The 49607-nt window shown below is 64.9% G+C and carries 53 protein-coding genes (1 of these 53 cut by a window edge); 21 read left to right on the top strand and 32 right to left on the bottom strand.

What is annotated here, in order from left to right:
- From GL300_RS05345 to GL300_RS05330, 4 genes are all read right to left on the bottom strand, one after another.
- Nucleotides 1-444, bottom strand: a 444-nt coding sequence (locus GL300_RS05345) for an electron transfer flavoprotein subunit beta/FixA family protein (protein WP_170297601.1), incomplete at its 3' end; no start/stop codon positions are given.
- Between the two features lie 122 nt (nucleotides 445-566).
- Nucleotides 567-1139, bottom strand: a complete 573-nt coding sequence (locus GL300_RS05340; RefSeq protein WP_155038496.1) for a cob(I)yrinic acid a,c-diamide adenosyltransferase — start codon at nucleotides 1137-1139, stop codon at nucleotides 567-569.
- Nucleotides 1139-1339: a twin transmembrane helix small protein gene (locus GL300_RS05335; protein WP_155038495.1), complete on the bottom strand. Its 201-nt coding sequence runs from the start codon at nucleotides 1337-1339 to the stop codon at nucleotides 1139-1141. Before GL300_RS05335 ends, GL300_RS05340 begins: the two co-directional genes overlap by 1 nt.
- 23 nt (nucleotides 1340-1362) lie before the next feature.
- Complete coding sequence (locus GL300_RS05330; RefSeq protein WP_155038494.1) at nucleotides 1363-2181, bottom strand: SDR family NAD(P)-dependent oxidoreductase; 819 nt, start codon at nucleotides 2179-2181, stop codon at nucleotides 1363-1365.
- 105 nt (nucleotides 2182-2286) lie between these two features.
- Between GL300_RS05330 and parC the strand changes: the two genes are divergently transcribed.
- Entirely contained in the window at nucleotides 2287-4515 is a 2229-nt protein-coding gene (parC, locus tag GL300_RS05325) for a DNA topoisomerase IV subunit A (protein ID WP_155038578.1), read from the top strand.
- Nucleotides 4516-4555: 40 nt separating this feature from the next.
- On the opposite strand, the gene GL300_RS05320 is transcribed toward parC, so the two are convergent.
- The 6 genes from GL300_RS05320 to leuD form a co-directional block, all read right to left on the bottom strand.
- Nucleotides 4556-4714: a hypothetical protein gene (locus GL300_RS05320; RefSeq protein ID WP_155038493.1), complete on the bottom strand. Its 159-nt coding sequence runs from the start codon at nucleotides 4712-4714 to the stop codon at nucleotides 4556-4558.
- Nucleotides 4715-4822: 108 nt separating this feature from the next.
- On the bottom strand, nucleotides 4823-5422 hold the full coding sequence (locus GL300_RS05315) for a cytochrome b/b6 domain-containing protein (protein ID WP_155038492.1): 600 nt from the start codon (nucleotides 5420-5422) through the stop codon (nucleotides 4823-4825).
- Complete coding sequence (locus GL300_RS05310; RefSeq protein WP_155038491.1) at nucleotides 5422-5880, bottom strand: c-type cytochrome; 459 nt, start codon at nucleotides 5878-5880, stop codon at nucleotides 5422-5424. The genes GL300_RS05315 and GL300_RS05310 overlap by 1 nt, the downstream gene beginning before the upstream one ends.
- Nucleotides 5881-5991: 111 nt before the next feature.
- Nucleotides 5992-7026, bottom strand: a complete 1035-nt coding sequence (locus GL300_RS05305) for a tyrosine-type recombinase/integrase (RefSeq protein ID WP_155038490.1) — start codon at nucleotides 7024-7026, stop codon at nucleotides 5992-5994.
- Nucleotides 7027-7351: 325 nt separating this feature from the next.
- Entirely contained in the window at nucleotides 7352-8395 is a 1044-nt protein-coding gene (locus GL300_RS05300) for an endonuclease/exonuclease/phosphatase family protein (protein ID WP_155038489.1), read from the bottom strand.
- A complete protein-coding gene (gene leuD, locus GL300_RS05295) occupies nucleotides 8386-8991 on the bottom strand; it encodes a 3-isopropylmalate dehydratase small subunit (protein ID WP_155038488.1) in 606 nt (201 codons plus the stop codon). Before leuD ends, GL300_RS05300 begins: the two co-directional genes overlap by 10 nt.
- Before the next feature lie 87 nt (nucleotides 8992-9078).
- Here leuD and GL300_RS05290 point away from each other — a divergent pair, with 87 nt between their 5' ends.
- Nucleotides 9079-9693, top strand: a complete 615-nt coding sequence (locus GL300_RS05290; RefSeq protein ID WP_155038487.1) for a hypothetical protein — start codon at nucleotides 9079-9081, stop codon at nucleotides 9691-9693.
- On the opposite strand, the gene leuC is transcribed toward GL300_RS05290, so the two are convergent.
- Entirely contained in the window at nucleotides 9674-11110 is a 1437-nt protein-coding gene (leuC, locus tag GL300_RS05285) for a 3-isopropylmalate dehydratase large subunit (protein WP_155038486.1), read from the bottom strand. The two genes, GL300_RS05290 and leuC, sit on opposite strands and share 20 nt — an antisense overlap.
- A 296-nt stretch (nucleotides 11111-11406) precedes the next feature.
- Here leuC and GL300_RS05275 point away from each other — a divergent pair, with 296 nt between their 5' ends.
- The 3 genes from GL300_RS05275 (at nucleotide 11407) to rlmH (ending at nucleotide 12654) form a co-directional block, all read left to right on the top strand.
- On the top strand, nucleotides 11407-11640 hold the full coding sequence (locus GL300_RS05275; RefSeq protein ID WP_155038485.1) for a hypothetical protein: 234 nt from the start codon (nucleotides 11407-11409) through the stop codon (nucleotides 11638-11640).
- A 75-nt stretch (nucleotides 11641-11715) separates the two neighbouring features.
- On the top strand, nucleotides 11716-12171 hold the full coding sequence (gene rsfS, locus GL300_RS05270; RefSeq protein ID WP_225612074.1) for a ribosome silencing factor: 456 nt from the start codon (nucleotides 11716-11718) through the stop codon (nucleotides 12169-12171).
- A gap of 15 nt (nucleotides 12172-12186) precedes the next feature.
- Nucleotides 12187-12654, top strand: coding sequence for a 23S rRNA (pseudouridine(1915)-N(3))-methyltransferase RlmH (gene rlmH / locus GL300_RS05265; protein WP_155038483.1), 468 nt, complete (start codon nucleotides 12187-12189; stop codon nucleotides 12652-12654).
- A 51-nt stretch (nucleotides 12655-12705) separates the two neighbouring features.
- Here the strand turns inward: rlmH and GL300_RS05260 are convergent, their stop codons facing one another.
- Both GL300_RS05260 and GL300_RS05255 read right to left on the bottom strand, forming a co-directional pair.
- Nucleotides 12706-13629, bottom strand: coding sequence for a cation diffusion facilitator family transporter (locus tag GL300_RS05260; protein ID WP_155038482.1), 924 nt, complete (start codon nucleotides 13627-13629; stop codon nucleotides 12706-12708).
- Between the two features lie 61 nt (nucleotides 13630-13690).
- Entirely contained in the window at nucleotides 13691-14518 is an 828-nt protein-coding gene (locus tag GL300_RS05255) for an LOG family protein (RefSeq protein WP_155038481.1), read from the bottom strand.
- A 105-nt stretch (nucleotides 14519-14623) separates the two neighbouring features.
- Between GL300_RS05255 and dapD the strand changes: the two genes are divergently transcribed.
- Nucleotides 14624-15448: a 2,3,4,5-tetrahydropyridine-2,6-dicarboxylate N-succinyltransferase gene (gene dapD / locus GL300_RS05250; RefSeq protein WP_155038480.1), complete on the top strand. Its 825-nt coding sequence runs from the start codon at nucleotides 14624-14626 to the stop codon at nucleotides 15446-15448.
- A 70-nt stretch (nucleotides 15449-15518) separates the two neighbouring features.
- Nucleotides 15519-15770 (top strand): GlsB/YeaQ/YmgE family stress response membrane protein, encoded by a 252-nt coding sequence (locus GL300_RS05245; protein WP_155038479.1) that lies wholly within the window; start codon nucleotides 15519-15521, stop codon nucleotides 15768-15770.
- 29 nt (nucleotides 15771-15799) lie between these two features.
- Here the strand turns inward: GL300_RS05245 and GL300_RS05240 are convergent, their stop codons facing one another.
- The gene (locus GL300_RS05240; protein WP_155038478.1) at nucleotides 15800-16270 is read right to left on the bottom strand and encodes a YbaK/EbsC family protein; all 471 of its coding nucleotides are present in this window, start codon (nucleotides 16268-16270) and stop codon (nucleotides 15800-15802) included.
- 55 nt (nucleotides 16271-16325) lie between these two features.
- Here GL300_RS05240 and GL300_RS05235 point away from each other — a divergent pair, with 55 nt between their 5' ends.
- From GL300_RS05235 to GL300_RS05200, 8 genes are all read left to right on the top strand, one after another.
- Nucleotides 16326-16658, top strand: coding sequence for a hypothetical protein (locus GL300_RS05235; RefSeq protein WP_155038477.1), 333 nt, complete (start codon nucleotides 16326-16328; stop codon nucleotides 16656-16658).
- Between the two features lie 89 nt (nucleotides 16659-16747).
- Nucleotides 16748-17995, top strand: a complete 1248-nt coding sequence (locus tag GL300_RS05230) for a lytic murein transglycosylase (RefSeq protein ID WP_155038476.1) — start codon at nucleotides 16748-16750, stop codon at nucleotides 17993-17995.
- A 214-nt stretch (nucleotides 17996-18209) separates the two neighbouring features.
- On the top strand, nucleotides 18210-19493 hold the full coding sequence (urtA, locus tag GL300_RS05225; RefSeq protein ID WP_155038475.1) for an urea ABC transporter substrate-binding protein: 1284 nt from the start codon (nucleotides 18210-18212) through the stop codon (nucleotides 19491-19493).
- Between the two features lie 58 nt (nucleotides 19494-19551).
- On the top strand, nucleotides 19552-21495 hold the full coding sequence (urtB, locus tag GL300_RS05220; protein WP_155038474.1) for an urea ABC transporter permease subunit UrtB: 1944 nt from the start codon (nucleotides 19552-19554) through the stop codon (nucleotides 21493-21495).
- A 1-nt stretch (nucleotide 21496) separates the two neighbouring features.
- Nucleotides 21497-22729 carry an urea ABC transporter permease subunit UrtC gene (urtC, locus tag GL300_RS05215; protein ID WP_155038473.1) on the top strand — a complete coding sequence of 411 codons (1233 nt, stop codon included), beginning with the start codon at nucleotides 21497-21499 and terminating at the stop codon, nucleotides 22727-22729.
- On the top strand, nucleotides 22726-23469 hold the full coding sequence (gene urtD, locus GL300_RS05210) for an urea ABC transporter ATP-binding protein UrtD (protein ID WP_155038472.1): 744 nt from the start codon (nucleotides 22726-22728) through the stop codon (nucleotides 23467-23469). Before urtC ends, urtD begins: the two co-directional genes overlap by 4 nt.
- Entirely contained in the window at nucleotides 23470-24180 is a 711-nt protein-coding gene (gene urtE / locus GL300_RS05205) for an urea ABC transporter ATP-binding subunit UrtE (RefSeq protein WP_155038471.1), read from the top strand.
- Between the two features lie 33 nt (nucleotides 24181-24213).
- On the top strand, nucleotides 24214-24678 hold the full coding sequence (locus GL300_RS05200) for an SRPBCC family protein (protein WP_155038470.1): 465 nt from the start codon (nucleotides 24214-24216) through the stop codon (nucleotides 24676-24678).
- 86 nt (nucleotides 24679-24764) lie between these two features.
- Here GL300_RS05200 and GL300_RS05195 read toward each other — a convergent pair whose 3' ends face one another.
- On the bottom strand, nucleotides 24765-25085 hold the full coding sequence (locus tag GL300_RS05195; RefSeq protein WP_155038469.1) for a DMT family transporter: 321 nt from the start codon (nucleotides 25083-25085) through the stop codon (nucleotides 24765-24767).
- Nucleotides 25086-25273: 188 nt separating this feature from the next.
- On the opposite strand from GL300_RS05195, the gene GL300_RS05190 reads away from it, so the two are divergent.
- Nucleotides 25274-25684, top strand: a complete 411-nt coding sequence (locus tag GL300_RS05190; protein ID WP_155038468.1) for a cupin domain-containing protein — start codon at nucleotides 25274-25276, stop codon at nucleotides 25682-25684.
- Between the two features lie 337 nt (nucleotides 25685-26021).
- Here the strand turns inward: GL300_RS05190 and GL300_RS05185 are convergent, their stop codons facing one another.
- The 6 genes from GL300_RS05185 to GL300_RS05160 all read right to left on the bottom strand — a co-directional run bounded on the left by GL300_RS05185 (nucleotide 26022) and on the right by GL300_RS05160 (nucleotide 32724).
- On the bottom strand, nucleotides 26022-26513 hold the full coding sequence (locus GL300_RS05185; protein WP_155038467.1) for an RNA pyrophosphohydrolase: 492 nt from the start codon (nucleotides 26511-26513) through the stop codon (nucleotides 26022-26024).
- Nucleotides 26510-27928 carry a S41 family peptidase gene (locus GL300_RS05180; RefSeq protein WP_155038466.1) on the bottom strand — a complete coding sequence of 473 codons (1419 nt, stop codon included), beginning with the start codon at nucleotides 27926-27928 and terminating at the stop codon, nucleotides 26510-26512. The genes GL300_RS05185 and GL300_RS05180 overlap by 4 nt, the downstream gene beginning before the upstream one ends.
- A complete protein-coding gene (locus GL300_RS05175) occupies nucleotides 27925-29166 on the bottom strand; it encodes a murein hydrolase activator EnvC family protein (protein ID WP_155038465.1) in 1242 nt (413 codons plus the stop codon). The genes GL300_RS05180 and GL300_RS05175 overlap by 4 nt, the downstream gene beginning before the upstream one ends.
- Nucleotides 29163-30686 (bottom strand): 2,3-bisphosphoglycerate-independent phosphoglycerate mutase, encoded by a 1524-nt coding sequence (gpmI, locus tag GL300_RS05170; protein ID WP_155038464.1) that lies wholly within the window; start codon nucleotides 30684-30686, stop codon nucleotides 29163-29165. Before gpmI ends, GL300_RS05175 begins: the two co-directional genes overlap by 4 nt.
- 216 nt (nucleotides 30687-30902) lie before the next feature.
- Nucleotides 30903-32075: a dual-specificity RNA methyltransferase RlmN gene (rlmN, locus tag GL300_RS05165; protein ID WP_155038463.1), complete on the bottom strand. Its 1173-nt coding sequence runs from the start codon at nucleotides 32073-32075 to the stop codon at nucleotides 30903-30905.
- A 118-nt stretch (nucleotides 32076-32193) separates the two neighbouring features.
- Nucleotides 32194-32724 (bottom strand): invasion associated locus B family protein, encoded by a 531-nt coding sequence (locus GL300_RS05160; protein WP_155038462.1) that lies wholly within the window; start codon nucleotides 32722-32724, stop codon nucleotides 32194-32196.
- A 150-nt stretch (nucleotides 32725-32874) separates the two neighbouring features.
- Here GL300_RS05160 and GL300_RS05155 point away from each other — a divergent pair, with 150 nt between their 5' ends.
- Both GL300_RS05155 and GL300_RS05150 read left to right on the top strand, forming a co-directional pair.
- Nucleotides 32875-33861, top strand: a complete 987-nt coding sequence (locus GL300_RS05155; protein WP_155038461.1) for an asparaginase — start codon at nucleotides 32875-32877, stop codon at nucleotides 33859-33861.
- 230 nt (nucleotides 33862-34091) lie between these two features.
- A complete protein-coding gene (locus GL300_RS05150) occupies nucleotides 34092-34910 on the top strand; it encodes a calcium-binding protein (RefSeq protein ID WP_155038460.1) in 819 nt (272 codons plus the stop codon).
- Nucleotides 34911-34912: 2 nt separating this feature from the next.
- Here GL300_RS05150 and GL300_RS05145 read toward each other — a convergent pair whose 3' ends face one another.
- The 4 genes from GL300_RS05145 to fsa form a co-directional block, all read right to left on the bottom strand.
- Complete coding sequence (locus GL300_RS05145) at nucleotides 34913-35671, bottom strand: TSUP family transporter (protein ID WP_155038459.1); 759 nt, start codon at nucleotides 35669-35671, stop codon at nucleotides 34913-34915.
- Nucleotides 35672-35786: 115 nt separating this feature from the next.
- Nucleotides 35787-36725, bottom strand: coding sequence for a tyrosine recombinase XerC (locus tag GL300_RS05140; RefSeq protein ID WP_155038458.1), 939 nt, complete (start codon nucleotides 36723-36725; stop codon nucleotides 35787-35789).
- On the bottom strand, nucleotides 36722-37432 hold the full coding sequence (locus GL300_RS05135; protein WP_155038457.1) for a DUF484 family protein: 711 nt from the start codon (nucleotides 37430-37432) through the stop codon (nucleotides 36722-36724). Before GL300_RS05135 ends, GL300_RS05140 begins: the two co-directional genes overlap by 4 nt.
- Nucleotides 37432-38085: a fructose-6-phosphate aldolase gene (gene fsa, locus GL300_RS05130; RefSeq protein ID WP_155038456.1), complete on the bottom strand. Its 654-nt coding sequence runs from the start codon at nucleotides 38083-38085 to the stop codon at nucleotides 37432-37434. Before fsa ends, GL300_RS05135 begins: the two co-directional genes overlap by 1 nt.
- Before the next feature lie 169 nt (nucleotides 38086-38254).
- Here fsa and GL300_RS05125 point away from each other — a divergent pair, with 169 nt between their 5' ends.
- Nucleotides 38255-40456, top strand: a complete 2202-nt coding sequence (locus GL300_RS05125) for a primosomal protein N' (protein WP_155038455.1) — start codon at nucleotides 38255-38257, stop codon at nucleotides 40454-40456.
- A gap of 101 nt (nucleotides 40457-40557) precedes the next feature.
- Nucleotides 40558-41658 (top strand): transglutaminase-like domain-containing protein, encoded by a 1101-nt coding sequence (locus tag GL300_RS05120; protein WP_155038454.1) that lies wholly within the window; start codon nucleotides 40558-40560, stop codon nucleotides 41656-41658.
- 36 nt (nucleotides 41659-41694) lie between these two features.
- On the opposite strand, the gene GL300_RS05115 is transcribed toward GL300_RS05120, so the two are convergent.
- The 5 genes from GL300_RS05115 to GL300_RS05095 are packed head-to-tail and all read right to left on the bottom strand — an operon-like array spanning nucleotide 41695 to nucleotide 46502.
- On the bottom strand, nucleotides 41695-42327 hold the full coding sequence (locus tag GL300_RS05115) for an ABC-type transport auxiliary lipoprotein family protein (RefSeq protein WP_155038453.1): 633 nt from the start codon (nucleotides 42325-42327) through the stop codon (nucleotides 41695-41697).
- A gap of 8 nt (nucleotides 42328-42335) precedes the next feature.
- Nucleotides 42336-43637 (bottom strand): MlaD family protein, encoded by a 1302-nt coding sequence (locus tag GL300_RS05110; protein ID WP_155038452.1) that lies wholly within the window; start codon nucleotides 43635-43637, stop codon nucleotides 42336-42338.
- Nucleotides 43638-43641: 4 nt separating this feature from the next.
- Nucleotides 43642-44409, bottom strand: a complete 768-nt coding sequence (locus GL300_RS05105) for an ABC transporter ATP-binding protein (RefSeq protein ID WP_343042896.1) — start codon at nucleotides 44407-44409, stop codon at nucleotides 43642-43644.
- A complete protein-coding gene (locus GL300_RS05100; protein WP_155038451.1) occupies nucleotides 44406-45500 on the bottom strand; it encodes an ABC transporter permease in 1095 nt (364 codons plus the stop codon). The genes GL300_RS05105 and GL300_RS05100 overlap by 4 nt, the downstream gene beginning before the upstream one ends.
- A gap of 54 nt (nucleotides 45501-45554) precedes the next feature.
- Nucleotides 45555-46502 (bottom strand): LysR family transcriptional regulator, encoded by a 948-nt coding sequence (locus tag GL300_RS05095; protein ID WP_155038450.1) that lies wholly within the window; start codon nucleotides 46500-46502, stop codon nucleotides 45555-45557.
- Nucleotides 46503-46593: 91 nt separating this feature from the next.
- On the opposite strand from GL300_RS05095, the gene metF reads away from it, so the two are divergent.
- Nucleotides 46594-47457 (top strand): methylenetetrahydrofolate reductase [NAD(P)H], encoded by an 864-nt coding sequence (gene metF / locus GL300_RS05090; protein ID WP_155038449.1) that lies wholly within the window; start codon nucleotides 46594-46596, stop codon nucleotides 47455-47457.
- On the opposite strand, the gene GL300_RS05085 is transcribed toward metF, so the two are convergent.
- Together GL300_RS05085 and GL300_RS05080 are read right to left on the bottom strand one after the other, a co-directional pair.
- A complete protein-coding gene (locus tag GL300_RS05085; protein WP_170297600.1) occupies nucleotides 47458-48462 on the bottom strand; it encodes a phospholipase effector Tle1 domain-containing protein in 1005 nt (334 codons plus the stop codon).
- An 82-nt stretch (nucleotides 48463-48544) separates the two neighbouring features.
- Nucleotides 48545-49607, bottom strand: partial view of a type III PLP-dependent enzyme gene (locus GL300_RS05080; protein WP_155038447.1) — the 3' portion only. Its footprint extends 95 nt past the window's final position; 1063 of the gene's 1158 nt are visible here — the last part of the coding sequence; the start codon falls outside the window, past its right edge — the gene reads right to left on this strand; it ends in the stop codon at nucleotides 48545-48547.

The following is a 49607-nucleotide window of genomic DNA, read 5'->3' as shown; positions in this document are numbered from 1 at the left end:
GCTGGCAAAGGTCGCCTGACCCCAACCCAGCAGCGCCGAGACCATCTGGCCGGTGGCGTTCATGTCATTGTCGATCGCCTGCTTGCCGGCGATGACCAGATCCGCGCCTTCGGCCTTGGCGACCTCGGCGATGATCTTGGCGACGGCCAGCGGCTCGATGTCCTGATGAACGTCATCGGCAGCGACGACCAGAATGGCGCGGTCGGCGCCCATGGCCAGCGCGGTGCGCAGGGTTTCCTGGGCCTGCTTCACCCCGATCGACACGGCGATAACTTCGGTCGCAGTGCCTTTTTCCTTGAGCCGGATCGCCTCCTCGACCGCGATCTCGTCGAACGGGTTCATCGACATTTTGACGTTGGCCAGATCGACACCCGAACCGTCGGCCTTCACACGGGCCTTCACGTTGTAGTCGATCACGCGTTTGACTGGCACGAGAACCTTCATCGTCCTCTCTCCCTTTTAGTTGCGTCACCTGTTCGGTGGATTTGTTAGCGGGCTGGTCGGGGCAATGACAGGGAAAAAACGACGCCGTAACGTCGCATCGCAACGATCCTGCCCCGATGTCGCTAGCGGCTGGCGCCGGGCACCCAGAGGATGTCGTTGGTGCCGTTTTCATTGGCGATGCGACCCGCCACGAACAGCCAGTCCGACAGGCGGTTGAGGTATTTCAACGCAGCGGGGTTGGCGTCCTCGGTCGCGGCAAGGGCCACGGCGGCGCGCTCGGCGCGGCGGGCGACGGTGCGGCACAGGTGCAGATGCGCGGCAAGCGGGCTGCCGCCCGGCAGGATGAAGCTGCGCAAAGGCGTCAGCGCGGCGTTCATCACGTCGATTTCGGTTTCCAGCCGCGCCACCTGCGAATCGATGATGCGCAGCACCGGATAGGGGGCCTGAGCATCCTCATCCATACGCGGGCGCGACAGATCCGCGCCCAGATCGAACAGCTCATTCTGGATGACCGCGATCTGTCCGGCCAGATTGCCCGTCGCATGCAGGCGGGCCAGACCCAGCGTCGCGTTCAGTTCATCCACGGTGCCATAGGCTTCGACGCGTGGGGCGTTCTTGGGCACGCGTTCGCCATTGGACAGGGCGGTGTCGCCCTTGTCGCCGGTGCGGGTATAGATTCGGTTCAGGACGACCATCAGTGCCCCCTTGCCCAGAGATAGATCAGGAACACGGCAATCGCGACGGCCTGCGCGATGATGCGCCAGCGCATCAGCCGGTTGCCGTGCTTGCGGTTGAATTCGCCGCCCTTGGCAAAGCCGCCGATGCCGGTCGCAAGGATGGCGACAACGGCCAGGCAGCAGATCGCCAGCAGGATGAGCAGGGTTTTGTCTTGCATCTTGGGGGCCTTTCCGGGCGAGCCTAGTTGCGGCGTGCGAACCAGTCCAGTGCGCGCGTCGAAAACAACCTGCGCCCGATCCCCGAGATATAGCTGGGCGTGGTCACATAGTAGCGCGGGCGGGGATTGGCGCTTTCCAGCGCCTGTGCAATCCGCGCGCTGACCGCCGAAGGCGGCAGCTGGAAGCGGTCCTTGCGACCGGCGGCATCGTAAAGGCGCTTGATCAGGGTGTTGCGATACTGATCCGCCCGCGCGCTGGACTGCCAGTCGATCCATCGTTCGAAATGCGGGATCGAGTTCTGGCGGATCTTGGTGCCGATCGGGCCGGGCTCGATCAGCACGAATTTGACCGGGGTGTCGGACATTTCCACCCGCAGCACGTCGGTCAGCCCCTCCAGCGCGAATTTCGTCGCCACATAGGCGCCGCGCCACGGAATCCCCACCAGCCCAAGGACCGAGCTGATATTGACCACCCGCCCGCCATGCTGACGGAAATGCGGCAGCATCCGGCGGGTCAGGTCATGGGTGCCGAACAGGTTCGCCTCGAATATGGAACGCAGCGCGCCGCGGGGCAGGTCCTCGGCCGCACCCGGAATGGCGAAGGCCGCGTTGTTCACCAGCGCGTCGATCCGTCCCAGCGCCAGCGCGGCTTCTGCGGCGCGGGCCACGCTGTCGTCGTCGCCCAGTTCAAGGTGGATCGCGTCGAAACCCTCGGCGCGGCGGGCCTCAAGGTCCTCTTCCCGGCGGCAGGTGGCAATGACGCGCCAGCCGCGCCCGCGCATGTGATGCGCCGCATCCAGCCCGATGCCCGAGGAACAGCCGGTGATCAGAACGGTTTTCATACCAAGGCCTCTTGTTGCGCGATGGTTCTGCGCCAAGCGGGACGTTCGCGCAATACGCGCATTTCCGGCTGGACCGAAGGCGCGGGCGGGAATATTCAGGCTGGCATGTCAGACGATCCGAACGTTCCCGATCCCCGCGAGGATCAGACCAGCACCGAGCCACTTTCGCGCGCCATTGGCGAGCGTTACCTGACCTATGCCCTGTCGACGATCATGCACCGGGCCTTGCCCGATGCCCGCGACGGGCTGAAGCCGGTGCATCGCCGCATCCTTTACGCGATGCGTGAGTTGCGGCTGTCGCCCACCGGGGCCTTCCGGAAATCCGCCAAGATCACCGGCGACGTGATGGGCAACTATCACCCGCATGGCGACGCGGCGATCTATGACGCGATGGCGCGTCTGGCTCAGCCCTTTGCCATGCGCTACCCGCTGGTCGACGGGCAGGGGAACTTCGGTAATATCGACGGCGATAACCCGGCCGCCGCGCGCTACACCGAGGCGCGGTTGACCGCCGCCTCCGAGGCGCTGATGGAAGGGCTGGCCGAGAATGCGGTCGATTTCCGCCCGAACTATGACGGCACGCTGGAGGAACCGATCGTTCTGCCCGCTGCCTTCCCGAATCTGCTGTGCAACGGGGCCAGCGGCATTGCGGTCGGCATGGCCACCAATATCCCGCCGCATAACCTGCACGAGGTCATCGACGCCTGCCTGCATCTGATCAAGGCGCCCGACGCGCGGGATGAAACCCTGATCAACATCATGCCGGGGCCGGATTTCCCGACCGGCGGCGTGCTGGTCGAAAGCCGCGAGACCATCGCCGAGGCTTACCGCACCGGTCGCGGCAGCCTGCGCCTGCGCGCACGTTGGGCGGTCGAGGATCTGGGCCGCGGCAGCTGGCAGATCGTCGTCACCGAGATCCCCTATCAGGTCCAGAAATCCAAGCTGATCGAGCGCCTTGCCGAGGTGATCCAGCTGAAGAAGGTCCCGATCCTTGCCGATGTCCGCGACGAATCGGCCGAGGATGTGCGGATCGTGCTGGAACCCCGCGCCCGGACGGTCGATCCCGAGCAATTGATGTTGGCCCTGTTCCGGGTGTCCGAGTTGGAGATCCGCTTCGGCCTGAACATGAACGTGCTGATCGACGGCCGCCAGCCCAAGGTCTGCTCGCTCAAGGAAGTGCTGCGCGCCTTCCTCGATCACCGGCGCGAGGTGCTGGTGCGCCGGGCGAACCACCGGTTGGACAAGATCGCGGCACGGCTTGAGGTGCTGGAAGGCTACATGATCGCCTTCCTCAACCTTGACCGGGTGATCGAAATCATCCGCTATGAGGACGATCCGAAAGCGGTCTTGATGGCCGAATTCAAGCTTTCCGATGTTCAGGTCGAGGCGATCTTGAACATGCGCCTGCGCGCCTTGCGCCGACTTGAAGAAATCGAGCTGCGCGCCGAGCATGAAAACCTGACCAAGGAACGCGAAGGTCTGGTTGCCATGCTGTCGGATGAGGGCAGCCAATGGGCCAAGATCGCCGAGCAGCTGCGTGAGACGCGCGGCAAGTTCGGCAAATCCGCCCCCGGCGGCCAGCGCCGCACCGAGATCGGCGAGGCGGGCGAAGTCACCGCGATCGACATGGATTCGATGATCGAGCGCGAACCGATCACCGTCATCCTGTCGAAAATGGGCTGGATCCGGGCGATGAAGGGGCATCAGCCTCTGGATGCCGAGGTCAAGTTCAAGGATGGCGACGGGCCGTTCATGGCGCTGCATGCCGAGACCACCGACAAGCTGATGGTCTATGGCGCGAATGGCCGCTTCTATACCCTGCCCGCGAACAACCTGCCGGGCGGGCGCGGCATGGGCGAGCCGCTGCGCCTGATGATCGACTTGCCCAATGATGCGGCGGTGATCGACATGTTCCCGTGGCGGGACGGTGCGCGCTATCTGATCGCGTCAAAAGCTGGCGACGGGTTCATCGTGACCGCCGCCGATATTCTGGCCCAGACCCGCGCCGGCAAGCAGGTGCTGAACGGCGATGCGTTGCTGTGTCGTCCGGTCAGCGGCGACCATGTCGTGACCGTGGGCGAGAATCGCAAGATGCTGGTCTTTGCGCTGGACGAACTGCCCGAGATGGGCCGCGGCAAAGGCGTGCGTCTGCAGAAGTTCAAGGATGGCGGATTGTCGGATGCAATCTGCATCACGCTGGCCGAGGGGCTGCGCTGGCAGGAATCCGGCGGTCGCACCCGGACCGAGCCGGACCTGACCGAATGGTTGGGCAAACGCGCTAGCGCAGGCTTCATGGCACCGCGCGGCTTCCCCCGCGACAACAAGTTCAACTGACAAGCAACTGGGGCCGGGGATCACCCGGCCCCGTTGCGTTTTAGCTGTTCGTCCGCGGCCTCAGGATGATCGTCGTGCCATCTGGCGCGGTGGTCGTTGATGCAGTCGTGTCTGTCTTGGTCTTGCTATAGGGGCAGGCCGACAGGGGCAGGGCGGCCACGGACAGGATCATGGCAGCGGCGGCGATGATTTTCGTCATGTCGTCGACTCCGTGGGTCAAGGGCGCGAATGGAGAATTGGGCCGTCATCCGCGCACGGTTGGCCGGTTCAGGATCTCACGCCGGGGTGATTCGTTCAATTACACTGCCTAGCGATCACGAACCTGTTTGCGCCCGTTCAGCATTGGCCGCACCAGATCCTCGCGCTTCCAGAAACGGTAGAACAGGATCACCGCGACATGCAGCAGGACAAGGATCAGGATGATGTTGGCGCCGAATTCATGCCAGCCGACCGCCTTGGACCGGGTGCTGCTGCTGACATAGGAGGCCAGTGGGCCGACATTGATATAATCGTCGGGGTCCGAGATCAGCCCGCTGCTGACCTGCGCTGCCAGCACCGCCAGCATGGCGATGACCGAAAGCGCACCCAAGGGGTTGTGCCCCGGCCAATAGCTGGGCTCGCGCAGCATCAGCCCGCGCAGATAGCCCGCGACCGCCCCCGGCCCGCGCAGGAAATGCGAGAACCGCGCCGGGGCCGGGCCGACAAATCCCCAGACCAGCCGAAACAGCAGCAGCCCGATCACGACATAGCCGCACCAGAAATGCAGGGTCATCTTGGCCGGGCCGAACTGGCCCAGACACCATGACGCCGTGACGAAAAAGGCCAAGGCCCAGTGGAACCCGCGCAGGAACGGGTCCCACAGCCTGACCTCGCGGACGGGGTCAGGGCTGGGGGCGCCCTTCGGCATCAGCTTTTCTCGCGATAGACGTCATGACAGGCCTTGCAGGCGCCGCCCAGTTTGCCGACCACCGGGCCGACCTTGTCCTGCCCGCCCTTCACGGCCTCAGAGGCGCCGGCCGCAGCTTCGACCAACCCGCCGAACTTGGTCTTGAAGTCGTCCATATTGGTCCAGATCTCGGGCTTGGCCGCGCTGTCCTTGATCTGCCCCGAGGCGGTTCCCTCAACAAAGAGGCTGGGCAGGTCGTAATGGGTCAGCGCCTCGATATTGGCGGCGGCGCGGCTGGCGGTTGCCTCGTCATAGGGGGTCTCGCCCTTGGCCATGCCGGCCAGCGTGCCCATGTTCATCGCAAGCATCTGGTAGAAACCGTGCCGGGCCTCAAGCAATTCGTCCAGCGCCTCATCGGCGTGGGTGGTCATCGGCAGGGTTACGGTAAAGGCAAGGGCAGCGGCGGAAAGAAGGCGCATGTCGTCGTTCCTCTCATGTGGCTCTTGGGCTGCAAGTGTCTGACGCCACGCAAGAGTTGCACAGGCCGGGCATTCTGCCAACGCCCGCGTCATGCCGATTTCGTGAGCAGTCTAGCCCAGCAGATCGGTGGCCGGATTATCGGCGATCTCGATATCGGCGTAATAGCTTTGCGCCTGATCGACGCTGCGATGAAGCGACAGTTGCATGGCGGCGGCCAAAGGTGCGCCGTCCAGCGCCGCCTGCGTCAGAAACCCGGCGCGCAGCCCATGCGGACTGGCGAAATCCGGCGGATAGCCCGCCAGAACCAGCCGGCGGCGCAGCATGTCGCGCAACCCGTCGGCGGAGAGGCGACGGGTCAGCACCCGATCGGCAAGGCTGACCGGGCGAAATAGCGGCCCCGATTCGATGCGCGAGACCACGATCCAGCGCATCACCGCCTTGGCGGCACGGCCTTTCAGCGGCAGACGCGGGGCGCGGTCCTGTCCGGTGGTCTTGGTGGTCAGTAACCGGATGCGCAGCAGTCCCTTCTCGGCGAATTCCTCGGTGTCGATATCGTCGCGGTTCAGCGCCACGATTTCCGATCTGCGCCGCCCGCCCGAGGCCCAGCCCAGCATCAGCGCTGCGCGGTCGCGCATGCCGCGATGGCTGTGGTCGCAGGTGGCCAGGATCGCTTCCAAAACGTCGCGGGTGATCGGATGTTCGGATTTGCGCTGGCGTGGCCGCGCCGCCGCCCGCCTTGCCCGCCCCCTTGCCTGCGAGATCAGCGGCGCGTCAAAGGGCGAGGGCAGGTTCTTCATTCGGTGAAAGGCCCGCCAGCTGGCAATGCGGCGATCCAGCGTCGAGGGTGCGGGGCAGGCCAGACTGCGACGCAGTCCGGCGGCGATCAGCGCATCTGCAACCTCGCGCGCGGGGGTCTGCACGGTGCCAAGGTCGATCGAATGATCCAGAATGAAGCGCAGCGCCACGGCCTCGGATTCCGGCCAGTCCAGCGCCGCGCCAAAGGCAGCCTGTTTCCAAGCCGCCAGATAGGCCAGATCGCGTTCCCATGCGCGGATGGTATTGGCGGGCGTACCACGGCGATAAAGCTCGGACAGAGCTTCGGCTTCGGCGGCGGACAGGGCTGGGGGCGCGACGGGCAGGATCATGCCGCCATCCTTTCCGGCTGCGCGGGTGGCGGTCAAGACGGCTTCTCGACCGAAGCAGGGGCTGCAGCACCATGCATCCGTAGGTTGCGCTCCGCTTTTTTCAGCGTCTGGTCGAAATTTTGGCGAAAACTTGGGCAGAACTGCAGTCACGGCGGGCGGCAATTGGTTTCCAGTTGAGCGATTCTGCAATGCAGCGCAACCTGAGATGGACGGGGGTCCGCATCCCCGCCAACCCCGAGCCGCACGGGGTCTTCATGGCAGTGCCGCCGTTCCAGTCGCGTCTCTCCTCCCTCCAACGCGTCACCGGAACGGCGGCCTTTTCCCCTCACCAGTCCAGATCGACCCAGACCAGCCGATGGGCCGAGGCCGTGGTCACGACTGCCGCCATCTCGCCGCTGGCGGGCCAGACCACGCCCGAATCCAGCACGCGCAGATCCTTGGCGGGCAGAACGTAATCGACGCGCAGGTTTCCCGGCGCACGGTCATCGGGCCAATCGGCAGTGTCCAGCGCCGGGTCGCCCTTATGCTTGGCGTTCAACCCCAGACCGGCCGCCGCCTTGCCCCCCTCGCTGCGGGGCTGGGGGTCGGCGACATGGGTCATGATCCGGGCCAGCGACTCGGGGCGGCCCTCGCTGTCGGCGGCGTCGAAATTCAGGTTCCCGGCCAGTACAAAGGGCGCTTGCGGCAGGTGGTTCAGCCAGAAGGCCAGTTCATCATGGTTGCGGCGGCCATTGCGATCCTCGGGGCCGTCAAAGACCGGAGGCGTCGCCGACATCGCCAACAGATGCAGATCGCGGCCAGCGACCGATACCGTCGCGTCCCAATGTGCCACCGAGGACAGGCGCTGCTTGGCCGCGACCTCGGGGGTGGCCTCTGGCATCAGGTTGCCGGGCAGGTCGTGCCACAGTTGATCGCTGTAATCCGCGACCGCGCTGATCGGGTGGCGGGACAGGATTGCCATGCCGCCCTGTCCGGTGAAGCGGCCAAAGCCCTGCCGGTCCTGCGCCTCGCCCAGTTTGCCGTCGCCGTCCAGATCCAGCCCGCTGGGCATGCCCGCATTCGGACGGGCGGTGAAGCTGTGGGGGTAATCGATCCCGGCCTTGGCCAGTCTGTCGCGCAGGGCGGCCAGCGCCCGGCCGTCGCCATCCCAGTCAAGGCTGGTCAACAGCAGGATATCCGGATGCGCTTCGGCAATGACGCGGATGGCGGCGTCGATCTGGTCATCCTTGCGGCCCAGATCGCGCAAAAGAAGCCCCGGCCCGTCGCGCGACAGGTCGGGGTCATAGGTCGCGATCCGCAGCGGATCGGCAGATGCGGGCAGGCCAAGGGCGGCAATCAGCGCCGCCCCGGCCAGATACCTCAGACCCAAGGGCGGCTCTGGGCCATTTGCGCCTCATAGGCGTCGATCGAGCCGGATTTCTCCATGGTCAGCCCGATATCGTCCAGCCCGTTCAGCAGGCAGTGGCGACGGAAGGGGTCCAGCTCAAAGCCGAAGCTCTGCCCGTCCGAGGTGGTGACGGTCAGGTTTTCCAGATCGACGGTCATCCGGGCATTGGCACCCTTGCGGGCATCCTCCATCAGCACGTCGACGACTTCGGCAGGCATCACGATCGGCAGGATGCCGTTCTTGAAGCAGTTATTGTAGAAAATGTCGGCGAAGCTGGTCGAGATCACGCAGCGGATGCCGTAATCCAGCAGCGCCCAGGGCGCGTGCTCGCGCGACGAACCGCAGCCGAAATTGTCGCCCGCGACGATGATCTGGGATTCGCGCCAGGCCGGCTGGTTCAGCACGAAATCCGCGACTTCGCTGCCATCGGCATTGAAGCGCATCTCGTCGAACAGGTTCTTGCCCAAGCCCGAGCGGTGGATGGTTTTCAGGAACTGCTTGGGGATGATCATGTCGGTGTCGATGTTGACCAGCGGCATCGGTGCCGCGATTCCGGTCAACGTGGTGAATTTGTCCATTTACTTCCTCGCAGAATTGACTGGCCGCGTAGGTGGCCGTTAACTTTTTCGGCGACGGATTGTGTATTCCGCCACTGGGATGGTGTGATGATCGAGTATTCTGGTTTCGCCGGCCTGCGCCGTTGCATTGCGGCCGACTGGTCGCCCCGGATCGGAGATCCGAATATCGGGGCGTGGATTACGGTGGCGGCCTATCTGGCCTGCTGCGTTCTTGCGCTGATGGTGCTGCGACGGCGGCCAAGGGGTGCTGCCACTGGACTTTGGGCCGTGATCGCGCCGCTGACCGGGTTTCTGGCCGTGAACAAGCAGCTGGACCTGCAAAGCGCGCTGACCGCCGCAGGTCGGTGCATGGCGCATATGCAGGGCTGGTACGATTACCGCTTCTTCGTGCAGATCGCCTTCATCGCGATACTGGTGATGGTCGTGGTGATGGCGCTGATGACGGGCCTGCGCCTGCTGCGCGGTCAGCTGCTGTCGAATGGCCTTGCCCTGCTGGGGCTGGCCATCCTGTGCGGCTTCGTGCTGGTGCGGGCGGTGGGTTTCCATCATGTCGACCGTCTCATCAGCATGGATTTCGCGAACATCCGCTTCAACTTCCTGTTCGAGAATGCCGGGCTGGTGATGATTGCCTTGAATGCCATCTTCCTGCTGAGGCGGGGCGCAGCGCCCCGCCGTACAGGGTTCAGGCCATCTCGGCCATGAACTCACGCACATCGGCCAGATGGCCCTTGATGCCCGCGACGGCGGCCATCACCGGCGACATCAGGTGCGTGCGGCCACCACGGCCCATACGGCCCTCGAAGTTGCGGTTCGAGGTCGCGGCGCAGCGCTCGCCCGGTGCCAGCTGGTCGGGGTTCATGCCCAGACACATCGAGCAACCGGCCAGACGCCATTCGAAGCCGGCATCGGTAAAGATCTTGTCCAGACCTTCTTCCTCGGCCTGCAGACGGACCAGACCCGAGCCGGGAACGACCATGCCGCGCACGCCCGGTGCCAGTTTCTGGCCTTTCAGGATGCCAGCGGCGGCCCGCAGGTCCTCGATCCGGCCATTGGTGCAGGAGCCGATGAAGACCGCGTCGATCTTGATCTCATTCAGCGGGGTGCCGGGCTTCAGGCCCATATAGTCAAGGCTGCGGCGCGCGGCCTCGATCTTGCCACCTTCGAAATCCTCGGCGGCAGGAACCTTGTCGGTGATCGCCAGCACGTCCTCGGGCGAGGTGCCCCAGGTCACGACCGGGGCGATATCCTCACCGCGGATGGTGATGACCTTGTCGAAATGCGCACCTTCATCGGTGAACAGGGTCTTCCACCAGCTGACGGCGGCTTCCCATGCCGCGCCCTTCGGCGCATGCGGGCGGCCCTGGCAATAGGCGAAGGTCTTTTCGTCCGGAGCGATCAGGCCAGCGCGCGCGCCACCTTCGATCGCCATGTTGCAGACGGTCATGCGGCCTTCCATCGACAGCTCGCGGATGGCTTCGCCGCAATATTCGATGACATAGCCGGTGCCGCCGGCAGTACCGGTCTTGCCGATGACGGCCAGCGTGATGTCCTTGGCGGTGACGCCGGGCAGCAGCTTGCCGGTGATTTCGACCTTCATGTTCTTGGAACGCTTCTGGATCAGCGTTTGCGTCGCCAGAACGTGTTCCACTTCCGAGGTGCCGATGCCATGCGCCAGCGCGCCGAAGGCACCATGGGTGGCGGTGTGGCTGTCGCCGCAGACCACGGTCATGCCGGGCAGGGTCCAGCCCTGTTCCGGGCCGACGATATGGACGATGCCCTGACGGACATCCGACATCGGATAGTAGTTTAGCCCGAATTCGCGGGCGTTCTTGTCCAGTTCCGCGACCTGGATGCGGCCCTCGGGGTTCTCGATGCCTTGGACGCGGTCGGCGGTGGTCGGAACATTATGGTCCGGCACGGCGATGGTCTGGTCGGGGCGGCGCACCTTGCGGCCAGCCATGCGCAGACCCTCGAAGGCCTGGGGCGAGGTGACTTCGTGGACCAGATGGCGGTCGATATACAGCACGCAGGTGCCGTCATCGCTGCGGTCGACCACATGTGCGTCGAAGATTTTGTCATAGAGCGTACGGGGCGCGCCCGCATTGGTATTGCCGGTCATGGCTGTCTCTTTCCGAAAGAGTAGCTGGGGAATAGCGGAAAAGGGGGCCGCAAGCCGCGGCAGGGCGCTGCAAAAGCGCCGTCCACCGTCAAAGTCGCGCTGTGACGGACAGGCTTTCGCCGTAGAACCGGCCCGGCAGGCGGGCGCGGTCATGGATATCGAAATAGACGAATCCTCGCATGCGGGAACTAATACGCCGGTTTGTCTTGTCAGGCAATATCAGCGCACGGAGGTGTTAATTCCAAATTGACGACATGCCGCTATCCTCGCCCACAACAAAAAAGGAGGTTGAGGGCATGTTGATTCGCGTGGTGCTGCGTACGATCCCGCTGTTTCTGGTGGCGATTTTCGCGCTTGGCGTGCTGGTTGTGGACGGTCCGGCCGAGCGTGCGCGGGACATGGCGCGGCTGCAGGTGCATCAGCTGGCCTGGGCGCAGGGCATGGTCAAATGCCCGGAAGCTTGGGGAAATCTGCCGATTGCGGCCTGTACGCCGGGTAATTCTCCAATAAAACCGCCTTCCGCTCATTGAGCAAGCGCTGATTCATGCTACATTAGAGGGGCCCGGCGCCGGGGGTTGACGGCGCGATGACCGGAGGATGAACCCCTGTCCAATACCGCTTCGCCGGCGTCTACGCCGGCTGCGCCCACCGCGGAGCCTGAGCTGACCAGCGATCAGCTACTGGACCGCATCCTTACCTCGCTTGACGATGACAAAGCCGAAGAGGTCGTGACCATCGACCTGCGCGGCCGTTCCGCTATGGCCGATCACATGGTGATCGCCTCGGGTCGTTCGTCGCGTCAGGTCGCTGCCATCGCCGAAAAGCTGGTGCAGCGTCTGAAAGAACAGACCGGCCGCTCGGCCCGGATCGAAGGCAAGGAAACCGGCGACTGGGTGCTGATCGACACGGATGACGTGATCGTCCATGTTTTCCGCCCGGAAGTGCGCGAATTCTACCAGCTCGAAAAGATGTGGATGCCCGCGGACGCGCTGCGTTCGGCGACGCTTGATCGTCTGCGCGCCGAGCATGCGGCCGAAGAAGCCCGCCGCAACCAGATCTGATACGGAACTGAACGCATGCGGATGGTCATTGCCGCGGTCGGGCGGCTGCGGCAAGGCCCCGAGGCGAAGCTGATTGACGATTACCTTGATCGTCACGCCAAGGCCGGACGTGCTCTGGGCCTGCCGCCCGTCACCATTTCCGAGGTCGAGGACAAGCGCGGCGGCGGCATGGCCGCCGAGGCTCCGTTGCTGGAGCGCGCCATTCCCGACGGCGCCGCGCTGGTCATCATGGATGAGCGCGGCCAGATGCTGAGCTCGCCCGAATTCGCGCAAAAGATCGCGGGCTTTCGCGATCAGGCCCGCGACATTGCCTTTGTCATCGGCGGCGCGGATGGAATCGATCCCAGTCTGCGCGCCCGCGCCGATCTGGCGATCAGCTTTGGCCGCATGGTCTGGCCGCATATGCTGGTCCGGGTGATGCTGGCCGAACAGATCTACCGCGCCACCACGATCCTGGCCGGAAGCCCCTATCACCGGGTCTAGGCGGCAACGCCTTTTCCGGATCTGCTTGGACGCTGCATCGCAGGCCACCGATCACGTCGCCCATTCGGGATCGGTGGTAAAGGCGATGGTCAGCCAGCGATCCGGGCCTTCATCGCCAATGTCGCGGCCAACCTCATCGCGGATCTGGTCCCATTCCTCAAGGCTGCGGGCAGGCGCCCCGCGCGGCACGATGAAGAACAGTTCGATCTGCCGCCCGCGCCCGACGCGCGCGACATAGGCGACATGGCCCAGAAAGCCGTGGCGGGTGACGATGCTGCACGCGACCTCATCGACATGGGTTTTCAGGTCTTGCGGCGTCACCAGCATGATATCGGCCAAGGCCTGACGCACGGTCGGCAAGGGCGCGGGCAGGACCACCAGACAGACCAGCGCCAGCACCGCCGGGTCGATATAGGGCGAGACGCTCTGCCAGGATGTGCCCTGAATGGCCCAGCCAAAGGCAAAGGCCACGAACAAGGCCCCGGTCATCGCGGCCGAGATCATCCACGCCTTGGCGTCCAGTTCCAGAAAGGCCGATCCGATCCGGCGATTGGCCCTGCGCACAAACAGCGCCATGCCCAAGGCCACACACAGCGTCAGCGCGGCGTAAAGAATGGCGTGGTCAAAGGCCAAGACCCGCCCGCCCGACAGCAGGCTGCTGACCGCGTTGGCCAGCGCATATCCGGCAGCGCCTATCAGCAAAAAGCCACTGAGCCCCAGCACCATCGGCTCAAGATGCCAGAAGCCCATGGTGAAATGGCGGACCAGACGGGCGCGGGTGCGCTCTCCCATGGACTGGGTGATCAGCCGCGACACCAGCAGGGCAAGGATCGTCATGCTGGCGTCGAGGGCGGAATAGACCCCGTCAAAAATGATCGAGGACGACCCCGTCAGCACCCCGAACACCACCCCGAACGCGGCCAGCGCGAAGGTCACAAGGATCGATAGCCTCAGGATGCCTTGTTCGGTCTGCATGACATCTGCCTTCGCTTGGACGCGAGGCGGGGCGCATCCTCAATGGTCGTTCACCCCGCGCTCAGGCGCAGGGGACGGGCCAGTTGTCGATGATGGCCACGGCCTCTTCGGCGGTTTCGACAAAGCTGATCAGCCCCAGATCGTCGCGGCTGATGGTCCCGGCCTCGGCCAGAGCGTCCCAGTTGATGATCTTGTGCCAGAATTCCGTGCCGAACAGGATGAAGGGCACGCGCCGCATCCGCCCGGTCTGGATCAGGGTCAGGGCCTCGAACATCTCGTCCAGCGTGCCGAAGCCGCCGGGGAAGATGGTCACGGCCTTGGCGCGCATCAGGAAATGCATCTTCCGGATGGCGAAGTAGTGGAAGTTGAAGCACAGGTCGGGCGTGACATATTCGTTCGGAGCCTGCTCATGGGGCAGGACGATCGACAGCCCGATCGAGATGCCGCCCGCCTCATGCGCGCCCAGATTGCCAGCCTCCATCACGCCGGGTCCACCGCCGGTGCAGATGACATCCTCGGCGCCATAGCTTTCCAGACTGCGCTCGGTCATCAGCCGGGCGAATTTGCGCGCCTCGTCGTAATAGCGCGAGAGTTCCGCCAGTTCCGGCGTGCGGGCGCTGTCGCGATGCTCGGGCGCGGGAATGCGGGCCCCGCCGAACAGCACGATGGTCGAGCGGATGCCGCGCGCATCCATGATCATCTGCGGCTTGAGCAGCTCCAGCTGCAGGCGAACCGGGCGCAATTCCTCGCGCAGCATGAAGTCGTCATCGGTGAAGGCCAGACGATAGGCGGGCGCACGGGTCTGCGGCGTATCGGGCAGCTGACGCGCGGCGACGGCGTCCTGCTGGCTGTCACGGATCGGGTGGTGGCGCTCGTCTTCTTCGATCATCGAAACCTCTGAGGCGCGGCAGGCGCGGATTGCGCGGCCGCTCCCCCCCGGTCTATAGCCCTTGCAAGACAGTTTCCACCCGAGTTCCAGCAAGAGAGACACACCATGTCGAACGCACAGCTTGAAGCCGCCATTGAGGCCGCATGGGATATCCGCGACCAGATCACCCCCGCGACGACCGGCGAGGCCCGCGACGCCGTCGAGGCGACGCTTGAGGCGCTGGATCAGGGCACGCTGCGCGTCGCCGAAAAAAGTGGTGCCGACTGGCATGTGAACCAATGGGCGAAAAAGGCCGTGCTGCTGGGCTTCCGCCTGAAGGACATGGAGATCCATACCGGCGGCCCGCAAGGCGGCGGCTGGTGGGACAAGGTCGACAGCAAATTCGCCGGTTGGGGCGAAAACCGCTGGCGCGAGGCGGGCTTCCGCGCTGTCCCGAACGCGGTGGTGCGCAAGTCGGCCTATATCGCCAAGGGCGTGGTGCTGATGCCGTCCTTTGTGAACCTTGGCGCCTATGTCGATGAGGGCACGATGGTCGACACCTGGGCCACCGTCGGCTCCTGCGCCCAGATCGGCAAGAACGTCCACCTGTCCGGCGGCGTCGGCATCGGCGGCGTGCTGGAACCGATGCAGGCCGGCCCGACCATCATCGAGGACAATTGCTTCATCGGCGCGCGTTCCGAGGTGGTCGAGGGCTGTATTGTCCGCGAAGGCTCGGTGCTGGGCATGGGCGTTTATATCGGCAAATCGACCAAGATCGTCGATCGCGAAACCGGCGAAATCATGTATGGCGAGGTTCCTGCGGGGTCGGTCGTCGTCTCGGGCTCGCTGCCGTCGAAGAACGGCGTGAACCTGTATTGCGCTGTGATCGTGAAGCGCGTGGACGCGCAAACCCGATCGAAAACCTCGATCAACGAGCTGCTGCGCGACTGACATATCTGCGTGAACCTTGACGGGGGTGTCGGCGTTAACCGCTCAGACACCCCTTCAAAAGGAGAAGCGCATGGAAGGCTTGGGCTGGATCGCCGCCATCATCGTGGGCGGTATTGCGGGCTGGATCGCCAGCAACATCATGAAGGCGGATACCGGCGTATTCCTGAACGTCGTTCTTGGCATCGTCGGCGCGGTCGTGGGCAATGCCATCCTTGGCGTCCTCGGCATGAACGCACAGCACGGCAGCTGGATCGCACAGGGCTTTGTCGGCCTGATCGGTGCGGTGATCCTGATCTGGCTTTACCGAGCGGTCGCCAGGTAGCTTTCCGGGGGCGGTTTCCGCCCCCTTTTTCATGCCGTGAACTCGGCCATCTTCGCGCCGGTGATGCGGATCAGCTCATCGGGCGCGATCGAGAACAGGTGTCGCGGCGTTCCCGCTGCGGCCCAGACCTCGGGGAATTGGGTCAGGCGCGGGTCGATATAGGCGTCGATGCGTTGCAGATGCCCGACAGGGGCGACGCCGCCGATGGCGAAGCCGGTCTCAAGGCGGATCTGCGCGGCATCGGCCTTGCCCAGGGGCTGGCCCGCGACCTGAGCCGCCTTTTCCGCATCGACCCGGTTGCCGCCCGCCGTCAGGAACAGCACGACATGGCCCGAGCTTTCGCCGCGAAAGATGATCGACTTGGCGATCTGGTCGACCTCGCAGCCGACGACTTCGGCAGCCCCCGCGGCGGTGCGGGCGCGGTCATCGGTTTCGCGGATCTGGGTGGTGGCCCCGGCGGCATCCAGCGCGGCGCGCACACGTGCTAGGCTCTTGCTCATTGTCACTCCCATGTGTTTCGGGGATATGAGCGCAAATCGCATCAAGGGGAAAGTCATGGCGCAGCAGGTCTATACGCTTCTGGTTCAGGTCGGCAGGGCCGATGAGGACGGATTGCCCGAGGATGCCACCGGCGCGGCGCTGGTCTGCTACGCCTCGGGCGTCGATGAGGCCGAGGCCGTGCGCGAAACCGTCTCCATCCTGAAACAGGCCGGGCTGTCGCCGATCGAAGTGACCGGGCATGGCTCGCTGGACGAGCGGCTGGCCGAGGGTCACGACATCCCCGAGGAAGAGCGCGAGCTGATGGACCGCGCGCTTGAAGAAAACGCCGTTATCGTCGCCCAGATGGAGCCGCTTTTCGGCGACGAGGAAGACGAGGACGACGCCTGATCCAAGGCCCGACGCGGGCCTATCCAGCCGTGCCATGCTGGGTTAGACTGGTTTCAACCAGAACAAGAGCACGGAACGGGACAGGCACAATGACAGGACGGAACCTCCGATTTGCGACTGCGACCTTGCTGGTCTGCGCGCTGGCCAGTTGTGGTGTATCGAACCGCACCCCGGGCGCGGGCGGCAATTACAGCGGGCTGCCCACGGCGGGCGGGCATGGCTCGGAAGCGGGGTTCCAGAACTGGGTGGTCAGTTTCCGCCCGCGCGCCATCGGGGCGGGCGTGTCGCCGCAGGTCTTTGACAGCGCGATGGCCGGGGCGCATTACCAGCCCAGCATCGTTGCTCTGGACGGCAAGCAAAGCGAGTTCTCCAAGCCGATCTGGGAATATCTGGACGGTGCGGTCGGCGGCAGCCGGACCTCGACCGGTCGGCAGATGGCCGCGACCTATGGCAGCACGCTGTCCGCGATCGAGCGCCGCTACGGCGTCCCGCGCGAAATCGTGCTGGCCGTCTGGGGGATGGAATCGAATTACGGCGCGAACCGCGGCAATACCCAGACCGTCCCGGCGCTGGCGACGCTGGCCTATGACGGGCGGCGCGGAGAGTTCTTTGCCGGTGAACTGGTCAGCGCGCTTCGCATCATTCAGGCGGGCGACGTGGACAACAGCCACCTGGTCGGCAGCTGGGCGGGGGCGATGGGGCATACGCAGTTCATGCCGTCCTCGTTCCTGTCGCATGCGGTCGATTTCAACGGCGACGGGCGGCGCGATATCTGGTCGAACGATCCGACGGATTCGCTGGCCTCAACCGCTTCCTATCTGCGCGAGAACGGCTGGCGGCCGGGCCAGCCCTGGGGGACCGAGGTCATCCTGCCGCAGGGCTTCGACTATAATCAGGTCGGCAAGTCGGTGGTGAAATCGGGCGGCCAGTGGCAGGCGATGGGGGTGCGCGCGGCAAATGGCGGCGCGGTGCCTTCGGGTGCGATCCTTGCCCCGGCGGGCGCGCGTGGCCCGGCCTTCCTGATCACCGACAACTTCCGCGCCATCCTGAAATACAACGCCTCGGACAGCTATGCGCTGGGGGTGGCTTATCTGGGCGAGTCGATCGCCGGGCGCTCGGGCATCCGCGGCAGCTGGCCGCGCGGCGACCGCACGCTGTCCAACACCGAAAAGGCCGAAATCCAGCGCCTGCTGATGGCCAAGGGCTTCGATACCGGCGGGGTCGACGGTAAGCTGGGCAGCAAATCGGTCGATGCGGTCAAGGCCTATCAGCGCTCGCGCGGGATGGTGCCGGATGGCTATGCCGACGCCCAGCTGCTGGGCATGCTGCGCGGCTGACCCATTCTGACGGACGACGGGGCGGCCTTGGGCCGCCCTTTGCTTTTCGCGAATGCCGCCGGATTAGGCCCGTTGATCGAAACGCGGGCAGATAATCCGGCCGGGTGAAACGCGCTGTCCTGCCATTGCCCTTCAACTTGGCAAAAATCCCGACTCGCTGCCCTCATCGTTTTCAGCCGTCACGCGGCATAATCAAACGAGAGGGAAAACAGGGATGAAGATTTACAGCACCGCCTTGGCCGCCGCCCTTATGTCGGTTGGCCTGGCGGGCGCCTCGTGGGCGCAGGAAGACACCATCAAGATCGGCGTGCTGCATTCGCTCTCGGGCACCATGGCGATTTCGGAAACCACGCTGAAAGACACCGTCCTGATGATGGTGGACCAACAGAACGCCAAGGGTGGCCTGCTGGGCAAGAAGATCGAGGCGGTCGTGGTCGACCCGGCCTCGGACTGGCCGCTGTTTGCCGAAAAGGCACGCGAGCTGATCTCGGTCAACGGGGTCGATGCGATCTTTGGCTGCTGGACCAGCGTCAGCCGCAAATCCGTGCTGCCGGTCATCGAGGAACTGAACGGGCTTCTGTTCTATCCGGTCCAGTATGAGGGCGAGGAATCCTCGAAGAACGTGATCTATACCGGCGCCGCCCCGAACCAGCAGGCGATCCCCGCCGTCGATTACATGGCCGAGGAGCTGGGCGTCGAGAAATGGGCGCTGCTTGGGACCGACTATGTCTATCCGCGCACCACGAACAACATCCTTGACGCCTATCTGAAGGGCAAGGGCGTCGCGGCGGGCGACATCTTCGTCAACTACACCCCCTTCGGTCATTCCGACTGGTCCAAGATCGTGGCCGACGTGGTGGCGCTGGGTGCCGACGGCAAGAAGGTCGGCGTCGTGTCGACCATCAACGGCGACGCGAATATAGGCTTCTACAAGGAACTGGCGGCGGCGGGCGTCTCGGCCGACGACATCCCGGTCATGGCTTTCTCGGTCGGGGAAGAGGAACTGGCGGGTCTGGATACCACCAACCTTGTCGGCCACCTTGCCGCCTGGAACTACTTCCAGACTGCCGACAGCCCCGACAACAAGGCCTTCATCGGCGAATGGCAGAAGTTCACCAAGAACGACAAGCGCGTGACCAATGACCCGATGGAAGCCACGGTCATCGGTTTCAACGCCTGGGTGAAGGCCGTCGAAAAGGCGGGCACCACCGATACCGATCCGGTTCTGGATGGGATTGTCGGGGTCGAGGTTCCGAACCTGACCGGCGGCACCGCCAAGGTCCTGCCGAACCACCACCTGACCAAGCCGGTGCTGATCGGCGAGATCCGCGCCGACGGTCAGTTCGACATCGTCAGCCAGACCGATGAGGTCGCGGGCGATGCATGGACCGATTTCCTGCCGGAAAGCGCCAAGCTCGACTCGGACTGGCCGGGCAAGAAATGCGGCATGTGGAACACCGAGACCAACAGCTGCGTGCAGGAAAAGTCGAACTACTGATCCCATGCTGACCGGGGTGGCGTGATGCGCCGCCCCTATGCCCGCTTCCGAGGATTCCATGCGCCTTTTCCTGCTTGCTCTGGCCTTCGTCGCGTTGGCCCTGCCCTTTGCCGCACAGGCGCAGTCGCCCGATCTGGGTGCGGTCATTGCTCAGCATCGCGACCAGATCGAAAAGCCCTCGCGGCAGTCGGTTGGGCCGGTGATCGAGGCCATTGCCGCGTCCGGTCCGCTGGGTGCGGCCCTGCTGCAGGCATGGGGTGATCGCCTGTTGGCCATCCGCAAAAGCGACGGGTTGCTAGTCATCACCGCCCCCGACGGGGACGGCCTGACCCTGACCGATGCCGCGACCGGCGCGGGTCTGGGTGCGGCTGCAGAAGGCGATGTGACCCTGCTGCGCCCGAATTCGGGCGTGCGCGGGGTAATCTCGGCGGCCTTGGCGGGGAATGCGCTGTCCGACCCCGATCCGAAACGCCGGATCGAGGCGCTGGATTCACTTTCGCGCCGGGCCGATGCCAGTCAATTGGCCCTGCTGCGTCAGGCGTTGGACGATCCCGACCCGGCACTGGCCGCCCGCAAGGCGCGGCTGGAGCGCTTGTTGACCATCCAATACGATCCCGATCCCGCAGCGCGCATCACGGCCATCGAAAGCTTTGGCGGCGACAGCGGGCTGGATTTTCGCGCCAGCCTGAACCCGATCCTGACCACCCGCCGCGTGGCGTTGGAGCAGGTTCCGGCGGATGCGAATATCGCGCGGAAGCTGTCGCTTGGCAGCGATCTGAGCCGGGACGAGGCCTATGCCATGCTGGTCGCGGACGGAACTGCACCCGCCCGCCTGACCTCTGATGCGATGCGGGCCACGCTTGCCCAGCATATTGCGGATGGCATGGTCGGCGGCGTGTCCCTTGCGCAACTGGGTGATCAGGCGGCCCGCGACCGTGCCTATACCGCGCTGGAGACCCAAGGCATCGTCCAGCCCGCCGCCAGCGAGGCCGAGGTCGACGCAGCCCTGTCCCGTTACAACTTCCTTGATCTTTATGCCGAGCCTGACGCCGACGTGACCACGTCCGCCCGCGCGGCACTGCGCGGCACCGAAACCCGGATCGGGCTGATGCAGGCGGCCGATCTGTCGCTGGACGCGCTGTCCTTGGCCTCGATCTATTTTCTGGCTGCCATCGGGCTTGCCGTCACCTTCGGGGTGATGGGCGTCATCAACATGGCGCATGGCGAGTTCATCATGATGGGCGCCTATACCGGCTATGTCGTCCAGCAGTTCATCACTGACAAGACCGTCTCGCTGATCGTGGCGCTGCCCTTGGCGTTCGTCGTGACCTTCGCGGCGGGCGTCGCGCTGGAGCGGCTGGTGATCCGCCACCTGTACAAACGCCCGCTCGAAACCCTGCTGGCGACCTTTGGTGTGTCCATTGCGCTGCAGCAATTGGCCAAGAACATCTTTGGCACGCAGGCCCGCCCGCTGACTTCGCCCGCATGGCTGGATGGGGCGCTGACCTTCAACGATGTGGTGTCGATCAGCTATATACGCATCGCGATCTTTGTCTTGGCGATGGTGTTTCTGGGGCTGTATCTGTTCATCATGAACCGGACCCGGCTGGGGCTTGAGGTCCGCGCCGTGACCCAGAACCCCGGCATGGCGGCCAGCATGGGGATCAGCCCCGACCGCATCAATATGCTGACCTTTGGCCTTGGCTCGGGGATAGCGGGGATTGCGGGCGTAGCCATCGGGCTGTTCGCGAAAGTGACCTCGGAACTTGGCAGCGATTACATCGTGCAAAGCTTCATGACGGTCGTGGTGGGCGGCGTCGGCAATATCTGGGGCACGCTGGCGGGTGCGGCGCTGATCGGCTTCCTGCAAAAGGGGATCGAGTGGTTCAACCCGGCCAACACGCTGGCTGCGCAGACCTACATGATCCTGTTCATCATCATCTTCATCCAGTTCCGGCCGCGCGGCATCATCGCCGCCAAGGGCCGGGCGGCGGGGGCCTGACATGCGCAAACCACTTGTCCTGCGGCATCCCTCAATTCTGGTCTTCCTTGGCGTACTGGCGGTGTTCACCGTCGCGGTCACCATCCTGTCCACGGGCTACGGCACGGGCCCGATCTCGACCAGCATGGTCAAGACGCTGGGCAAGACCCTGTGTCTGGCGCTGGCTGCTGTGGCGATGGATCTGGTCTGGGGCTATGCGGGCATCCTGAGCCTTGGGCAAATGGCGTTCTTTGCCCTTGGAGGCTATATGATCGGCATGTGGCTGATGGTCGCCCGCACCGAAGGCATCGTCACCGGGACGCTGGCGAACCTGCCCATTCCGCCCACGGACACGGAAATATCCGCCGCCGTCGCTACGCAGATCTTTGGCGTCGTGGGATCGGATCAGTTTCCACTGATCTGGGCCTTTTCCGGCTCGCTTTGGGGGCAGCTGCTGATGGTCGTGCTGGTGCCGGGGCTGCTGGCACTGGTCTTTGGCTGGCTGGCCTTCCGTTCGCGGGTGAACGGGGTTTACCTGTCGATCCTGACGCAGGCGATGACTTTGGCCTTGGCGCTCTACCTGTTTCAGAACGATTCCGGGCTGCGCGGGAATAACGGGCTGTCGGGGCTGCAAAACATCCCCGGCCTGGATGCGGTGGGGCAGGAGAAACTGTCGATCTGGTTCCTTTGGGCGTCCGCCGTGGCGCTGGGGCTGGGCTATCTGCTGATTGCCTGGGTCGCCTCGGGCAAGTTCGGCAGCGTCACCCGCGCCATCCGCGATGATGAGGCCCGCGTGCGCTTCCTTGGCTATTCCGTCGAAGGCTACAAGCTGGTTGTCTTTGTGCTGGCCGCTGTCGTCACGGCCATCGCGGGTGCGCTTTATTACCCGCAAGCCGGGATCATCAACCCGGCCGAGCTTGCGCCCATCGCCTCGATCTATCTGGCGGTCTGGGTGGCGATCGGCGGGCGCGGGCGGCTTTACGGGGCAGCCATCGGGGCGGTCTTCGTGTCGATGCTGTCCAGCTGGTTCACGGGTGGCCGCGCGCCCGATGTCAATCTGGGCTTCTACACAATCAAATGGGTGGACTGGTGGCAGGTGCTGCTGGGCCTGTCCTTTGTCCTTGTCACGCTGTTCGCGCCCAAGGGGATTTCCGGGTTGGTCGACTGGTTCGAGGGGCTGCGCCCGCCGCGTCGTCGCGGTGCCGCCCTTGGTCCCGATATGGGATCGCTGCGCGAGAAGGAGGCCGTGGAATGACCGCGCTACTTGAGGTCCGGGGCATTTCCGTCAGCTTTGACGGATTCCGCGCCATCAATAACCTGTCCTTCGAGATCGGCGAATGCGAGTTGCGCGCCATTATCGGCCCGAATGGCGCGGGCAAGACCACTTTCATGGATATCGTGACCGGCAAGACCCGCCCGAATGAGGGGCAGGTCCTGTGGGGTGAGGGCTCAAAAAGCCTGCTGCGCATGAACGAATCCCAGATCGCGCAAGCCGGGATCGGGCGCAAGTTCCAGCGTCCCACCGTCTTCGAGGACCAGACCGTGGCCGAAAACCTGACCATGGCGCTGAGCGCACCGCGTGGGCCGTTCAGCGTGCTGCGCTGGCGTCCGTCAGCGGACAGCGCCGCGCGGGTCGCGGAATTGGCCGCCGAGGTCGGTCTGGCCGAGCACCTGTCGCGCAAGTCGGGCGAACTCAGCCACGGCCAGAAGCAATGGCTGGAGATCGGGATGCTGCTGGCGCAGGACCCGCGCCTGCTGCTGGTCGATGAGCCTGCCGCCGGGATGACCCTGGCCGAGCGCGAACAGACAACGACGCTGCTGCGGCGGTTGTCGGAAAAGCACGCGGTTGTCGTGGTCGAACATGACATGGATTTTGTCCGCCGCCTCGATTGCAAGGTGACGGTCCTGCATGAAGGCTCGGTTCTGGCCGAGGGCAGCCTGGACCATGTGACGGCCAATCCGGAAGTCATCGAAGTTTATCTGGGGCGTGGATGAATGCTTGAGGCACGCGATATCACCCTGCATTACGGCGGCAGCCAGATCCTGCACGGCGTCGACCTGATCGCCGAGCCGGGGCAGGTGACCTGCGTCATGGGCAATAACGGCGTCGGCAAGACCAGTCTTCTGAAGGTCCTGTCCGGCAGTCATCCCCGCTCGGGTGGCATTTTGCGCCTGAACGGCGAGGAACTGGGCCGGGTCAATGCGCAGGCCATGGCGCTGCGCGGTGTCGGCTATGTGCCGCAGGGGCGGATGATCTTTCCGCTGCTGACCGTGCGCGAGAATCTGGAAACCGGCCTTTCAGTCCTGCCGCGCGGCGAGCGGCGGATTCCCGACGACATCTTCGAACATTTCCCGGTTCTGGCCGAGATGAGCCACCGCCGCGGCGGCGACCTGTCGGGCGGACAGCAGCAGCAGCTGGCGATTGCCCGCGCGCTGATCATGCGGCCACGGGTGCTGTTGCTGGATGAGCCGACCGAGGGCATTCAGCCCAATATCATCCAGCAGATTGGCCGCGTCATCAAAGGCCTGCGTGATCGGGGCGACATGGCGATCGTGCTGGTCGAGCAATTCTTTGATTTCGCATATGATCTTGGCGACCGCTTCCTGATGCTCGAGCGTGGCAGACCAGTGATCTCGGGCCTGCGGGCCGAGGTTCCGCGCGAGGCGCTGAAGGCGCGGCTTGCCGGTTTGGGAGCCGCCGCCTGACATGCTATCTTGCCGCAAAGCAGGAGGAGAGCGATGACCGGAACCGAGAACGACCTTGTGCTGCGCCGCGTGCTGGACGCACCCCGCGCGGCGATCTGGCGCTGCTGGACCGAGCCGGATTTGCTGAAGCAATGGTTCTGCCCCAAGCCGTGGACCGTCTCTGACGTGCGGATGGAGTTGTGGCCGGGTGGCGAGTTCATGACGGTGATGAACGGGCCGAATGGTGAGCGATTTGAAAATACGGGCGTATTTCTTGAAGTGCTTGCGGGCGAGCGTCTGATTTTTACCGATGCGTTTGAACCGGGTTGGCGTCCGGTGGGCAAGCCCTTCATGGCGGCCTGCGTCACCCTCTCGGATATCGACGGGGGCGGGACGCAATATGACGCCCGCGCCATGCATTGGACCGCCGAGGCCAAGGCCGAGCATGAGGCCATGGGATTCCATACCGGCTGGGGGATCGCGGCGGATCAGCTTGAGGCGTTGGCGCGGACGCTATAGGACCGCGCGCCCGCCGATCAGGTGGTTGATTTTGTTTGGAAACGGGCTGTGACAGTGGACACAGCCCGTATACCGGGCGTCGTCCGTCAGTGGCCGCTGCCCAGCTTCATCGCGATGATGCCGCTGATGATCAGGATGGCGGCGATGATGCGCAGCGGCGTCACCGCCTCGCCCAGAAAGGCGATACCAAGCACGAATGCCCCGACCGCACCGATACCCGTCCAGATCGTATAGGCCGTGCCCAGCGGCAGGCTGCGCATCGCGATTGCCAGCAGCGCGAAGCTGCCAATCATCGCGACGATCGTGACGATGCTGGGGGTAAGGATGGTGAAGCCCGCGGATTTCTTCATCGCATAGGCCCAGACGACCTCAAGGATGCCAGCGACGAGAAGATAAAACCAAGCCATGCCTGATCTCCTGTAGATCGGGTCGTCCCGCTTGATTCCCGTGATGGTGAGGTCGTCCTCGGCTGGGAATATGGGACGGGTTCGCGGGCAGGGCAAGGGGGTGCGGCAAATCCGGGATCCGATGAACGGCAGACTTTGCTGCCTTGCCGGGTTATCATCCGGGTGGTGTTTCCTGAGCGGAGGCCGCCATGGGCGAGCGAGATTTGAGCGATGGCGCAATTTATCTGCCGCCCGGCGAGGGAAGGGCCTATGCCCTGGGCTCGATGACGGCGGTGTTCAAGGCCGACGAGGAAGAGACGGGCGCACGCTACAGCATCTCGGAATGGTGGCTAGAGCCGCACAGCACCGGTCCGGGTGCCCATGCCCATGATGCCAATGACGAGATCTTTTATGTGATCGAGGGCACCGCGACCCTGCTGGTCGGCGCGCAATGGCTGGAGGCACCAAAGGGCACATTTCTGCGTATCCCTGCCGGCACGGTGCATGACTTTGAAAACCGCAGTGCGGCGCGGGCCGGTTTGCTGAACCTGTTCATCCCCGGCGGGTTTGAGCGCAACATGCCAGCCATTGTCGACTGGTTCAGGAATAATCCGGGCTAGGCGGCTGCAAAGGTCGATCCTTTTCAACGGCTTCTTAACCGGACAGTACTAGCGTTACCCTCGTAGTAGGGGGTCGTTTAACCCGTTCGTATTGTTGCTTCCTGCCGGGCTGTTTCTGATCTGGGTGATGATCAGCATCATCCGTTGCTGTTGTTGTAGCGGGGGGCGCTGCAATCCTTGCCCAAGCTGTCGGATTGGAATTCGCTACCGGTCGTATCTTGTGGGCCACCGTTGGGGCCGGCGTGGCTGATACCTCACCCCGCTGATCAAGAATTTTGTGAGGTGGGCGAGGACAGGGAGTTCGGGCCTGCGGCCTTAAAGGGGGCGCAGCGCCCCCTTAAGCGACCAGACCGTCGAAGTCCCGGAACACCTGCTCATAGACCGCGCGCTTGAAGGGCACGATGCTGGCGACCAGTTCGGCGGCGGGCATCCATTGCCAGCGATCGAATTCCGGGTGCTCGGTTTCGATGCGCACATCGGCATCCGAGCCGAGGAAGCGCAGGGCCAGCCATTTCTGCTGCTGGCCGCCGAAGCGACCTTTCCAGACCTTGCCCAGAAGCTCGGGCGGCAGGTCGTAGGTGACCCAATCGGGAGATTCGGCCAGCACCTCCACCAGATCGGGGGTGACGCCGGTTTCCTCGACCAGTTCGCGCAAGGCGGCCTGACGCGGGGTTTCACCCGCGTCGATGCCGCCCTGAGGCATTTGCCAGGCGTGCCCCGGATTGTCGATGCGCTGACCGGCGAAGACCAGGCCCTCGCCGTTGATCAGCACCACGCCCGCGCAGGGACGGTAGGGCAGGCCCGAAGGGCCGAGAAGCAATTCGGTCATTGCTTCTTGGCACCCTCATCGGTCGGTTCCACACCCGCAATGGCGGGTTTGGCGGCGTCGGGCACGGCATCGGCATGGAAGCTGACCGCGGCAAGGCCGGTCAGGATATCGACGGCATAGGCCAGTTGGTAATCCTCATCGCGCAGCTTGGCGGTGGCTTCGACCTGCTTGGCCTCTTCCTCGATCTGCTTGCGTTCCTCGTCGCTGATCGAATCGTTGTTCAGCGCGCCGCGCAGATCGGCTTCCGAGTTCAGGAATTTCGATTCGGTCTTGGGCTTGCCTTCTTCGCCTTCCGCAACGGGCTTGGCCGGGGGCTGCTGGACGATGATGTCGGGCTGGATGCCCAGCGACTGAATCGAGCGGCCGGACGGTGTGTAGTAGCGCGCTGTGGTCAGGCGGATGGCGCTGTCCGAGGTCACCGGCATCACCGTCTGGACCGAGCCCTTGCCGAAGGATTTGGTGCCGACGACGATGGCGCGACGGTGGTCCTGCAGCGCGCCGGTCACGATTTCCGAGGCCGAGGCCGAGCCGCCATTGATCAGCACGACCATCGGCTTGCCCTGTGCCAGATCGCCGGTCTCGGCGTTCCAGCGCTCCGATTCCTCGGGCTTGCGGCCGCGGGTCGAGACGATCTCACCCTTGTCGAGGAAGGCGTCCGAAACCTCGATCGCCTGATTGAGCAGGCCGCCGGGGTTGTTGCGCAGGTCCAGCACGAAGCCGGTGATCTTGTCCATGCCGCCCGCATCCTTGACGGCCTTGGCCATCTCGGTCTTCAGCGTGTCCATGGTTTCGTCGTTGAAGGTCGAGACGCGCAGGACCACGGAATGGCCCTCGATCCGGGTCTTGACCACGGTCAGCTTGATGGTGTCGCGCACGATGGTCAGATCGAAGGGCTCGGGTTCGCCCTCGCGCAGGATGGTGATCTTGATCTCGGAGCCGACCGGCCCGCGCATCTTCTCGACCGATTCGTCCAGCGTCAGGCCCATCAGCGATTCGCCGTTCACATGGGTGATGAAGTCGCCAGCCTTGACGCCGGCTTCCGCAGCAGGCGTGTCGTCGATGGGCGAGATGACCTTCACAAGGCCGTCTTCCTGCCCGACCTCGATGCCGAGGCCGCCGAAGCTGCCACGGGTCTGGGTCTGCATGTCCTCATAGTCCTTGGCCGACAGGAATGAGCTGTGCGGGTCAAGCGAGGTCAGCATGCCGTTGATTGCGGCCTCGATCAGGGTCTTGTCATCGACCTGCTCGACATAATCCGCACGGACGCGCTCGAACACATTTCCGAACAGATCAAGCTGTTCGTAGATCGAGGCGTTCTTGCCGGACTCCTGCGCGACGAGGGGGCCCGCGAATTGCGTGGCGACGACTGCGCCCGCCAGAGTGCCGATCGCGCCGGCCAGAAGGTAATGTTTCATTCCGTGTTTCCGTCCTGCCCGGTTTCGTTTTGGCCCATGGTGTCGCGGCTGGCCTCGCCCATGATGGGATTCATCACGAACCACTCGGCCGGGTCCAGTGTTTCCTTGCCTTTGCGGAGTTCAACATACAGTGTTTCGCTCTGTCCAGCGCCACCGCCAAGCGCTGCATTGGCGACGAACTCGGCCCCGAATTCCTCGGCGGGCGGTTCGGCGCCGCCCATCAGCCCGAGGGGCTCACCGGCGGCAAGGACATCGCCGACCTCGCCGAAGACCTGCGACAGGCCCGCAAAGATCATCAGATAGCCGCGCGCCGGCTCGACGATCATGACATTGCCGTAATCCAGCAGCGGGCCGCGATAGCGGATGGTGGCAGCCCATGGCGTAGTGACCAGCGCGGCGGTACCGGTGGCGATGATCAGGCCGGGGCGTTGGATGCCGGCGGCATCGGGTTCGTTGTAATGGCGCAACACCGTGCCCATGACGGGCAAAGGCAGGCTGCCCTCGGCCCCTTCGAAATCAGCCATCGGCGCGCCGACATCCTGCTCCAGTCCAACGATACCCGAGGCAAAGGCGTCCAGCGTATCCGCCGATTGGATCAGCGCGGTCAGTTCGGCCGGATTGTCGCCGAAGCGGACCGGCATTTCCGAGCGGTCGGTGACCGCCGAGGCCAGCAGCCGCCGCGCTTCCTGCACCTGCGCCAACCCCTGCGCCAGCGTGTTCGCGGCATTCAGCTGCAGGGTGCGGACGGTGCGGATTTCCTCAAGCTGCTTTTGCATGGTCTCGGCCTCGGCCTGCAGACCCGGCGCGACCGAGGACAGGATCATCCCCGCCCGTGCCGACGCTTCCGGTCCTGCCGGGTGCAAAAGCAGCATGGTCTCGGGCGAGCGCTGCATGGCGGTCATCACGCCCACCACCCGGCCCAGCTTGTCGCGGCGAGCTTCGAATTCGGCGCGGATCTGCTGTTCGCGGATGCCGGCGCGGCGCAACCCGTCGCGCAGCGCCGACAGGCCCTGCTCATAGGCGCGGATCATCTGGGTGAGCGAGGCGACCTGATCCTCTTTGCTCAAGGCGCTGTCCAGCTGGCCGGTGGCATTGCGCAGCATCTCGGCTGCCTCTGCCGCTTCCTGCGCCGCCTGACCCAGCGTCGCGGATTGTTGCACCGACCCGGCCTGCTGGGCAGGCGCGACCGAGGCGATGCTTGCGGCTAGAAGCGCGGGCAGGAGGAACTTCAGCTTCATGCGCGGTCGATCAGCGAGCTGCCGGTCATTTCGGGCGGCAAGTCCAGACCCATCAGGTCCAGCACGGTCGGCGCGACATCGGCCAGACGGCCATTATGCAGACTGGCACCCGCAGGTCCGCCAAAGACGATCACCGGGACCGGATTGACGGTATGGGCGGTATGCGGACCACCGCTTTCCGGGTCGATCATGGTTTCGCAATTGCCGTGATCGGCGATGACCACGGCGGCGCCACCGACCTTTTCCAGCGCCTCCAGCATCATGCCAAGACCCTTGTCCACCGCCTCGCAGGCGCGGATCGCGGCGGGCAGGCTGCCGGTATGGCCGACCATGTCGGGATTGGCGAAATTGACCACGATCAGGTCGTAGCCCTGTTCAATCGCTTCAACCAGCTTGGCGCTGACCTCGGGCGCGGCCATTTCCGGGGCAAGGTCATAGGTCGCGACCTTGGGGCTGGAGGGCATGAAGCGGTCCTCGCCCGGCTCGGGGGTCTCCTTGCCGCCATTCAGGAAGAAGGTGACATGGGGGTATTTCTCGGTCTCGGCCAGACGGAACTGGCGCAGGCCCTTGGCCGCGACCCATGCGCCGATGGTGTTGGCGACCTGCCGCTTGGGATAGGCGGCCTCCATATATTCGTCATGCTTGGCCGAATAATCGACCATGCCCAGCAGCGCCGCCCATTCAGGCCGCTTGCCGGTGTCGAAGGCGTCGAAGCCGGGCTGGCCGATGGCGGCAAGGATCTCTCGCGCGCGATCGGCACGGAAGTTCAGGCAGAAGAAGCCGTCGCCATCTTTCGCGCCTTGATAGCCTTCCAGCACGGTCGGCTGGATGAATTCGTCGGTTTCCTCACGCTGATAGGCGCTTTGGACGGCATGTGAGGCGTCGGGGGCGGACAGGCCCTCGGCCCGAACCATCGCGGCAAAGGCGCGGCTGACGCGTTCCCAGCGGTTGTCGCGATCCATGGCGTAATAGCGCCCGATCACCGTGCCGATGCGGACGCCTGCGGGCAGGTTGCCCATCAGCTCGGTGACAAAGCCCATGGCCGATTGTGGCGGCACGTCACGGCCATCGGTGATGGCATGCAGCACGACCGGGACACCCTTGTCGGCCACGGCGCGGGCGGCGGCGATGACATGCTGGATATGGCCATGCACGCCCCCGTCCGAAACGACGCCCATCAGATGCGCGGTGCCGCCGCTGGCCTTGAGCTTGCGGACGAACTCGCCAAGGGGCGTATTGCCGTAGAAACTGCCATCCTCGATTGCCAGATCGATCTGGCCCAGATCCATCGCCACAACGCGACCTGCACCGATATTGGTGTGCCCGACCTCGGAATTGCCCATCTGGCCCTTGGGCAGGCCGACATCGGGGCCAAAGGTGATCAGCCTGCCATGCGGGCATTCGCGCATCAGCCGGTCGAAATTCGGGGTCTCGGCCTGATCCGGCGCGCTCTGCTCGGGCCGCGAGGAAATGCCCCAGCCATCAAGGATGCAAAGGACGACGGGTTTGCGTTCAGTCATGGGCGCCTCACTCAGGGTCGTCATGCTTCTACGACCCACGCGGGCGCAGGGCAAGTTCGCCGCCGCTTGCCCGCCCGGCCTTGCGCGAATTGCAGCACCGCATGGGTATTTGTGAAACGGAGAAATCGCCTTGTCGCCGGAAATTGCGCGGCGCTGCGATTTCTCCGTTTCTTAAATACCCATGCAAGGCTTGTGATAGCGCGGGAAGCGCGGGCCTCAGGCGCGGGCTTCGGCGGCGATCTGGGCGGCGTTCTTGCGGCCGCGCTCGGTGGCGGATTTCAGCTGGCCACAGGCGGCCATGATGTCCTCGCCGCGCGGGGTGCGGATCGGGCTGGCATAACCGGCCTTGTGGATGATGTCGGCAAAGGCCTCGATGCGTTCCCAGCTGGAGCGCTTGTAGGCCACGCCCGGCCATTCGTTGAACGGGATCAGGTTGATCTTGGCCGGGATGCCGCGGATCAGCTTGACCAGACGGCGGGCGTCTTCGTCGCTGTCATTCACGCCGTCCAGCATCACATATTCAAAGGTGATGCGTTCCGAATTCGACAGCCGCGGATATTCGCGCAGCGCGTTCAGCAGCGTCTCGATGTTCCATTTCTTATTCACCGGGACCAGCATGTTGCGGGTCTCATCGGTGGTGGCATGGAAGCTCACGGCCAGAAGGCAGCCGATTTCCTCGGCGGTCTTGGCGATTTCCGGGACGATGCCACTGGTCGACAGGGTGATGCGGCGGCGCGACAGGCTGATGCCCTCATTGTCCATCACCACTTTCATCGCGTCGCGGACATTGTCGAAGTTGTACAGCGGCTCGCCCATGCCCATCAGCACGACGTTCGAGACCAGTCGGGTTTCGTCCTTGGGCGCACCGGGCTGGGGCCATTCGCCCAGATCGTCGCGGGCCAGCATGACCTGGCCGACGATTTCGGCTGCAGTCAGGTTGCGCACCAGTTTCTGCGTGCCGGTGTGGCAGAACGAGCAGGTCAGCGTGCAGCCGACCTGGCTGGAAATGCACAGCGTGCCGCGGCTTTCCTCGGGGATATAAACCGTCTCGACCTCATGGCCGCCAGCGATGCGGACAAGATATTTGCGGGTGCCATCGGCGCTGATCTGGCGGGTGACGACCTCGGGGATGGTGATCTCGAACCGCTCGGCCAGAAAGACGCGGTAATCCTTGGCCAGATTGGTCATTTGCGCAAAGTCGCGCACGCCCCAGTGATAGACCCATTGCCAGATCTGGCCCACGCGCATCTTGGCCTGCTTTTCAGGCGTTCCGGCCTCGATCAGCGCATCGCGCAACTGGTCGCGGGTCAGGCCCACGATGTTCCTGAGCGCCGTCTCGGGCAGCTTGCGCGGGATGGTCAACAGGTCCTGGGTGATCGGGGCGGTCATGGCTGGGGTGTCCGGGCGACGATGGGGGAAGGCGACTATATAGGGTAATCGGGCCAAAAAGAAAACAGGGGCCAAAGCCCCTGTCCTGCGAATCTTCGGGAAATGCGGCGTTCGGGCCTTATTGGCAGCCGGATTTGGCCTTGTTGGTCATCGCGGTGATGCCCGACAGGCTGAACGTGTCCTTGGTCACGGTGCCACGGGCCGAGCGCCCGGTGATGATGGCGCTTGAGCCGCCGCGCAGTGCCGAGATCAGCTTGCCATCCTCGGAGGCCGAGCCCGGCCATGCGCTTTCACCTTCGGTGAACAGCTTGAAGACCTGACCGCCGATATTCACCTCGACCGCCGAATCGGGGGCGAAGGGATAACCGCCCGAGAAGGACACTTCGCCCGAGGACTGGCCGGGGCGATAGGCGACGTAAAGGCGGATGTCGCCTCGGGTCACGTCCTTGGGGGCACCGCTTGCATCGGTGTTCGTCGAGGATTTCGGCGCCGAAACCGCCCAGCATTCCTTGGGACTGCTGGCCGAGAACGCGGTCCAGTCGCCTTCATTGGCGAGCTGCTTGGATGAATCCTGCGCGAATAGGGGGGTGGAAGTGGCGATTGCGACAATCGCGGCTGCCGCCGCCACGCGCGACGCGGAATTCAACATGCTCTGGCCTCCTGCCAAGGTCCGGTTTATCCGGACTTGTTGCCGATGAATGGGGTGGTTTCAACCATCTAGTAGCAGGATAATGCGAAAATCGCAGGTTGAAAAACCCCCGATCGGGGAAATCGCGCGAATGTCAGGGGGAGGGGACAGATGACAGAGGCCCGTTTGATCGAATTGTGGCGTGGAGGCTTGCTGGAAAGCTGCCATCGCGGGCATGTCGTGATCGCCGATGCCAACGGAATCGTCGAGGCCTGGGGCGATCCGGGCGCGGTGATCTTTCCACGTTCGTCCTGCAAGATGATTCAGGCCCTGCCGCTGGTCGAAAGCGGTGCGGCTGATGCTGCGGGTCTTGGCCCCGAACATCTGGCGCTGGCCTGCGCCAGCCATAACGGCGCCGAAATCCATACGCGCCGCGTCGGCGACTGGTTGGCGTCGCTGGGCCTGAGCGAAACCGACCTGCGCTGCGGCAGCCACCTGCCCAATGACCCGGAAGCGCGCAAGGCGCTGATCTGCTCCGACAGCGCGCCTTGCCAGGTGCATAACAACTGCTCGGGCAAGCATGCCGGTTTCCTGACGCTCAACCGGCATCTGCATGGCGGCTCGGAATATGTCGAGCTGGCCCATCCCGTGCAAAAGGCGGTGCGCGCGGCATTCGAGGAAGTCACCGACGAACGCGCTGCGGGCTGGGGGATCGACGGTTGCTCTGCGCCGAATTTCGCCTGCACCGTTGAGGGTTTGGCCCGCGCCATGGCGAGTTTCGCCGCACCGGGCGCCGATTTGCGCGGTGCCGCGCAGACCCGGCTGGTTCAGGCGATGATCGCCCATCCCGAACTGGTCGCCGGTGAAGGCCGCGCCTGCACCGAACTGATGCGCGCCCTTGGCGGTCAGGCCGCGCTGAAGACCGGGGCCGAGGCGGTCTTTGTCGGCATCCTGCCCGAGCGCGGTCTGGGGATCGCGCTGAAGATCGTCGATGGCGGCACGCGCGGGGCCGAGGCGGCGATCACCGCCCTGATGATCCATCTGGGGTTGCTGGATGCCGAGCACCCGGTCGCGCGCAAATACCTGTCCGGGCCGCAGGTGAACTGGCGGGGCAAGGTCACGGGTGAGTTGCGCCGCGCGAAGGGCTTCCCGCAATAGGCGAGGATTCGCCTTTGGGCGGTCATTGTCGACCTGCGGCCTGAGGCAGCAGGCTGCCCCGTGACGCGCAGCGCCCCCGCGGTTTTGCGTCGTTTCCAGCCAGTCGCCGGGACCGGGCCGGGGAAAATCCGCCGATCGCTGGGGGCGGTGTCGTGCTGCGTCGCAGCGACGTCATCGCCATGCCATAAGTGATGCATCACCCTTTGTCTGCATCATGAAAGGAGCCTTTGATGGCGACGCTTTCCTATCGATATTACGCGGTGACCTATGCCGACATGCTGGCCGATGTGGCCGCGACGCTGGATGCGCAGATGGCGCGGCTGGACAGTCTGAACCGGCGCGACGGCACGATGGGCAATGACAGTTTGAACGGCAGTTCCGGTGATGACGGGCTGCTGGGTCTGGCCGGGAATGACAGCATGTCGGGCGGCGCGGGCGTCGATTTCATGCTGGGCGGAACCGGGGATGACAGTTTCTGGGGCGGCGCTCAGGGCGATTTCCTGTTCGGTGATTCCGGCAATGACAGGTTCTGGGGGCAGGCCGGGAATGACTTCATCGATGGCGGTACCGGCAATGACACCGCCTATGGCGGGACCGGGAATGACAGCCTGTACGGGTTTTACGGCAATGACCGGCTGATCGGCGAGGACGGCAACGATTCGCTATATGGCGGATACGGCAATGACAGCCTGATCGGCGGGGCTGGCAAGGACACGCTTCGCGGCGATTTCGGCGATGACACGTTGAACGGCGGCGCGGGCAATGATTTGCTGTCTGGCGGCTGGGGGCATGACACCTTCGTCTATAATGGCGGGGCCGACCGGATCATCGACTTTGAGACCGGCTTGCGGGCGGACAGCACCGAGACCGGCGCCCCTGCCGAGGACATCACCATCGACGTGGCCGGGATCGACAATTACGCCGCGCTGATGGGCGTGGCGGAAAAAGTCGGCAAGGACGTGCTCTTTGATTTCGGCGGCGGCAAGACGCTGGTGCTGGAGGGCGTGCCGCTGGCCCAGCTGGAAGCCTCGATGTTCGACTTCGTCTGAAGTCAGAGCAACTGCCAGATCAACCGCAGGGCAAGGGCGCTGGAGGTGACGACCAGCAGCGGCTTGATCACCCGCGACCCAATCCTTGCCGCCAGCCGTGAGCCCAGAAGCGCCCCCGCGATCTGGGCCACGGCCATCAGCCCGCCCAGCAGCCACAGGGGCTTTGCCACCGCCGCGAATGCAACCAGTCCACCCAGATTCGAAGCGAAGTTCAACAGCTTGGTATGCGCCGTCGCCTTGAGCACGCCGTAGCCCGCCAGCATGACGAAACCCAGCATCAGGAAGGCCCCGGTCCCCGGTCCGACCAGCCCGTCATAGAAGGCGATGGCCGGGATGATGCTGAGGGTGAACATCTCGGGCGACATGCGCCGGGTGCGGTCGATGTCGTTAAGGCCCGGCTTGAAGGCAAAGAACAATGCGATCGCGATCAGCAGGACCGGCAGGAAATAGTAAAGCGCCTGTGTCGGGATCGAGGTCACGAACAGCGCCCCCGACAGGCCCGCGGCAAATGCCACCGCCGCCGCGCCCAGCTGCTGGCCGGGATCGACCAGACCCTTGCGGGCATAGGATATCGCTGCCGTCGCCGCGCCGAACACGCCCTGCACCTTGTTCGTGGCCAGCGCCTGCGTCGGCGGAATGCCCGCAAGCATCAGCACCGGGACGGTGATCAGCCCGCCGCCCCCTGCAATCGCGTCGACAAAGCCCGCGGCAAAGGCCGCGGCCACAAGGATGAGGACGAGTTCAAGGGAAAGGTCGAGCATTCCCGCCTCTTGGGACGGCGGTCGCGAATTGTAAAGGTCGCGGGTGTCGCAGCCTTGCCGGGGTATTTAAGAAACGGAGAAGCTGCGGGAAAAGCGCAACAGGGCGGCGAGCGTGTCAGCCGCGCGGATGGGCAGCATGATAGATCGCGAGCAGCCTTGCATCGTCGACGCCGGTATAGACCTGCGTGGTCGACAGGCTGGCATGGCCCAGCAGTTCCTGAATCGTGCGCAGATCGCCCCCCGCTGCCAGCAGATGCGTGGCGAAGGAATGGCGCAGCGCATGGGGCGTGGCCGAAGGCGGCAGGCCCAGCGACTGGCGCATGATCCGCATGGCATGGCCCAGAACCGAAGGGTTCAGCCGCCCGCCGCGCGCGCCGCGAAAGATCGGGGATTCGGGTTCGTCGGGGTAGGGGCAAAGGCGCAGATATTCGGCCACCGCCTGACGGGCGACGGGCAGCACCGGGACCTGCCGTTCCTTCTGTCCCTTGCCGCGGATGGTCAGGGCTTCTCGCAAAGGCAGGTCCGAGCCGTTGAGCTGAAGTGCTTCCGAGATACGCAGCCCGCAGCCGTAAAGCAGGGTCAGAACCGCCGTGTCGCGCGCCGCGATCCAGGGCTCGGGGTGGGATTCGGCGGCAATGTCCAGCAGATCCTGCGCCTGGTCGGGGGCCAGCGGTCGGGGCAGCGAGCGGGTAAACTTCGGCCCGCGCGAGGCCAGCGCCTTGGAGGCGTCAAAGCCATGGCGGTCGGACATCCAGCGGATGAAGCTGCGCACCGCCGACAGCCTGCGCGCCAGAGAACGTGCCCCAAGGCCGCGCCCGCGTTCCGAGGCCGAAAAGGCCCGCATGTCGGATTGGGTCAGCTCTCCCAGCGTGCCGGGCACGGCGGCGCGGCCGTGATAGCCGCCAAGAAAGCCCAGAAAGGCCAGCAGATCGGCCTGATAGGCGCGGATGGTGTGATCGGAACGGTCGCGGGCCGCGCGTTCGCTGTCGAGCCAGCGTTTGAGCTGTTCGGCCATCAGCGGGGCCAGCGCAAGGGGCTGCTCCCCGGTGGTCATTCCCGCAGCCACGAGATCAGAACAAGCCGGAAGGCCTGCCCGAAGAAGCGCAGCAGGTCGGTGCCATGCGCCGGGTTGAAGCGCGACAGATCGGCCGAGCCCATCAGCAGCAGTGCCGGGAAACGTCCGGGGCCAAGATCGATGGGCAGCAGCGCCTCGGACCGGATCGGGGCACGCGAGGTGCCGTGATGGGGCAGGGTCTGTTCGGCGGCACGGCGCAGGATGATGTCGTCGCCCCGCGGTGCGCGACGCCCGCCCGAGATCAGGTCGGCAACGGTTCCGGTGGGCACGATGCCTAGCGGACCCGCGACATCGCGTGGCGGTGCGGCCGTGCCCGATTCCATGATCAGGCGCAGGGTTTCCACCCGCAGGATCGGCGCGACCGAGGATTCGAGATTTTCCAGAAATGCCTCGAAATCCATCGGCTCCAGCAACGACAGAACCGCGCGATGGATGGTGTTCATCCCCGATTGGTTGTCATAGGCGGCCGAAATCACGGATTCATGGGCAGTCTCCAGACGATCGAGGCGGGTTTCCAGCGCCTCCATCGCCCGGCCGCGGATATCGACGACATTGTCGCCGAAATCCGCTTCGCGCGCGCCGATCAGCGCGCGCATCAGGTCGCGGTCGGAAAGGATCAGCTCAGGCCGGGCAAGAAGCCGGGCGCGCAGATCCTCGGGAAGATCGACGGCCTGATCCTTGCTCATCAGCCGATCTTCTGCCCGGTCTTGGCCCAGTCGGCGTCGAATTGCGCCAGACCCTTGTCGGTCAGGATGTGATTCGCCATCGACTTGATGACCGAGGGCGGCGCGGTGATCACGTCGGCGCCAACGCGGGCGGCGTCGGTGATGTGGTTCACTGAACGGATCGAGGCCGCAAGGATCTCGGTCTTGAAGTCGTAATTGTCATAGATGACGCGGATGTCCTCGATCAGCTGCATGCCGTCGAGGTTGATGTCATCCAGACGACCGATGAAGGGGCTGATGAAGGTCGCGCCGGCTTTGGCGGCCAGAATCGCCTGAGCCGCGCTGAAGCACAGGGTCACGTTGACCATGTGGCCTTCCGAGGACAGGACCTTACAGGCTTTCAGCCCGTCCCAGGTCAGCGGCACCTTGACGGTGATGTTGGGCGCGATGGTGGCAAGGTGCTTGCCTTCGCGGATCATGTCGGCGGCGTCCTTGGCGACGACCTCGGCGCTGACCGGACCGGTGACGATGTCACAGATTTCCTTGGTCACTTCGATGATGTCGCGGCCCGATTTCAGGATCAGCGAGGGGTTGGTGGTGACGCCATCGACCATGCCCAGATCGTTCAGTTCACGGATGGCGGCGGTGTCGGCGGTATCGACGAAGAATTTCATGGCTCATGCCCTTGTTGCGGCTTTGCGCCGGGTTTAGCCCATAAACCGTCGCGGGTGAAGTCCGGGTGTCCGGCTTGCGACCGATGGACGCCGCGTGTCACACTCTGGCCAGCCTCGCCGGAGAATGCCGTGACTGCCCGACCCATCCAGATCCGGACCGCCTGAACGCATGGACCGGCCACTTTTCTATCCCCATGGTGCGCGCATTGCCGTGCTGACGCAGGAAGTCGTCGGCGTGCTGGATTATCTGGCACCCGAGGGCGGCGTGCGGCTGGGGCAGCTGGTCGTCGTGCCCCTGGGGCCGCGTCGGGTGATGGGCGCGGTCTGGGGTCCGGGCATGGGCGATTTCGACATGGCCAAGCTGCGCCCCGTCGCGCGGCTGGTCGATGCGCCGCCCCTTGCCCCCGAGATGATCGAGTTCCTGACCCGGATGGGTGAATATACCCTGACGCCCTTGCCCTCAATGCTGCGGATGGCGACGCGGGCGCCGGATCTGGACCAGCCGCCCTCGGCCCGGCGGATCATCCACCGCGCCGGACCCCCGCCCGAGCGGATGACCGATGCCCGCGCCGCGGTGTTGCGGGTGATCGAGGATCATGGCGGGGCCGGTTTCGCGCCGGGCGAGCTGGCGCAGCTGGCCGGTGTCACCGGCAGCGTGGTGCAGGGGTTGGTCAAGGCGGGCACGCTGGCCGAGACGCTTGCGCCCCGCGACACCCCTTATCCGATGCTGGACCCGGACCTGCCCGGCAAGCCCTTGGCCGCCGATCAGGCCGAGGCGGCGGGGCAGTTGCGCGATGCCCTGAAGGCCCGCCGCTACGGCACCACCTTGCTGCGCGGCGTCACTGGCTCGGGCAAGACCGAGGTTTACCTTGAGGCCGTGGCGGAATGCCTGCGGCAGGGGCGGCAGGCGCTGGTCCTGTTGCCGGAAATCGCGCTGTCCTCGGAGTTCCTGAACCGGGTCGAGGCGCGTTTCGGCGCGCGTCCGGGCGAATGGCATAGCGGCATCACCCGCACCGAACGCCGCAGGTTGTGGACCATGGCTGCGACGAACCATGTCGGCATGGTGGTGGGGGCGCGCTCGGCCCTGTTTCTGCCTTTTGCCGACCTGGGGCTGATCGTCGTCGATGAGGAGCATGACGGGTCCTACAAGCAAGAGGATGTGGTGTTCTACAGCGCCCGCGACATGGCGGTGCTGCGCGCCAGCATTGCCGGGGCGCAGGTGGTGCTGGCCTCGGCCACGCCCTCGCTGGAGTCTTGGGTGAATGCGGGGGCGGGGAAATATGCCCGGATCGACTTGCGTTCGCGCTATGGCACGGCGGAGCTGCCGGAAATGGGCGCAATCGACCTGCGCCAGCAAGAGATGGAGAAGGGGCGCTGGATCTCGCCCCGGCTGGCCGCCGAGATCCGGGTACGACAAGCGCGGGGCGAACAGTCGCTGCTGTTCCTGAACCGTCGCGGCTATGCGCCGATCACCGCCTGCCGGGCCTGTGGTCAGCAGGTTGGCTGCGATCAGTGCGACGCGCGCATGGTCGAGCATCGCTTCCAGAACCGTCTGGTGTGTCACCAATGCGGCGAGACGAAGCCCATCCCCGTCGCCTGTCCCAGTTGCGGGGTCGAAGGACGGATGACCGCCATCGGACCGGGCGTCGAGCGTCTGGCCGAGGAGGTGGCCGAGCGCTTCCCCGATGCCCGCGCGACGGTGCTGTCCTCGGACCTGTTCCATTCCGCCCGTGCGTTGAAAGAAGCCATCGCCCAGATCAGCGAGGGGCAGACCGATATCATCATCGGCACCCAGATCGTGGCCAAGGGGCACAATTTCCCCGGCCTGACGCTGGTTGGCGTGATCGACGCGGATCTGGGCCTGCAAGGCGCCGACATGCGCGCGGCTGAACGCAGCTTTCAGTTGATGCGGCAGGTAGCAGGGCGTGCGGGGCGCGAGGGGGGCGATGCGCGGGGTCTGGCCCTGTTGCAGACCCACCAGCCCGAGCATCCGGTGATCCGGGCGATCCTGTCGGGCGAGGACGAAGATTTCTGGGACGCCGAGGCCGCGCAGCGCAGGCAGGCCGGGATGCCGCCCTTTGGCCGGTTGGCGGGGGTGATCCTGTCCCATCCCGACCAGCCCGTGGTCGAGGATTACGCCCGCGAACTGGCCCGCCGCGCCGCGCCCCTGCAACGGATCGGGGCCGAGCTTTGGGGTCCGGCCCCCGCGCCCATCGCCCGCATCCGCGGCCGGTTCCGGGTGCGGATGCTGATCCGCGCGCCCCGGCAGGCGCCGGTGCAGCAGGCGATCTCGGACTGGTTGGCCATGGCCCCGAAACCACCCACCAACCTGCGGCTGTCGGTCGATATCGACCCGCAGAGCTTCTTTTGAACGCCCAATCCAAAGTTGATCCGCGCGGACATCGCAGCTAGCCTTCAGAAGCAATCGGCGGGGCCGAGGCCCTGTCTCTTTCGGATGAAAGGTGGCTCTCCATGATCTCGCGTTCTCGTCGAAATGTCCTGAAACTCGCGCTGCTTGCCGGGGCCGTGCCGATGCTGGGCGGGGTCGCCCGACAGGCCCTTGCCGGCGATCGCCCCTATGCGCCTGCGGCCAGCGACTGGCGCAAGTTTCAGACCCGCACCGTCATCACACTACCCGAAGGGCCCGGCCCGGCGCAGGTCTGGTTGCCGGTGCCTTCGATCGACAGCGACTATCAGCGCAGCCTTGACGACAGCTGGACCGGCAATGCGACCTCGGCCGAGCTGGTGACCGACAAGTCCGGCGCGAAATTCCTGCATGCCAGCTTTGAAAACGGCGGCGCGCCGCATCTGGAACTGGTCAGCACCGTACAGACCCGCAATCGCACCATCGACTGGACCAAGGAATCCGCCTTTAAGGAGGACCCGGCAATCCTGAAAGCCGCGCTGCAACCGTCCGGCTATAAGCCTTTGGATGGTGTCGTGGCCGAGACGGCGGCCAAGATCACCAAAGGGGCCGAGACCGATGTGGATCGGGTGCGCCTGATCTACAATTGGATCGTCGAGCATTGCTACCGCAACATGGACACGCCCGGCTGTGGTCCGGGCGACAATGTGGCGACGCTGACCACTGCCGGGCTGGGCGGCAAATGCGCCGATCTGAACGGGCTTTTCGTGGGTCTTGCACGGGCCTCGGGGGTGCCGGCGCGGGATGTGTTCGGGGTAAGGGTCGCGCCCTCGGCCTTTGGCTACAAGCAGCTTGGCGCGAACAGCGCGACCATCACCGGGGCGCAGCATTGCCGCGCCGAGGTCTACCTGACCGGTTATGGCTGGGTGGCGATGGATCCGGCGGATGTGCTGAAGGTCATGCGCGCCGAGACCGAGACCTGGATCAAGGACCCGGACGATCCGCTGGTCAAGCAGGTCAATGGCGCGCTGTTCGGCAATTGGGAGGGCAATTGGGTCGCCTATAACACCGCCGAGGATCTGCATCTGCCGGGCCGTGCCGCCGTGCTGCCCTTCATGATGTATCCGCAGGCGAATGTCGGCGACCAGATCGTGAACGAACTGGACGCCAAGGCCTTCACCTATGAGATCACCGCCGCCGAGGCGTGATCCCGCGCGGGAAGCCGGGACACCGGCTTCCCCGCCCTAGCGGCAGGATGCGGCGCTGACCCCGATGCCACGCAGCCCCCAATCCGTCATCTGTGCCAGCAATTGCTGGCCCGCCGCGTCAAAGGCCGGGATCAGGTCGGACGTGCGGGTCGAGGCCGAGGTGGTCGTCACACTGAACGTGCTCCGCGCCGCGACCGAGGCGCTCATTTCATTGACCAGTTGCGCATCGACGGTCATGCGGATCACCGCGCCCTTGCCCGAGACTTCGGCGTTGAAATCGTGGATCTCGCTCAGCAGCGCATAATCCCCGGCGGTGCCCAGCGGCGCGCGTCCGACATGGGTGAAGACATCATAGGCACCAAAGCCGCGCACCAGCAGGTTCTGCAGCGTGACCGGCACGGTATCGCCCCATTGCGCATCGGGCAGGTATTGCGTCTGGATCGCCGAGGGGCGGATCATGATGCGTTCGGTGTTCAGGGTGCCGCGCGATTTCGGTTCCTCGATCACCAGTTCCGCGATGCGCCCGCGCCCGCAATGTTTCGCGCTGGGGTCAAGTGGGCGCAGCTCGAACACGTCCAGACGCGGGCCACCCGACAGGTTCGAGATCGCCGCGCAGCCCGCAAGCAGCGGCATCAGGGCAAGGGCAATCAGCGGGGACAGGCGGGCCATGTTACCTCTCAGCGACGAAATTCGGGCGTGCGCGGCCCGGTGATGATCTGGGACGGGTTGCGCTTCAGCGCGTTCACCAGCTGGTTCAGGTTGCCGACCAGCCCGCGCAGGTCGCGCGCCAGCCCGGTGAATTGCGGCAGCCCTTCACGCGTGAAAGCCTGCACCGGGGCGCGTGCGCCCTCCAACATGGCGCTAAGGCCACTGAAGGCGCTGTCGGCACTGTCGGCGGCGGCGCGCAGCCGGGCGGTGATTTCGGGAATGTCCTCGGTCACGCTGCCGATGGCCTCGTTGAAACGGGCAAGGGTGGCGCGCAGGTCGGCGGCGACCGGGCCAATCTCGGAATTGATCATGCGGTCTGCCCCGTCAAAGGCGCGTTCGGCCGAGGCGAGCGTGCGCCCACCCACCTCAAGCGCGGCATCGATGCGGTCCATGGTGCCGCCGGCACGGTCGGTCAACCGGGTCAGATCGGCCTGCAGGCTGGTCGCGGTCTGGTCCAGCCTTTGCGTCAGCCCGCGCAGGTCTTCGGTGACGTAGCCGCGCAATTCGTCCAGCGTCGCTGTTCCCGAAATCAGCGCGGCATCGGCCTTTTTCGCGGTGTCGTTGAATTGGGCCAAGGCGGTATCGGCATTGCCGAAGGTGGTCTCAGCCGCCTTGCCCAGACTGTCGAGCTTGCTGCCAAAGCCCGAAATATCCGAGGCCGCCGAGGCAATCGAGTCGGTCGCATGCGTCACATCGGCCAAGGCCTTGTCCAGATTGGCGCTGGAGCGTTCGACATTGCCCAGGATGGCGGTGACGCGGCCCTGGTTTTCCTCGCTCAGCAGGCGGGTCATCTGTTCGGCCACGGTGTTCAGCCGCGAGATCATCTCGGGACCCTGATCGCTGAGCGTCTGCAGGGCCGAACGGTTGGCGGGGATCACCGGGACCGCGCCCGGACTGATCTCGCGCAGCAGGGGCGTGTCGGTGGTGCCTGCGCTGATCGCCACGTTGGAAATGCCCGTCACCCCCTGAATCTCGATCGAGGCGCGGGAATTGGTGCGGATGGGCGTGTCCTCGGCCACCTGCACCTGAACCTTGACCGCGCCACCGGGCTGGTTCGACAGCGACATGTCCACGACGCTGCCCACCGACAGCCCGGCAAAGGTCACGGTCGAGGACGAGCCCAGCCCCGAGACCTCGTTGAAATAGATGTCATAGGTGGCGAATTGCTGACGCAGTTCGATCTTGGCAAAGACCATCAGAAAGCCCAGCAGGCCCAGAAAGCCCGCAAGGGTAAAGGCGCCGATCAGAACGAAATTGGCCTTGGTCTCCATTCCCTCACTCTGTCCCGGCTGTCACGGCGCGGGCGCGCGGGCCGTGGAAATAGTCATGCACCCAAGGATGGTCGACTTTCAGCATCTCGGCCATGGTGCCGGTGGCCAGAACCTTTCTTTCGGCCAGAACCGCGACGCGGTCGCAACAGGCATGCAGTGTATCCAGATCATGGGTGACCAGAAACACCGACAGGTTCAGCGCATCGCGCAGGCCGACGATCAGCCGGTCAAAGGCATCCGCGCCGATCGGGTCCAGCCCGGCGGTGGGCTCGTCCAGAAAGACGATCTCGGGGTCCAGCGCCAGGGCCCGTGCCAGCCCGGCGCGCTTGCGCATGCCCCCCGACAGGTCCGAGGGATATTTCCCGTTCGCGTTCCATGGCAGCCCTGCCATCGCGACCTTCAGCTGCGCCAGCCCCTCGCGTTGTTCGGGCGTCAGGCCGGGAACTGCGCGCAGGGGCACCTCGACGTTTTCCTGAACGCACAGGGCGGAAAACAGCGCGCCGTCCTGGAACATCACGCCCCAGCGCCGCTCCAGCGCCTCACGCGCAAGGCCTGACAGCGATTGCACGTCCTGTCCCAGCACCCGGACCTGACCGGCGGCGGGCCGGATCAGCCCGACGATGGTGCGCAGCAGCACCGATTTCCCGGTCCCCGAACCACCGACCACGCCCAGAATCTCGCCACGGCGCAGGTCCAGATCCAGCCCCTCATGGACGACATGTTCGCCGAAACGGGTGGTCAGCCCGCGCACCTCGATGACGTTTTCGCTCACAGCCCGACCTCGGCAAAGAAAATCGAGAACAGCGCGTCCAGCACGATCACCGCGAAGATCGCATTGACCACCGCGGTCGAGGTCTGCGCGCCCAGCGATTCCGCGTCCTTGCCGACCTTCATCCCGGCATGGCAGCCGATGATGCCGATGACCACGGCAAAGACCGGGGCCTTGAGCATGCCGACGATCACATGGTCGACATCGGTTTCGGTGATCAGCCGATAGCGGAACATGGCGGGCGAAATGCCCAGCTCATACCATGTCATCAGCCCGCCCCCGACCAGACCCGCGACATCGGCGATCAGCCCAAGGATCGGCAGCGTCACCACCAGCGCCAGCACGCGCGGCAGGATCAGCACCATGTCCGGGTCCATGCCCAAAGTGCGCATGGCGTCGATTTCCTCGCGCATTTTCATCGACCCGATCGAGGCTGTCAGTGCCGAAGCCGTGCGTCCGGCCACGATGATCGCGGTCAGTAAAATGCCCAGTTCGCGCAGGATCGAGATGGCGATCAGGTCGACGACAAAGACCTCGGCCCCGAATTGCTGCAATTGCACCGCGCCCTGAAAGGCCAGCACCACGCCGATCAGGAAGGACATCAGCGCCACGATCGGCACGGCGCGCAGCCCGGTTTCCTGACAGTGATGCACGAAGGAGGTCAGCCGGAAATCCGCAGGGTGACGGATGGCACGGGCAAGGGCGGCCAGAAAGCGGCCCAGATATTCGGCGATTTCGCGAAGAAAGATCAAAGCGCGGGTGACGCGCTGCCCGATCCCTTCCAGCAGCCGATGCCAGAAGGGATCGGCTGCGGTTGCAGTATCGGGACCGGGGCTGGCGGCAATCACGGATTCTAGCAGCTTGTCCTGACCGGGCGTCATGCCCGCCAGCACCGCCCCCGAGGCCCGGCGCTGCGCCAGATACCATGCGGCGGCAGTGTCGAAGCGGGTCAGGCCGGACAGGTCGATATGGCGTGCCGAGGCGGCGGATTCGGGCAGTTGGGGCAGGGTCCAGACGGTGAACTCCCCGGCCAGCCGCAGTGCCTCGCCCTCGGCGCTGATCGTCAGGTGATGGTCCTTGGAAAGATCGTTCATGGCAATCCCTGCCGTGGCCTGCCTAGTCAACCTTCTGGCGAAAACCGGGCAATGTCAAACCCCTGCGGGCGGTGACCAGTTCGTGCGCCCCTGCGACAAAGCGCGCATCATCCGTACCGGCTCGGTCCGGGCCAGCCGCAGGACATGGGCCATATAGGGCTGGGCAAGGTCATCCTCGCGCACGGCGGCGTAAAGGCGGCGCAGCATTCCCTGCGGTCCCAGCGGCAACAGCGCCAGTTCCGGATTGCCGGCATGGGCGCGCAGAACCCAGTCCGGCATCACCGCCACCCCGCGCCCCGAGGCGATCAGCATCAGGGCCACGGCGGTCTGTTCGACCTGCCGGTGATGGGCGGGCTCGACCCCGGCGGGATCAAGGAATTGCGAATAGACATCCAGCCGCGCCCGATCCATCGGATAGGTGATCAGCGTCTCGGTTGCGAAATCCTGCGGCTCGGCAAAGCCCTTGGCGACCAGCGGATGGGCGGCAGGGACCACCATGGTCGGGGCATAGTCGAACAGCGGCTGATAGGCGATGCCCGGCATGTCCTCGGGGTCCGAGGAGATCACCAGATCGACTTGCCCCCGGACCAGCGCCGGCAGCGCCTTCAGCGCAAGGCTGGAGCGGATGTCCAGATCGACCTCGGGCCAGGCCCGGCGGAACTGGTCCAGAACCGGCAGCAGCCAGTCGAAGCAATGATGGCATTCCATCGCCACGTGCAGCCGTCCGGCGCGGCCCAGTTCCACCGCGCGGAATTCGGCCTCGGCGGATTCGATCAGCGGCAGCACCTGTTCGGCGGTGCGCAGCAGCCGCATCCCGGCGGCGGACAGACGCAAAGGCTTGGTCTTGCGCAGGAACAGCTCGACCCCGGCCTGCTCCTCCAAGGCCTTGATCTGATGGGAAAGCGCCGATTGTGTCAGGTTCAGCATCTCGGCGGCGCGGGCCAGACCGCCCTGTTCATGGATGGCGCGCAGGCTGCGCAAATGGCGAAGTTCCAGATGCATCTTGAATGAAACTCATCACGATCTTGAAGATTATGAATTTGTCTCACGTCACAGGCCATGTCACAAGTCCCGCCAGAAAAAGGACCATGCCATGACCACGCCCGCCGTCAGCTTCGAATTCTTCCCGCCCCGGAACCTCGACCAGTCGTTCCGGCTGTGGGATACGGCGCGCGCGCTGGCACCCTTGGGCCCGGACTTCGTTTCGGTCACTTATGGCGCGGGCGGCACCACCCGGCAGTTGACGCATGAGGCGGTGACGGCGCTGGCCAGCCATTACGGGCTGAATGTCGCGGCGCATCTGACCTGCGTCGATGCCACGCGCGAGGAAACCCTGCAGATCGTCGCCGATTACGCGGCGGCGGGCGTGCATGAGATCGTCGCCTTGCGCGGCGACGCACCGCAAGGTCAGGACCGCTTCACCGCGCATCCCGACGGCTTCGCCAATTCGGTCGAGCTGATCGAGGCGATTGCCGCGCGTGGCGACATGAAGATCCGTTGCGGCGCTTACCCCGAGCCGCATCCCGACAGCCCCGATACCGCCGCCGATGTGGCATGGCTGAAGCGCAAGTCGGATGCGGGTGCGACCAGCGCCATCACCCAGTTCTTCTTTGACGCCGACACGTTCTTCCGTTTCCGCGACCAATGCGAAAAGGCGGGCGTCACTGCCGCGATCCTGCCCGGCATCCTGCCGATCCAAAGCTGGGCTGGCGCGCGCCGTTTTGCCGAGCGCTGCGGCACCTCGGTTCCGGCATGGGCCGAGGAGGCCTTTGCGCAGGCTGGCAAAGAGGGCGAGGCGCGGCTGGCGCAAGAGGTCTGCGTGAAGCTGTGCGAACAGCTGGTCGCGGGCGGCGTCGACCGGCTGCATTTCTACACGCTGAACAAGCCCGATCTGGTGCTGAAGGTCTGCGCCGCGCTTGGCGTCACCCCCAAGGGCGCGCTTCCGAACGTCGCCTGATCAGGCGTGCGCCGAGTGATCGGTGCCGCCATCGCCCGGCAGCCGCAGCCGAAACCGTTGCCTTTCCGGCGCTGCCGTGGCCAGCGCGCCGACCAGATGCGCCGGACCGGCATAGGGCAGGGGCACCGACGGATGCAGCGCCTCTCCGGTGGCCAGCCCGACCTTGCGGGCCGAACGGCGCAGGAAGGCCTTGCCCCAGCGATGCCACGATCCCAGCCGGGGCGCGTCGGGGTCGCAGGGGTGCTGGTCCTGCCAGTTTTCGGGCAGGGGCAATCCATCCTCAGCGGCGCGCGACAGCAGCCAGACCAGCGGCAGGTTGGCCAAGGGCCGCGCGGCCTCGTGCCCTAAAAGTTGGCCGCCGATATCGGGATGAGCGCCGCGAAACCACAGCTGTTCGATGCGCTGGTCCTGCCTGCCCTCGGTCCACAGGACCGGAGCAAAGGCGTGGCGGGTTTCGTCCAGCGCCAGCGCATGAACACCGCGCGCCACATTGCCTGCCAGCCGCCCCTTGGAATAGTCGAACCCGTCCCCGGCGCTGTCCGAAAACGGCAGCGACATCACCGTGTCCAGCAGCCCAACCATGCGGATCGGGACGTGATCGTGTCGCATATGCGCCGCAATCGGTCCGCCGTCGTAGCGATAGCTGTTCCACGCACAAAGCAGGTTCTGATCGCTGGCCTCTTCTCGGCGCAGCAGGCCGATGCGGTCGATCATCTCGGCCAGCGCGCAGATGCCCATACCGCCGCGCGAATATCCGAACAGGAAAAGGGGTTCACCCGGCTGCCATGTCCGCGCCAGCCAAGCATAGGCGTTTCGGATGTTCTGTTCGACCGTCTGCACCGAGATCAGCAGGGGTAAGGTGCGCCAGGCCGCCCATTGCTGGCCTGGCGCATAATGCAAATTCACCTTGCCCTGCAATGGGCCGAGCCGGCCCGAAAGCATGGCGTGAATTCGGGTAATGGACGATCCCTGACCCTCTGCCAGCGAAGCGAAGGTTCCGTCCATCAACACCACATGAAAAATGGATGCGTGATCAGATTCCATAAGCTCAGGCTAGCATGGAATCAGCAACCGGGAATTGATCGCGTCAGGAAAGTGACCGAACAGACAGGTGCGCCATCTGCCCGAAGCCATTGAAGCGGGTGTTCGTCACGGTCGAATACGCGCCCGCACCCTGAAAGATCAGGTAGTCGCCCTCCTGGATATTGGCGGGCAGGTCAATCTCTCCGGGCAGTCGGTCGAGCGAGTCGCAAGTCGGCCCGAAAACGGTGCGCGGAGTAGGTACGCCTGCGCGGGGCGTGCCCTCGGGGGTCAGGACCTGCAACCGGTCCAGATTGCCGATCTGCGGCAATTCGGTCAGCCCTCCATAGACGCCATCATTCAGGAAAACGGCTGCGCCGTCGCGCACCGCCTTGACCCGCGTGATCAGGGCAAAGGCATCGGCGCACATGCCGCGCCCCGGCTCGCAGACCAGTTCCGGGCGGTCGGCGCCGAATGCGGCCTCGGTGGCGCTGTCGATCAGTTCGAAGATCGTGGTCAGATCCGGCGCAATCGCCTGCACACGGTGCGAGGGGAAGCCGCCGCCCACATTCAGCCGCCGCGCCTTGACCCCCGCCATGTCGCAGATCCGCGCGGCGGTGGTGATATAGCTTTCCCATGCCTGCGGATCGCCGCATTGCGTGCCGGGATGGAAGGTCAGCGACGGGATATAGCCCCTATCCGCCACCGCCCGCAGCAATTCTGCCGCCAGTTCCGGCGAAGCGCCGAATTTCGAGCCGAAATCATAGGCCGCCCCAGACACCGGCAGCTTGAAGCGGGGCGAGATCTCGCAATTTTCGGATGGGACGCGCTGGAACAGCTTTTCCAACTCGGACCAACTATCCACCGACCACGACTTTACCCCCGCCGCGACGCCATGGGCGATCTCGGCGCGCGCGCGGACCGGGTTGTGGTAATGGCGCGCGGCATGGGGGGCGAGACGGCCGATCAGGTCGATCTCATAGGGCGAGGCGACATCGAATCCCTTCACGCCAGCCGCAGCAAGGGTGCGGATGATCGCCTTGTCGGGATTGGATTTCACCGCATAGGTGACCAGACCGGGAAAGCCGCGCAGGAAACGCTGCGCCGTCGCGCGCAGGACCGCGGGATCA

Origin of the sequence: Paracoccus litorisediminis, from assembly GCF_009711205.1 — a bacterium.
Classification (GTDB): Bacteria; Pseudomonadota; Alphaproteobacteria; order Rhodobacterales; family Rhodobacteraceae; genus Paracoccus; species Paracoccus litorisediminis.
The sequence above is the reverse complement of the archived record's forward strand: the minus strand, read 5'-3'. Positions and strand labels throughout refer to the sequence as shown.

Coding starts and splice junctions, on each gene's coding strand:
- GL300_RS05340 (WP_155038496.1), bottom strand. CDS start 1,139: ATGGTCGTCCTGAACCGAATCTATACCCGCACCGGCGACAAGGGCGAC.
- GL300_RS05335 (WP_155038495.1), bottom strand. CDS start 1,339: ATGCAAGACAAAACCCTGCTCATCCTGCTGGCGATCTGCTGCCTGGCC.
- GL300_RS05330 (WP_155038494.1), bottom strand. CDS start 2,181: ATGAAAACCGTTCTGATCACCGGCTGTTCCTCGGGCATCGGGCTGGAT.
- parC (WP_155038578.1), top strand. CDS start 2,287: ATGTCAGACGATCCGAACGTTCCCGATCCCCGCGAGGATCAGACCAGC.
- GL300_RS05320 (WP_155038493.1), bottom strand. CDS start 4,714: ATGACGAAAATCATCGCCGCCGCTGCCATGATCCTGTCCGTGGCCGCC.
- GL300_RS05315 (WP_155038492.1), bottom strand. CDS start 5,422: ATGCCGAAGGGCGCCCCCAGCCCTGACCCCGTCCGCGAGGTCAGGCTG.
- GL300_RS05310 (WP_155038491.1), bottom strand. CDS start 5,880: ATGCGCCTTCTTTCCGCCGCTGCCCTTGCCTTTACCGTAACCCTGCCG.
- GL300_RS05305 (WP_155038490.1), bottom strand. CDS start 7,026: ATGATCCTGCCCGTCGCGCCCCCAGCCCTGTCCGCCGCCGAAGCCGAA.
- leuD (WP_155038488.1), bottom strand. CDS start 8,991: ATGGACAAATTCACCACGTTGACCGGAATCGCGGCACCGATGCCGCTG.
- GL300_RS05290 (WP_155038487.1), top strand. CDS start 9,079: ATGATCGAGTATTCTGGTTTCGCCGGCCTGCGCCGTTGCATTGCGGCC.
- leuC (WP_155038486.1), bottom strand. CDS start 11,110: ATGACCGGCAATACCAATGCGGGCGCGCCCCGTACGCTCTATGACAAA.
- GL300_RS05275 (WP_155038485.1), top strand. CDS start 11,407: ATGTTGATTCGCGTGGTGCTGCGTACGATCCCGCTGTTTCTGGTGGCG.
- rlmH (WP_155038483.1), top strand. CDS start 12,187: ATGCGGATGGTCATTGCCGCGGTCGGGCGGCTGCGGCAAGGCCCCGAG.
- GL300_RS05260 (WP_155038482.1), bottom strand. CDS start 13,629: ATGCAGACCGAACAAGGCATCCTGAGGCTATCGATCCTTGTGACCTTC.
- GL300_RS05255 (WP_155038481.1), bottom strand. CDS start 14,518: ATGATCGAAGAAGACGAGCGCCACCACCCGATCCGTGACAGCCAGCAG.
- dapD (WP_155038480.1), top strand. CDS start 14,624: ATGTCGAACGCACAGCTTGAAGCCGCCATTGAGGCCGCATGGGATATC.
- GL300_RS05245 (WP_155038479.1), top strand. CDS start 15,519: ATGGAAGGCTTGGGCTGGATCGCCGCCATCATCGTGGGCGGTATTGCG.
- GL300_RS05240 (WP_155038478.1), bottom strand. CDS start 16,270: ATGAGCAAGAGCCTAGCACGTGTGCGCGCCGCGCTGGATGCCGCCGGG.
- GL300_RS05235 (WP_155038477.1), top strand. CDS start 16,326: ATGGCGCAGCAGGTCTATACGCTTCTGGTTCAGGTCGGCAGGGCCGAT.
- GL300_RS05230 (WP_155038476.1), top strand. CDS start 16,748: ATGACAGGACGGAACCTCCGATTTGCGACTGCGACCTTGCTGGTCTGC.
- urtA (WP_155038475.1), top strand. CDS start 18,210: ATGAAGATTTACAGCACCGCCTTGGCCGCCGCCCTTATGTCGGTTGGC.
- urtB (WP_155038474.1), top strand. CDS start 19,552: ATGCGCCTTTTCCTGCTTGCTCTGGCCTTCGTCGCGTTGGCCCTGCCC.
- urtC (WP_155038473.1), top strand. CDS start 21,497: ATGCGCAAACCACTTGTCCTGCGGCATCCCTCAATTCTGGTCTTCCTT.
- urtD (WP_155038472.1), top strand. CDS start 22,726: ATGACCGCGCTACTTGAGGTCCGGGGCATTTCCGTCAGCTTTGACGGA.
- urtE (WP_155038471.1), top strand. CDS start 23,470: ATGCTTGAGGCACGCGATATCACCCTGCATTACGGCGGCAGCCAGATC.
- GL300_RS05200 (WP_155038470.1), top strand. CDS start 24,214: ATGACCGGAACCGAGAACGACCTTGTGCTGCGCCGCGTGCTGGACGCA.
- GL300_RS05195 (WP_155038469.1), bottom strand. CDS start 25,085: ATGGCTTGGTTTTATCTTCTCGTCGCTGGCATCCTTGAGGTCGTCTGG.
- GL300_RS05190 (WP_155038468.1), top strand. CDS start 25,274: ATGGGCGAGCGAGATTTGAGCGATGGCGCAATTTATCTGCCGCCCGGC.
- GL300_RS05185 (WP_155038467.1), bottom strand. CDS start 26,513: ATGACCGAATTGCTTCTCGGCCCTTCGGGCCTGCCCTACCGTCCCTGC.
- GL300_RS05180 (WP_155038466.1), bottom strand. CDS start 27,928: ATGAAACATTACCTTCTGGCCGGCGCGATCGGCACTCTGGCGGGCGCA.
- GL300_RS05175 (WP_155038465.1), bottom strand. CDS start 29,166: ATGAAGCTGAAGTTCCTCCTGCCCGCGCTTCTAGCCGCAAGCATCGCC.
- gpmI (WP_155038464.1), bottom strand. CDS start 30,686: ATGACTGAACGCAAACCCGTCGTCCTTTGCATCCTTGATGGCTGGGGC.
- rlmN (WP_155038463.1), bottom strand. CDS start 32,075: ATGACCGCCCCGATCACCCAGGACCTGTTGACCATCCCGCGCAAGCTG.
- GL300_RS05160 (WP_155038462.1), bottom strand. CDS start 32,724: ATGTTGAATTCCGCGTCGCGCGTGGCGGCGGCAGCCGCGATTGTCGCA.
- GL300_RS05155 (WP_155038461.1), top strand. CDS start 32,875: ATGACAGAGGCCCGTTTGATCGAATTGTGGCGTGGAGGCTTGCTGGAA.
- GL300_RS05150 (WP_155038460.1), top strand. CDS start 34,092: ATGGCGACGCTTTCCTATCGATATTACGCGGTGACCTATGCCGACATG.
- GL300_RS05145 (WP_155038459.1), bottom strand. CDS start 35,671: ATGCTCGACCTTTCCCTTGAACTCGTCCTCATCCTTGTGGCCGCGGCC.
- GL300_RS05140 (WP_155038458.1), bottom strand. CDS start 36,725: ATGACCACCGGGGAGCAGCCCCTTGCGCTGGCCCCGCTGATGGCCGAA.
- GL300_RS05135 (WP_155038457.1), bottom strand. CDS start 37,432: ATGAGCAAGGATCAGGCCGTCGATCTTCCCGAGGATCTGCGCGCCCGG.
- fsa (WP_155038456.1), bottom strand. CDS start 38,085: ATGAAATTCTTCGTCGATACCGCCGACACCGCCGCCATCCGTGAACTG.
- GL300_RS05125 (WP_155038455.1), top strand. CDS start 38,255: ATGGACCGGCCACTTTTCTATCCCCATGGTGCGCGCATTGCCGTGCTG.
- GL300_RS05120 (WP_155038454.1), top strand. CDS start 40,558: ATGATCTCGCGTTCTCGTCGAAATGTCCTGAAACTCGCGCTGCTTGCC.
- GL300_RS05115 (WP_155038453.1), bottom strand. CDS start 42,327: ATGGCCCGCCTGTCCCCGCTGATTGCCCTTGCCCTGATGCCGCTGCTT.
- GL300_RS05110 (WP_155038452.1), bottom strand. CDS start 43,637: ATGGAGACCAAGGCCAATTTCGTTCTGATCGGCGCCTTTACCCTTGCG.
- GL300_RS05100 (WP_155038451.1), bottom strand. CDS start 45,500: ATGAACGATCTTTCCAAGGACCATCACCTGACGATCAGCGCCGAGGGC.
- GL300_RS05095 (WP_155038450.1), bottom strand. CDS start 46,502: ATGCATCTGGAACTTCGCCATTTGCGCAGCCTGCGCGCCATCCATGAA.
- metF (WP_155038449.1), top strand. CDS start 46,594: ATGACCACGCCCGCCGTCAGCTTCGAATTCTTCCCGCCCCGGAACCTC.
- GL300_RS05085 (WP_170297600.1), bottom strand. CDS start 48,462: ATGGACGGAACCTTCGCTTCGCTGGCAGAGGGTCAGGGATCGTCCATT.